The following is a 55868-nucleotide window of genomic DNA, read 5'->3' as shown; positions in this document are numbered from 1 at the left end:
GCTACTACTACCGCAAGGCGTACTACCGCGGCTTCTGGGCGTCCCCGCCCGCCTGCGCGGTGGCCGAGCCGCACAAGAAGTACACCGGTGAGACCCGCTTCCCGCTGATCCTGCAGAACATCCACCGGTACTTCTTCTACGCGGCCGTGCCCGTCGCGGGCATCCTCACGTACGACACGGTGCTCGCGTTCCGCGACGAGGACTACGCGTGGGGCCACATGGGCCTCGGCACGCTCGTCTTCCTCCTCAACATCACCCTGATCTGGGCGTACACGCTCTCCTGCCACTCCTGCCGGCACATCGTCGGGGGCAAGCTCAAGCACTTCTCCAAGCACCCGGTCCGCTACCGGATGTGGCAGTGGGTCGGCAGGCTGAACGCCCGTCACATGCTGCTGGCCTGGGCGTCGTTGGTGAGCGTGGCGCTCGCCGACTTCTACGTGTACCTGATCGCGTCCGGCGCCTTCGACGATCCGAGGTTGTTCTGATGGCCCAAGTGGAGCGGCAGCAGTGGGACGTCGTCGTGGTGGGGGCCGGGGGCGCGGGTCTGCGGGCCGCGATCGAGGCGCGTGAGCAGGGCGCTCGTACGGCCGTGATCTGCAAGTCGCTGTTCGGCAAGGCCCATACCGTGATGGCCGAGGGCGGCATCGCGGCCTCCCTGGGCAATGTGAACTCCGGCGACAACTGGCAGGTCCACTTCCGCGACACCCTGCGCGGCGGCAAGTTCCTCAACCAGTGGCGGATGGCGGAGCTGCACGCCCGCGAGGCCCCGGACCGGGTCTGGGAGCTGGAGACGTGGGGCGCCCTGTTCGACCGTACGCCGGACGGGCGGATCTCCCAGCGCAACTTCGGCGGACACGAGTACCCGCGTCTCGCGCACGTCGGCGACCGCACCGGCCTCGAACTGATCCGCACGCTCCAGCAGAAGATCGTCTCGCTCCAGCAGGAGGACTTCCGCGAGTTCGGTGACTACGAGGCGCGGTTGAAGGTCTTCCAGGAGTGCACGGTCACGCGCGTGCTGAAGGACGAGGACCGGGTCAGCGGGACCTTCTGCTACGACCGCGAGTCGGGCCGGTTCTTCGTGCTCGAAGCGCCCGGCGTGGTCCTCGCGACCGGCGGCATCGGCAAGTCGTTCAAGGTGACGTCCAACTCCTGGGAGTACACGGGCGACGGCCACGCGCTCGCGCTGCTCGCCGGAGCGCCCCTGCTCAACATGGAGTTCGTGCAGTTCCACCCGACGGGCATGGTCTGGCCGCCGTCGGTCAAGGGCATCCTCGTCACCGAGTCCGTGCGCGGCGACGGCGGGGTGCTGCGCAACTCCGAGGGCAAGCGGTTCATGTTCGACTACATCCCCGATGTCTTCAAGGAGAAGTACGCGCAGTCCGAGGAGGAGGGCGACCGCTGGTACGACGACCCGGACCACAACCGCCGGCCGCCCGAGCTGCTCCCGCGCGACGAGGTCGCGCGCGCCATCAACTCCGAGGTCAAGGCGGGCCGCGGCTCGCCGCACGGCGGTGTCTTCCTGGACGTGTCGACGCGCATGCCGGCCGAGGTCATCAAGCGCCGGCTGCCGTCGATGTACCACCAGTTCAAGGAGTTGGCGGACGTCGACATCACCGCCGAGGCGATGGAGGTCGGGCCCACCTGCCACTACGTGATGGGCGGCATCGCGGTGGAGTCCGACAGCGCGGCCGCGCGCGGGGTGCCGGGGCTCTACGCCGCGGGCGAGGTCGCGGGCGGCATGCACGGCTCGAACCGGCTGGGCGGCAACTCCCTGTCCGACCTGCTCGTCTTCGGGCGCCGGGCGGGACTGCACGCGGCGCGGTACGCGTCCGGGCTCGCCGCGCGGCCCGCGGTGGACGAGGCGCAGGTGGACGCCGCGGCGGCCGAGGCGTTGCGGCCCTTCAGCGCCGAGGGGCGGCAGGCCGGGACGGCCCCCGAGAATCCGTACACCCTGCACCAGGAGCTCCAACAGACCATGAACGACCTGGTCGGCATCATCCGCCGCGAGGCCGAGATGGCGCGGGCCCTGGACAAGCTGGCGGAGCTGCGGGTGCGGGCCCGGCGGGCCGGGGTCGAGGGCCACCGCCAGTTCAACCCCGGCTGGCACCTCGCGCTCGACCTGCGCAACATGCTCCTGGTCAGCGAGTGCGTGGCGCGGGCCGCCCTGGAGCGCACGGAGAGCCGCGGCGGCCACACCCGCGAGGACCACCCGGCGATGAGCCGCGAGTGGCGGCGCACCAATCTGCTGTGCCGGCTCGCGGACCCCACCGAGGGGCTGGCGGGGACCGACGCCGTGCACGGCCAGATCGACCTCGACCGCGTGACGACCGAGCCCATCCGCCCGGACCTGCTCGCCCTCTTCGAGAAGGAGGAGTTGGTCAAGTACCTGGCTGAAGAGGAGCTGTACGAGTGAGTGCGAGTTCGTACGAGGCGCGGTTCAGGGTCTGGCGCGGGGACGCGGGCGGAGGCGGCCTGAAGGACTTCGGGGTCGAGGTCAACGAGGGCGAGGTGGTCCTCGACATCGTCCACCGCCTCCAGGCCACCCAGGCCCCCGACCTGGCGGTGCGCTGGAACTGCAAGGCGGGCAAGTGCGGTTCGTGCTCGGCGGAGATCAACGGCCGGCCCCGGCTGATGTGCATGACGCGCATGTCGGTCTTCGGCCGCGACGAGGTGATCACGGTGACGCCACTGCGGGCGTTCCCGGTGGTGCGGGACCTGGTGACGGACGTCGGCTTCAACTACACGAAGGCGCGGGAGGTGCCGGCCTTCGTGCCGCCCGAGGGGCTCGGGCCCGGCGAGTACCGCATGCGGCAGGCCGATGTGGACCGCTCCCAGGAGTTCCGCAAGTGCATCGAGTGCTTCCTGTGCCAGGACACCTGCCATGTGGTGCGTGACCACGAGGAGAACAAGGCGGCCTTCGCCGGGCCGCGCTTCCTGATGCGGGTCGCCGAGCTGGACATGCATCCGCTGGACGCGGCGGCGGAGTCCGGTCTGGACCGCAAGCGGGCCGCGCAGGACGAGCACGGGCTCGGCTACTGCAACATCACCAAGTGCTGTACGGAGGTGTGCCCCGAGGGGATCAAGATCACGGACAACGCGCTGATCCCCCTGAAGGAGCGGGCCGTCGACCGTAAGTACGATCCGCTGGTGTGGCTGGGGAACAAGATCCGGCGGCGGGGGGAGTAACCCCCGGAGCCCTGGAGCACTGGAGCCCCGGAGCCCGCCCCGGGGGTGCCTCGTCAGGCCCCCGGGCGGCCGTCGGCGGCGGGCGGTCGCGCTGCCTGGCGTTCCGCGTGGTGCAGCCAGTGGAGGTACCAGGGGGCGAAGGTGAGGGGGCCCGGTCTGCCGATGGGTTCGACCGGGAGCAGGCCTTCGGCGGCCGCCCTCGCGTCGTGCCACATCGTGCCGCGCGCGGGGCCGGTGAGGGCCAGGAGCGTGTAGTAACCGCAGCCCTGGGAGCTCACGCAGAGCGTGCCCTCGGACAGGGCGTCCAGGAGTTCGTCCTCGCGGGTGTCCCAGGCGTGGAGGTCACGGCAGAACCGTTCCTCGTCCGCCGCCGTGTCGCCGTAGGCCGCACGCCGGGGCTGCGCCTCCTGGTGGGCGGCCAGTTCACGGGTGCGTTCGGGGCGGAAGAGGAGTGCGGAGTGGTCCGGCGCAGGCGGCGCGTCCGGCTCGGTGGGCTCGGCAGGCACGCCCGGCTCGACCAGGGTGTCCGGCTCGACCAGGGCGTCCGGCTCGACCAGGGCGTCCGGCTCGACCGGCTCGACCGGCTTCACAGGGAACAGGCCGTAGTCGGGGCCCGCCCCGCCCGCGCCGACTTCCAGGAGGAAGGCGCGGTACTCCGCGGGGAAGGTCACGCCGCGGTGCCGTTCGACCGTGGCGACCTGTTCCTCCGTCAGCACGGGAAGCAGCTCGAACCGGTGGCCGTACGCGTGGAAGTCCGCGCCGAACACCGCCTGCCAGTTCGGCGCCTCGCGCAGGGCGAGCACGCGCTCCCGTACCCCCGCCCAGATACTGCTCATCCCCGTCCCTCCCCCGCGCGGGCCCACCCCTGGGGCGTCCGCAAGTGATCACCGTACCTAGCGGGGCGTGCTGTCGTCCGGCCTGAACGGGCCGCCGTGGCCCGGCACGATCAGGTCCGCGGTCTTGATGACCCGCTGCCGGGAGGCGCGCAGGACCTCGCGGTCCGGGGCGACCGGGTCGTCCACCGGGCCCTGCGCGTGCCACCACAGGTCACCGGCGAAGGCCACCACGCCCTCGTCCGTCCCCGCGAGCAACGTGATGTCCTCGGTGCTGTGACCCGGGGTGCGGATCAGCCGGAGCGAGGGGGTGAGTTCGTGGCCCTCCGCGTCGCGGTTGCTCCACTGGTCGCCGCGGTACTCCACCTTGTGGTCGTGCACCCGGGCCCACCCGAACAGACCCACGTTCATGGTGTTGTCCGGGTGGTGGTGGCTGAGCACCACGTCGGTGATGTCGTCGGGGCCGAGCCCCAGTTCCGCGAGGGGGGCGAGGATGTCGTCGCGGCTCGCGACCATGCCCGGGTCGAAGATCACGTGCCGTCCGGCGTCGGCTATGTAGGAGACGGTGGCGGCGACTCCGGGGCCGGTGGAGCCGACGTAACCGGTGGTCAGGATCGTGTACGCGGCGCTGCGGCCGAGCGGTGCGTCTGTCATGTCCTTGATCCTGTCGGGCGGCGCGTACGGGTACGAGTGGCACAGCTGCCGTTGATCGCAGGATTACTGCCACAGTGTCAGACTGCACGCGTGCCTCCCTTCGAGACCATCGCCGCCTACACCCCGCCAGGGGTCGGCATGCTCGCCGTCGGCATCGTCGGCGAGGTGTTCGGTCCGCACGGCGAGGCCGTGCCCGGCTTCGACTTCGCGCTGTGCGCCGACCGTCCGGGGGCCGTGCCCACCGATCTCGGCGTGCCGCTCGGCATCACGCACGGCCTGGACCGGCTCGCCCGCGCCGATCTGGTCATCGCCCTGCCGGGGGCCGGCTTCCGCACGCCGCCCCCGCCCGCCGTGCTCGACGCGCTGTCGGCCGCCCACGAACGCGGCGCGCTGGTCGCGGCCCACTGCGTCGGCGCCTTCGCCCTCGCCGCCGCCGGACTGCTCGACGGGCGGCGGGCCACCACCCACTGGCGGTTCGCCGATCTGCTCGCCCGCCGCCACCCGGAGGTCACCGTCGAACCGGACGCCCTCTACATCGACGAAGGACGCGTCATCACGGGCGCGGGCGCCGCCGCGGGCTTCGACCTCTGCCTGCACCTGCTGCGCCGCGAGCACGGGGCCGCGATGGCCAACGCGGTCGCCCGGGACGTGGTGCTGCCCGCGCACCGCGACGGCGGGCAGGCGCAGTATCTGGCCGCCCCCGTCCCCGAGGACTGCCGTGACGAGCGGCTCGCCGAGGTGCTCACCTGGGCCCGCGCGCACCTCCACGAGCCGCTGCCCGTCGCGGAACTGGCCCGGCGCGCCATGATGAGCAAGCGCTCCTTCGCGCGCCGCTTCACCGCCGCGACCGGCACCACCCCGCACGCCTGGCTGCGGAGCCTGCGGCTGAGCGGCGCCGAGGAGCTTCTGGAGACCACGGACCTGCCGGTCGAGGAGATCGCCCGTCGCGTCGGATACGGCAGCGCGGCCGTGCTGCGCGAGCAGTTCGTGCGGCGCCGCGGGGTGCCGCCCCGCTCCTACCGCCGCTCGTTCGGCGGCACGCCCTGACGCTCCCGCGTCCCCGGGCCGGGGGCGCGTCCCTCCGGGTCGCGGCACCCCGAATGGGGTCATACGCTCCCCCATGTGACGCCGACCCCGTCCAGAGCCTCGCGGGCAGCCGCGGTCGCCGCGGCCGTGCTGCTCGGCTGGTTCGCGCTGCTGTGCCCCTCGCCCGCCGCCGCCGAGGACCCCGTCACGCTCTCCCGCACCGGCGGGACCACCGACCCGGTGGGAGCGCTCGGGGACCGTGCGGACGCCACCGAGCGGGCCCTGGACCGGCTCTACGAGGACCGCGCGGTACAGCTCTTCGTCGTGTACGTACGTGATTTCTCCGGCCGTTCCGCGCAGGGCTGGGCGGACGCCACCGCCGAGCGCAACGGCCTGGGTCTGGACGACGTGCTGCTCGCCGTCGCCACCCACGACCGGCAGTTCGCCTACTCCGTGGACAACGACTCGCGGCTCAGCGACGCGCAGCTCAAGGAGGTCGCCACCGCCGCGATCCGGCCCGCCCTGCGCGAGAACGACTGGGCCGGGGCCGCCATCGGCGCCGCGAACGGCTACCGGGCGGTCCTTACGGGCCGGCCCGTACCGAAGCCGTCGATCACCCCGGGGGCGGCCGACCCCGGCGGGGGCGATTCCGGCGGTGACGAGTCCGTGGCCGGTGACCTGGTGCTGCCCGTGCTGGCGGCGGGCGCGGCCGGGGTCGCCGCGACGGTCGCCTACCGGCGGCGCAAGAAGCGGCTCACGACGCGTACGACACCGGGTGGCGGCCCGGGCCAGGGCGCGGGCGGCCGGGCGGGCGAGGACCTCACGCCGCTGCCCGAGCTGGACAAGAGGGCCCGGCTACTCCTCGTGGAGAGCGACGACGCGATCCGTACGAGCACCGAGGAACTGGGCTTCGCGACCGCGCAGTTCGGCGAGGAAGCGGTCAGGCCCTTCGGTGAGGCGCTGGCGTACGCGCAGGCGGAGCTGACGGCGGCGTTCCGGCTGCGGCAGGAGCTGGACGACGCCTTCCCCGAGGACGAGCCGACCCGGCGCCGCATGCTGGACGAGATCGTCGCGCGCTGCGGGGAGGCCGACCGCCTGCTGGACGAGCAGAGCGCCGCCTTCGACGAGCTGCGCGCCCTGGAGAAGAACGCCACCGGGGCCCTGGAACACACCGAGGCGGTGTTCCGGCGGGTCGCGGCGCGTACGAGTGCCGCCGCGGACACCCTGGCGGGGCTCCGCCGGACGTACACGGCGACCGCCACCGCGGCCGTGGTCGGCCATGTCGAGCAGGCCAAGGACCGCCTCGTCTTCGCCACCACGCACCTCAACCAGGCCCGGCAGTCGCTCGACACGGGCGAGGGCGGCGCGGCGGCGGTCCATCTGCGGGCCGCCGAGGGCGCCGTCGACCAGGCGGACACGTTCGTGGCCGCCGTCGACCGCCTGGCCGGTGAACTGGCGCAGGTCGCCGAGAGGCTGCCGGCCGCGCTCGCCGAAACGGAGGCCGACCTCGCCGACGCGCGCGGCCTCCTCGAAGGCACCGCGGTGGGGGCGCCCACGGCGGACCTGCGGGGCCGCGTCGCCCGCGCCGAGGCGGTGGCCGCCGAGGTGCGGGGGCAGCTCGCGGCCGGCCCCCACGACCCGATCGCCGCCCTGCGCCGCGTGGAGGAGGCCGACGCGGCACTCGACGCGGCGCTGGCGGGCGCCCGGGAGCGCGAGGTCACCGACCGGCGCTCCCGTGACCTGCTCGGCCAGGCCCTGCTCACCGCACGCAGCGCCGTCGGGGCGGCCACGGATCACGTCACCACGCATCGCGGTGCCGTCGGCAGCGAGGCCAGGACGCGGCTGGCCGAGGCCGGGCGGCTCCTCGCACAGGCGGAGGCCGCCGAGGACGGTGACGCCACGGCCGCGCTCGCGGCGGCCCAGCGGGCGGACTCCCTGGCCCGGCAGGCGCACCAGCTCGCCGAGCGGGACGTGCGCGGCTACGGCAATTCCTACGGGGGTCTCGGCTCGGGCGGCAGTGGCGCGGGCGGTGGCATGGGTGGCGCGGTCCTCGGCGGGATCATCCTGGGCGAGTTGTTCGGGGGCGGGGGGCGCGGGGGCGGCCGTGGAGGCGGTGGTTTCAGGGGTGGTGGCTTCGGCGGGGGCGGGCCGGGGAGCTTCGGCGGCGGGGGGACGCGGGGGCGCCGGGGCGGGGGCGGCAGGTTCTGAGGCCCGGCAGCACATCTCGTACGTCCCTCTCGACCCTCGTACCAGGAGGACCAGGCCATGACGAAGCAGACCATCCTCGGCCGTGTGGCCCAGCTCGCCAAGGCGAACGTCAACGCGCTCCTCGATCAGGCCGAGGACCCGCAGAAGATGCTCGACCAGCTGATCCGCGACTACACGGACAACATCCGGGAGGCCGAGGAGGCGGTCGCCACGACCATCGGCGACCTGCGGATGCTGGAGCAGGACCACAAGGAGGACCTGGACGCGGCCGTCGAGTGGGGCGGCAAGGCGTTCGCCGCGAGCAGGAAGGCCGACGAGCTGCGGGCGGGCGGGAGCGCGACGGAGGCGGACAAGTTCGACCGGCTCGCGAAGGTGGCGCTGGGGCGGCAGGTGCGGTGCGAGCAGGAGGCGAAGGCGGCCGAGCCGGTGATCGCCTCGCAGACGGAGATCGTGGCCAGGCTCAGGTCGGGCCTGGACCGGATGGGCATGAAGCTCGCCGATCTCCGGGCGCGGCGCGATCAGCTGGTGGCGCGCGCCAGGACGGCGCAGGCGCAGAACCAGATGGTGGACGCGGCCCGGACCATCGACGTCCTGGACCCGAGCAGCGAGCTGAACCGCTTCGAGGAGAAGGTGCGCCGCGAGGAGGCGCGGGCGCTCGGCAAGCAGGAGCTGGCCGCGTCCTCGCTCGACGCGCAGTTCGAGGAGCTGGACGGCCTGGGCGACGCGGCGGAGGTCGAGGCCCGCCTCGCCGCCCTCAAGGCGACCACGTAGGGGGCGGGGCGGGTCAGAAGAGGCTCAGGAGGGCTTCCGCCGCGTCCATCGGTTCGGTTTCGCCGTCGGGGAGGGCCAGTTCGAACCACACCGTCTTGCCGCGCGGTGTCCTGCGCGAGCCCCACGCGGCGCTGAGCAGGCCGACCAGCTGGAGTCCGCGCCCGCCCTCGTCGGTGTCGCGGGCCCGGCGGCGCCGGGGCTGGACGAAGCCGCCGTCCCAGACCTCGCAGACCAGGGTGCGGTCGAGCAGCAGGCGCAGCCTGATCTCGCCCTCGCCGTACCGCAGGGCGTTGGTGACCAGCTCGCTGACGAGCAGTTCCGCGTTGTCGCAGAGCTGCTCCAGGTCCCAGGCGCGCAGTTGGTCGCAGGCCAGTTCCCGGGCGCGGCCCACCGACTTGGGGTCGCGCGGCAGCGTCCAGTCGCCGACGTGCTCGGCGGGCAGGCCCTGGACGCGGGCCATGAGGAGCGCGATGTCGTCCTCGCCGTGGTGGGTGTCGAGGCTGTTCAGGACGTGGTCGCAGACGTCCTCCAGGGCGGGCGGCGCGTCGCCGAGGGCCCGTACGAACGCGTTCAGGCCCTCGTCGAGCGGGTGGTCGCGGGACTCCACGAGGCCGTCGGTGTAGAGCGCGAGGAGGGCGCCCTCGGGCAGTTCGACCTCGACGTCCTCGAAGGGTTCGCCGCCGACGCCGAGCGGCAGGCCCGGGGGCACGTCGAGCATGAGCGCGAGCCGGTCGGGGTCCCCGGGCTCGACGAGGACGGGCGGCAGGTGCCCGGCGTTGGCGAACGTACAGCGCCGGGTGACGGCGTCGTAGACCGCGTAGACGCAGGTGGCGAGGTAGACCTCGCTGAGGTCGGCGTCGGCCGTCTTGCGGGCCGCGCGGGTGTTCTGCTGGGGGCCCGCGGGGTTGCCGAGGCCGCGGGCGATCTCGTCGAGCGCGGAGAGCACCTCGGCCGGTTCGAGGTCGAGCAGGGCGAGGGTGCGCACGGCGGTGCGCAGCTCGCCCATGGCCACGGCGGCGCGCAGGCCGCGGCCCATGACGTCGCCGACGACCAGGGCGGTGCGGTGGCCGGGCAGTTCGATGACGTCGAACCAGTCGCCGCCGACCTCCGTGGCCGCGTTGCCCGGCAGGTAGCGGCAGGCGATGTCCAGGCCGGAGGCCTCGGGGTCGCCGGGCGGGAGCAGGGACCGCTGCAGTATCAGCGCGCGCTCGTGCTCGCGGCGGTAGAGGCGGGCGTTGTCGATGCAGACGGCGGCGCGCGCGGCCAGCTCGACGGCGAGTGCGCGGTCGCGCTCGCCGAAGGGTTCGCTGCCCTTGGTACGGGAGAACTGGGCGAGGCCGACCACCGTGTCGTGGGCGACCATCGGCACGGCGAGGGTGGACTGGATGAGCCCGCCGGTGAGGCGGCTCGCGGACTCCTCGTCCCGGGCGCTGGTCAGCCGGGGCCGGGCGGCGCGCAGGGCCTCGGCGCAGGGCGAGGTGAACGGGAAGCGGTGCACGGCCCCGACGGCGACGGGCGCGCCGCCGTCCGGGAACGGCACGTCGGCGACGGCGCTGGCGTAGGCGACCCGGCGCAGCTCCGCGCTGCCGTCGGCGAGGCCGGGCGGTGCCTCGTCGCCGGCGAGCAGGCCCTGGTAGAGGTCGACGGAGGCGAGGTCGCAGAAGCCGGGGACGGTGATGTCCAGGAGTTCGCGGGCGGTCGTCTCCAGGTCGAGGGAGTTGCCCATGCGGGCGCCCGCCTCGTTCAGGAGGGCGAGGTTGCGGCGGGCGTGGGCGGCCTCGCGGGCGGCCGCGTGCCGCCGGGTGACGTCGGTGCCGAGGCCCGCGACGCCGATGGGGCGGCCCGCGCCGCTGTGCACGCGGTAGAGGTTGATCGACCAGTGCCTGCGCTCGGTGCTGCCGGGCGCCGGGCCCACGATCTGCATGTCCGTCACCGATTCGCCGGTCTCCAGGACCCGCTTCAGGGCGGCGGCCATGCGGTCGGCCTCGTGGCGCGGGAGGTAGTCGTGGACGGTGCGGCCGCGCTGGTCCTCGGCGCCGCCGCCGAAGACGTCGACGAACCGGCGGTTGGCGCGCTGGACGCGCAGATCCGTGCCGAACAGCAGGAAGCCGAAGGGAGATTGTCCGAAAATGGCCTGCGAGGCGGCGAGGTCCGTCTCGATCTGCCGCAGCGCCCGGACGTCGACGACGATGCAGACCGCGGCCCGCTCGCCGTCCTGCGTCCCGGTCGGCATGACGTAGACCTCGGCGACGCCCTCCGTGACGGGCTCCCCGCCGGGGCCGGCGGCCCCCGCGTCGGCGGGCAGGCGGAAGGGGACGACGCCCGTCCACTCCCGCCCGTCGAGGATCTCCGCCATCTTCCGGTGGCCGCCCGCGCGCAGCTCGGGCGGGACGAAGGCCTCGATGGGGTCCTTCCCGACGGCGTCCCGCGCGGCCACGCCGAACAGGCGCTCGGCCCGGGCGCTCCACTGGTCGACGAGGCCGTCGGGGCCGATCGAGAACGAGGCGACCTTGATGTAGTCGTAGATCGAGCCGGGCGGGCTGCTCCGCCAGGTCTCCTCGACGGGCACCGCACCGGAGCCGGACCTCTCCCCGGAGGCGGGCAGGCCGCCGGAGCCGGGCGCGTCGCCCGACGGCTCCTCGGGCTCCGTCGCCTTCGCTGGTATCTCGCTCACGCGAACCGTCCCCTCCAGCTCACCGCGTCCGGCACCGGTCACCGCGTACGGCTGACCGCAGTATCCAGCACTACGGGCCAGCGCCACACGGCGTTCACGATCACAGCACGGACTCGACGCTTTTTGGCCCGTGCGGCTCTTGTGCCCGACGCTCTACGCACACTGCCAGTCTTCTAACCCGGCAGCGCCAGCTCGAACCACACCGTCTTCCCCGTCCTGCCCGTGCGGCCCGGCCGGGTGCCCCAGCGGTGCGAGGAGCAGGCCACCAGCTGGAGTCCGCGCCCGCCCTCGTCGTCGAGGGCGGCGACGCGCTCCAGGGGCGGGTCGGGCAGCGGGTCGGACACCTCCACGAGGAGCGTCCCCAGGGGATCGGCGGGGCGTACGAGGCGTACGCCGATGGGACCGGAGGCGTGCCGCAGGGAGTTGGTGACCAGCTCGCTCACGAGCAGGGCGGTGACGTCGCCGAGCGGTGCGAGACCCCAGTCGCCGAGCTGGTCGCGGACGACGGCGCGGGCGGTGCGGACGGCGCCGGGGTCCGCGGGGAAGTCCCACTCGGCGCAGTCGCCTTGGATGTCGATCACGCCGATCACTTCCAGACCAGAGGCAGAACCTGTCCGGTTTCGGGTGGTTAATGGGCACATACCCGATATCCAGGTGGCTTTACCGCGTACTGGGGCGCACTGTGGCACGAACGGCGTAGGCGGAGTCAGCGCGCGGCGCGCGGGAGGGCGAGCACCGCCGTCACCGCGGGCACGTCGGCGGTCAGCCAGTCCACCGACCACACCTGGTCAGGGGCGAGCCAGCGCAGTTCGTCGTGATCCTGGAGGGGGTGGGCCACGCCCGAGACGAGGCGGGCCTTCCACACCCGAAGGACGTACCCCTTGGCGAGCGGCCATTCGCCCGGTACGCGCTCGGTGACCTCCACCTCGACGCCCAGCTCCTCGTGCAGCTCGCGCGCCAGCGCGTCCTCGCACCGCTCGCCGGGCTCGACCTTGCCGCCCGGCAGCTCCCAACCGCCCGCCAGCTCGGGGGGCGCGCTGCGCCGCGCGGCGAGCAGGCGTCCGTCGTCGTACAGGGCGGCGCCCACCACGATGCGTTCGTTCATGTGCCGGAGCCTAGAGGGCGGCCGGCGGGCCGGGGCGGGGCGGTCAGGCGTTCTGGTTGAGCTTCTCGATCCAGTACAGCTGCTTGTTCCCGCGCCCGTCGAGGCTGTCCGCGATCTTCTGGGCCTCCGCCTTCGTGGCGAACCTGCCCACGCGATAGCGGTTGCCGTTGTCGTCCTGCCGTATGACGAGCCAGGGCAGCAGATCCGTCCCGTCGTTCATCGCGCCCCTCCGCTCGCCGGCCCCGGCGCGCGCCACGCCTCGATCACCAAGGAAACCGCACTCCGCATATGCCCGAGCCTACGCCCGACCTTTACTCAGCGGATACGCGTTTGCACGAAGAGATACGCGTCAGGCGGCGGCGGAGGTAGGCAATCGGCCACCGGTCGCGCGGGCGCGCCGCCGGCGCGCGGGCTCACTTCACGGGAAGGTGGTACGCGATGCGGTAGCGGTCGGCGGGGACCACGATGTCGGCGGTCTCGACCGGGCGGCCCGAGGCGTAGTACGTCCGCGAGACGACGAGGACGACGTGGCCGGGGACGCCGCCGAGCGCCGTCAGCTCCTCCGCCAGGCCGGGGCGGGCGCCGACCTCCTCCGCGACGTTGTCCACCACCACGTCGATGGCCGCCATCCGCTCCACCACGCCGCAGCCGCCCAGCGGGCCCTCCTCGGGGAGCATCACGGGGGTGCGGCCGGTGACGGCGAGGGGCTCCCAGGACGTGGAGAGCATCATGATCTCCCCTCCGTCCCGGAAGACGTACTTGGTGCACATGACGCGCTCGCCGGCGCGGATGCCGAGGCGCTCGGCGATGGCGGCGCTCGCGTCCCTCTGCTCGCTGCGGGACTCCCAGGTGCCGCGCGCGCCGTCGGCGGCCTGCTCCTGGCGGAAGGGGGTGGAACCGCCGTCCACCGCGCGGTAGCCCGTGCGGGCGATCCTGCGGGGGACGGGGCGCTCGCGCACATACGTGCCCGAACCGGAGCGGCCCTCGACCAGGCCCTCGGCCATCAGGACCTTGCGCGCCTCCAGGGCGACCGTGTCGGACACGCCGTACTCCTCGCGGATCCTGGCCTGCGAGGGGAGGCGGGTGTGCGGCGGCAGCGAACCGTCGACGATCTTCTTGCGGAGATCACCCGCGACACGCAGATACGCCGGCTGCTCACCGAAAGTCACTGGCCACTCCCATCAGGTTGACAGACAGCTACAGCCTGGCAACCGTGGGTTGTCGCCCGCAACCCAAGGCCAAGGAATCACTCGAAGTGATGATTTCTGGGCCCGCAGGTCTTTACGCAGGACGCTTGCCCGGATATGCGTCTCGCCCTCGCGGCGGGCCAGGGGTGGGGGACCCTGAGCCGTGCCACGAGGGCGAGCAGGTCATCCGGGGGCGAGGTCACTCAGAACTGCAGGCCCCAGGAGTCGATCTTCCCGGTGTCCTGCGCCGCGTTGTCGCTGACGCGCAGTTTCCACGTGCCGTCGGCCGTCTCCGAGGAGGCGTTCACGGTGTACGTGGTGTTGATGTTGTCCGCACTGCCGCCGGTGCCGTACGCCTTGAGGGTGTAGGCGGTGCCGTCGGGGGCGATCAGCTGGACCTGGAGGTCGCCGATGTAGGTGTGCTGGATGGTCACCGGCACGCTCAGGGCCGCGGGCGCGTTGCCCGCGACGCCGGTCACGGTCACGGGGGACTCGGCCGTGGCGTTGTCCGCGATCGCGTAGTCGGTGTCGTTGGTGAACTTCGGGCCCGGCGGGTTCGTGGTGCCGCCGGTCACGTTCAGCAGGCGGTTGGGCGAGCCGGTCCCGGGGTTCGTGACGACGCCGGTGGAGGCGGCGTTGACCAGCGCGGTGGAGACCTGCGCGGGGGTCGCCGAGGGGTTCTGGCCGACGTAGATCGCCGCCGCGCCCGCCACGTGCGGGGAGGCCATCGACGTACCGGAGATGGTGTTGGTCGCCGAGTCGCCGGTGTTCCACGACGAGGTGATCGAGGAGCCCGGGGCGAAGATGTCGAGGACGCTGCCGTAGTTGGAGTAGCTGGCCCTGGCGTCGGTGTTGGTGGTGGCGCCGACGGTGATGGCCTCCGTCACGCGCGCGGGCGACTTGGTCGAGGCGTCGGTGGACTCGTTGCCCGCCGCGACCGCGTAGGTGATGCCGGACGCGATGGAGTTGCGTACGGCCGTGTCGAGGGCGCTGTCGGCGCCGCCGCCGAGCGACATGTTGGCGACGGCGGGCTTGACGGCGTTCTTGGTCACCCAGTCGATGCCCGCGACCACCTGGGCGGTGGTGCCCGAACCCTGGTTGTTCAGCACGCGGACGCCGACGACCTTGGCCTTCTTCGCGACGCCGTGCAGGGTGCCCGCGACGGTGCCGGCGACGTGCGTGCCGTGGCCGTGGCCGTCCTGCGCGGTGTTGTCGTTGTCGATGGCGTCGTAGCCGTAGGAGGCGCGGCCGCCGAAGTCGCTGTGGGTGATGCGCAGGCCGGTGTCGATGACGTACGCCGTGACGCCCTCGCCCGCGGAGTCCGGGTAGGTGTACTTCTGGTCCAGCGGGAGCGCCTTCTGGTCGATGCGGTCCAGGCCCCAGGAGGGCGGGTTGCTCTGGGTCGCGGAGACAGTGAACGTCCGGTTCTGGACGACGGCGTCGACCGCCGGGTCCGCGGCGAACCTCTTCGCCTCGGCCTCCGTCAGCTCCACCGCGTAGCCGTTGAGCGCCCTGTCGTAGGTGCGCTCGATCTCGGCGCCGTACCGCTTGGCGAGGGTCTTGCCGGCGGCGGAGCGGGCCTTCGGGGCGTCCTTGCCGAGGCTCACGATGTAGCTGTTCTTGATCGTGCCGGGGGCGCCGGCGTTCTCGATCCTGCCTTCGGCGCGGTCCGGCCGGGCGTCGGCGGGGACGGCGGAGACGACGCCGAGGGCGAGGGCCGCGACCGCTGTCGCGCTGATCCCGGCCAGTCTTCGGCGGGCATGACGCATCACTGCCATCTGAGGGGTCCTCCTCAATAGGTGGTGCGCTGGTGGGGGAGGTGGAACGGGTGGTGCCCACACGCGCGGAGGCGTCCATGTGATCGTCAGGGGCATGTCAACACGGGTGTACGCGTATGCCGTCCGACCCCACGGGGCCCGCCTCCGTCGGGACGAAAGATTGGCTGATCCATAGGAAACCCACAAGGCCCTCGACCGGATACGCCCCGCCCGCCGGGCACCTGCCGCCCCTCACCGCCCTCACGCGCCCCACGACTCGCCTGACGCGGCGTCAGGTTTGGCTGGTTCGGGGGTTGTGCGGGTGGTCGGCCCGACGTGGTGGTGGCGCGGGTACGCCCTAGCCTTCGCGCATGACCGTCATGAACCGTGTGGGCCCCGCGTCCGCGCTGCCCGACTGCTTCTGCCCCGTCGACGGGGCCCGCGTCCCCGCCGGCTCGCTCGAATGGGCCTGTCCGCTCTGCCGCGGCCCCCTCGACCTGGACTTCTCCCCCACCCCGGCGCCGCTCACGTCCCTGACCGGCCGCGTCAACTCGCTGTGGCGGTACGCCGAGTGCCTGCCGCTGCCCGTGCCCGCGATCTCCCTCGGCGAGGGCCGTACGCCCTTGGTGGAGCTGACCGGCGGCGTGCGGGCCAAGGTGGACTTCCTGATGCCGACGCTCTCCTTCAAGGACCGGGGCGCGGTCGTGCTCGCCGCCCTCGCGCTTCGCCTCGGCCCCGACCTCGTCATCGCCGACAGCAGCGGCAACGCGGGCACGGCCGTCGCCGCGTACTGCGCGCGGGCCGGGCTGCCCTGCACCGTGTACGTGCCCGCCGGCACGTCGGCCAAGAAGCTGGAGCAGATCGGCGCACACGGGGCGCGGCTCGAAGTGGTCGACGGCGACCGGGAGGCGGCGGCCCGCGCGGCCCGGGCCGCCGCCGACCTGCCCGGCACGTTCTACGCCTCGCACGTCCACAACCCCTACTTCCTCCAGGGCACCAAGACCTACGTCCACGAGCTGTGGGAGGACCTCGGCGGCCGGCTGCCCGACGCCCTCGTGGTGCCCGTCGGCAACGGCACCCTGCTGCTCGGCGCCGCGCTCGCGGTGCGGGAACTGCACGCGGCGGGACTCATCGCGAAGGCTCCGGCGCTGTACGCGGTGCAGTCGGCGGCGGTCGCCCCGCTCGCCACGGCCTGGCGGGCCGGCGCCGACGACCTGGTGGGCGAGACGCCGGCGGCGCCCACCGCGGCGGAGGGCATCGCGATCCCCCGCCCGCCCCGGGCGCGGCAGATCCTGCGGGCCGTACGCGATTCGGGCGGCGCCTTCTTCACCGTGACGGAGGAGCAGGTGGCCGCCGCCCAGCGGGATCTGGCCGCACGCGGCCTGTACGTCGAACCGACCGGCGTCGCCTGCTGGGCCGCCGTCCGGGAAGGGGCGCTCGGCGAGCGGTCGGCGGTGGTCCCGCTGTGCGGCGCGGGAGCGCGGACGGGGCTCGCGGACGCGGCGGTCGCCTGACGCCGGGTACGGGGTGGGCGCGCCGCCGAACGACGCCGGTCCGGGGCGGCGGGCCCTACCATCGGAGTACCGACGCCTGAGCCGACCCACTGGGGTGACCGTGAGCAACTGGGCAGACCTGACGACCGGTAAGCGCCTCAAGCATCTGCGGGGCTCCGACCTGACCCAGCAGGGGCTCGCCGAAGCGGCGGGGCTGTCCCTCGCGTTGGTGCAGAAGGCCGAGCAGGGGCGGGGGGAACTGTCGGTCGGCTCCCTGCTGAAGCTGGCGCACGCGCTCAATACGGACGTCTCCGTCATCCTGGGGCAGCAGGCGCCCCGCCGGGGGATGGCCCAGGGCGACCGTGCCGCCCTGGGCCAGCTGTCCGAGGCCGTGCACGACAGCGCCCTCGGCGAGTGGGAAGGCATTGACGACCCGAGCACCGTCGATAAGCTGGGCGAGGCCCGCGACCGGGCTTGGGCGGCGTACTGGGCGAGTGACACGGCGGCGGTGAGCGGCTACGCCGCGAAGGTCCTGATGGAGGGACAGGTCCGGTACGCCGGCGCCACCGGCCGGGAGCGCGAGCAGCTGGGGACGATCCTGGCGAGCACCTATCGAGTGGCCGCCTCGTGCTCCAACGGGTTCGGGCGGCGCGACCTCGCGTTGAGCGCGCTCACGTCCGCGAAGTCCCTGGCGAAGGGCGTCGACGACCCGGTGATGACGGCGCTGCTCGAATCGACGCTGTCCTGGATCTACCTGCGCGGCGCGAAGTTGCCCCGCGCCGTGGCCGTGGCCGAGCGGGCGGCACTGGCGATCGAGCCGTCCTTCAGCAACGGCTCCCGCCCGCAACTGCTCGCGTACGGGCGGCTGATGATCTCCGCGGCCGTGGCGGCGTCGCGGCGCGAGGACGAGAGCGCGGCCGACGACTACCTCTCCCAGGCGCACGCCGCCGCGGCGAGGCTCGGCCGGGACGAGAAGCTGTACGGCACCAGCTTCGGCCCGACGGCGGCGAGGACGGAGGCCGTCGGCATCCACGTCGCCCTGAGGAACTATGGACGCGCCCTCAAGCTGGCGAGCCACCCCGACATGAAGAAGCTCCCCGAGTCCATGTCGAAGGTGGCCCGCAACCGCTACAAGCTGGACGTCGCGCTCGCGCAGTGCGCCGCGGGGCTCTACGACCAGGCCGCCGACACGCTCATCGAGGTGGGACTCGACGCCCCGGAGTGGGTCAAGCACCAGGCGCTGCCCGGCGTCATCGGCAAGCGCCTCGCCAAGGTCTCCACGGCCCGCGTACGCAGCATCAGCGAACTCATCGGCGTACCCCTGATCACGTAGGCCCTACGAAACGTACGAGCGCGGGCCGGACGACCTCGTTCCGTCCTACTCCCCATCTCTTCACCCTGCGTGAGCGAACCGGCACGATGGGCGCATGGTCAGCACCGAGAACGCACAGGGACGAGGACGGCCCAAGGCCCGGCGGCCGGAAGGCGAGTTGAGACGGCGTCAGGCACTGGCGGACGCGGCGGCGGGGATAGAGCGGTTCCGGTGCGTGATCTATCTGTGCGGCGCGCCCACGACGGACATCACGACGTCGCGTCAGGAGTGCGCGGAGTACGCCGGGATGTTCGGCTGGCACATCACGGAGGTCATCGAGGAACGCGTGGGGCTGCTGCCGCCGCACGGGCGCGACGGGCTGGAGCGGGCCGTCGAGCGGGTGCGCAGCGGCGACGCCGGGGCGGTGCTCACGGCGTGGCGGTCGATGATCTCGTCGGTTCCCCAGGAGTACGACGAGGTGGCGCGCGAGATCGAGCGGGCCGGGGGCTTTCTGCACGTCAAGGGCGCGCCGCGCCGCGAGCGGGGTACGGCGTGACGTTCGCGCCGGCCACCGCGCGGCCGTGGCGGGACGCGTGGCCGCTCGTCGCGCGCACGGACGACGGCAACCGGTGGGTGACCGGCACCTGTTGGCTGTACTGCCGGCGCCAGGGCGTGCGCGTGTTGTGGGTCGGTTCCGTCCGTACGCCCGGCGCGACGGGCGACCTCTACGCGTGCGGTGCCTGTGTCGCGGAACTCGACCACATGGTGCGCGTCCAGTCACACGGCCGGGATCGGATCACCGACCGCGCCGTGTGAGCCGGACACGCCGGGAAGGGCTGTCAGCGGTGCGGTGCGACCAGCACCGCGTGTCCCACCTCGGAGAGCATCGGCAGGTCCGAGACGTCGTCGCCGTAGCCGTAGCAGTCGGCCGGGTCGATGTGCGCGTGCCGGGAGAGCAGTTCGCGCACCAGGCGGCGTTTCTCGTCGCCGATGACCGGGGCGCCGAGGAGGGCGCCGGTGTAGACGCGGCCGCACCGCTCCTGGCGCGCGCACAAGACGTGTTCGGCGCCGACCGCCTCGGCGAGGGGTTCCAGGAGGGGCCGGAACGAGCCGGAGACCAGGGCGATGGTGGCGCCCTCGGCGCGGTGCCGCCGCAGCTCGGCGACGACGCGGCGCACGTAGAAGCCCTCGGCGGCGCTGCGCTCGGCGAACCAGCGGCGGGCCCACTCCTCGACCGCCGCCACGGGCTCGCCCCGCCAGGCCTGGTAGTAGGCGCGGTTGGCCTGTGCCCTCGGCAGGCCCGCCGCCGATCTCGCGAGGAGGTCCTCGCGGAGCCGGGCGGCGCGCAGGGCGCCCTCGGCGCCGTACCGGCCCGTCGCGTAGTAGGCGTGGAAGTCGAAGAGGCTCTTGCAGGTGATCAGCGTCTCGTCGACGTCGGAGAAGACCAGACGGGGGCGTTCAGACCTCGGCATGGGGTACCTCCGGCGCCAGGTCCCGCGCGGTGGCGGTGACTTCGGTGAGTTCCTCGGACAGTTCGGAGAAGACGCTGCGCGCGTAGTCGACCGCCGCCTGCTCCCGGCGCAGCATCCGGTGGCCCGCCACGGTGCGCACGTCGCGGCGGCACCGCTCGACCGCGGCCGGGGCCGTCGGGCCCGAGGGGACGCCGGTGCGGTGCAGCCGCTCCACCGCGCGGGCGAGCAGTCCGACGACGGAGGCCGCGACACGCCGGTTGCGGGCGACGTCCCGCTCGGTCCAGGTGGCGGCGTCGGCGCGCTGGGCGGCGTCCCGCAGCAGCAGGCCCGCGGCCTCGATCTCGTCCGCCGAGAGGGCGAGGACCCGGTGCAGCCGCAGCGCGCCGGCCTCGGGCAGGGTCAGCGCGACGCGCGCCGCCCACCGCGACCACTCCTCAAGGGCGTGGCGCGCGGCGCCCAGCGCGGGGCCGCAGAACAGGAGGCCGCCGCCGAGCTGCGCGGGGACGGTGTGGCACCGGGCACGCCCGGGGCCCGGCGTACCGGCGGTCAGGTCGGCCATCAGGAAGGAGCGGTGCCGGGGCACGGGGACGGACTCGACGACGACGGTCTGGCTGCCGGTGCCGCGCATGCCGTCGGGCCGCCAGGTGTCCAGGACGGTCGCCTGGGTGCGCGGGAGGGCGAACACCCGGCAGTGGCCGCCCGGTTCACCGGCTTCGGTCGGTTCGGTGGAGGTGAGCAGCAGCCAGTCCGCGTAGTCCACGCCGCTCGCGTAGGCCCAGCTGCCGCTCAGCAGCCAGCCGTCCCGGGTGGGCCTGGCCTCGCCCGAGGCGCTCATCACCGCGGTGATCCGCGTGTCGGGCGAGTCGGCCCAGAGGTCGCGCTGGCCGTCGGGGGGCAGGTAGGCGGCGAATCTGCCGTGCGCGGCCCACAGGGCGCCGCACCACGCGGCCGAGGCGCAGCCCGCGCCGACCGTGGCGGCCGCGTCGAGGAGCGCGTCGAAGGTGCCTTCCGTGCCGCCCCAGGCGCGGGGCACGAAGTGCCGGGCGAAGCCGGCGCGGGTCAGCAGCCCCGCGGTCTCCTCGTGCAACCGGTGCTCCCGGTCGGCGTGGTGGGTGTGGACGGCCGCGGACCTGGCGGCGCTCGCGACGGCGGCCGGGGGCAGCGCGAGGCTGCCGGGCCGCTGATGTCCTGCTGGTGAACTCTGTGACGGAAACATCTGTGGCATACACCTCTCGCACCGATTAGAATTCGTTCTTGAACGTATCTTTATGGCCGCCGGTCCCCTCGCCACTCGATCCCAGTGAAGGAGGTGTGCACCTTGCCGAAGCAAGCACGGGCCTTGCGCACATACGACGCCGTCCTGGACGCCGCCGCCTACGAGTTCGCGCGATACGGGTACGCGAACACCAACTTGCAGAAGATCGCCGATCAGATCGGCCTGACCAAGGGCGCCCTCTACGGCCACTTCTCCAACAAGGAGGAGCTGGCCGCCGTGCTCTCCACCCACCTGTCCACCGCGGTCGAACTCCCCCTGGGTGAGGCGAGGGCCGCCACCGGCCCGGCGTTCGACCGACTGCGTACCCTCATGCTCACCCTGGGGGAGCTCTTCCAGGGCGATGTCCGTGCCCGTGCCGCGCTGAGACTGACCCTGGAGACCGCTCAGGCGTCAGGGGTCACCGCCGCCTTGCTGGAGGAGACGCACTTCGTCGTGCGCCGACTGGTGGGCGAGGTGCAGCAGGAGGGTCGCTGGGAGGCCTCGGCGTCCGCCAAGGCCGTGGCCGACCTGCTCGTGGCCGCTTTCTTCGGTGTGTTCTGGATGGGCTCCGCCGGGGACCGGCCGGAGTCGGGCGGCCGGGTGGCCGCCATGTGGAACGTCCTGGCCCAGGCCCTACGGCGCAAAGCCTGTCAGTGAGGCCGGCTCGGGCCAGCGGCCCACCGCCGGCGGGGCGGGGCAGGGCCCCATGCCCGCCCACATCATGTCGGTGCGCGCCAGCAGGGTGTCCCCCTGCAGGGCCGCGACCCGCAGCCGGAAGGGGTCCGTCGCCCCGGCGCCCGGCACGCTCTGCTCGACGACGAGCCGGATCGGCGCGTCCAGCTCGGCGAAGGCCGCGCACTCCACCTGCGAGCCGACCAGCGCGAACACCTGGTCGGGCTCCTCGACCTGTTCGTGCACACAGAGGTGGCCCAGCTGCCGGAAGCCCTCCATCAGGACCATCAGCGGCACATGGTCGGTGGGGTGGTCGAAGAGCACCGCGTGGTCGCGGTCGAGGCGCAGCTGCCAGTCCCCGTCCGGCCAGCAGCGCTCCAGGACGCAGTCCTTCCAGCGCAGCCGGCCCACGCGGCGCGGCGGCACGAGCGGGGTGGCCGAGGTGCTGCGCGCGACGTGGACGGGCGGGGTGTCGCCGCCCCACGCCATGCGGCGCAGCAGCCCGTACCGCCTGTCGTCCAGCACGAAGACCCGCAGGGTGCCGCTGCCGCACTGCACGCCGTCGACCAGCAGCCGTACGTCGATCCTGGCCCCCCGGGGGCGCCCCTCCTCCCAGGTCCACACCACGTCGAGGACCACCGGGACGGGGACGCCGACGATCCGCAGGGCGGCCGGGTCGGTGATGTCGAAGGACAGGTCGCGGCCGACGAAGCGGTGCCCCAGCGGGACCTCGCAGTACTCGTGGGCCACGTAGAGCAGGGCCTGGCGGATGGTCTCGGCGAACAGCATCGGATCGCTGTAGCCCTGCCCGTCAGGGTGGTAGAGCGCGTGGTCGCGCGGCCACTGGGCCGCGACAGAAAAACGGCTGTCGCTTACGCGACAGCCGTCCGTGACGAAGACCTCCGCGATCGAGCTGCGGTGCACCAGCTCGCGCGGGACGGGTCTGAGAAAGGTGAGGCCAGGGACCGTGGGATCCATTGATGAGGCCTCCCCGTTTCTGGAATCATCCATGAGCACGACCGACATCCGAGACAACGCTTCCCCCAAATCAGGACGAACTCTTGCCAGAGAACAGACGTGTGAAGCCTTGCTGCGCGGGAATTAATATACCTGCGGGAAGGTATATTTCAAGGGTTGTCACCACGTGCGGTCATCATCAACCACCCCTGCGTACCCAGCAGTTGTCCGATCCGATCGACTCAGCACGATATGGAAGCCCATGAGCAAACAACGCAAGGCACCGCTGTCGCCCCTCCCGGCCGGCTCCCTCTCCGACGACACCTCGCACCTCAAGCAGGAGCGGGCCATCCACACCCGCAGGACGATCCTCGACGCGGCGGCCTCGGTCTTCGCCGACACCGGCTTCCCCGCCGTCACCATCAAGGACGTCGCCGACAAGGCGGAGCTGACCAAGGGGGCCGTGTACTTCCACTTCGCCAACAAGGAGGCCATCGCCGTCTCCGTGGCGGACGAGTTCTACCGGCGGCTGAACGAGATCATCGCCCCCGTCCTGGACGGCGACCCGTCCTCGCCCCAGACGGTGATGGACGTCCTGATGGCGGTGGCCGGCGGCTTCCGTGACGACGACTACATCAAGGCCGGCTCCCGGCTCCAGATCGAACGCCCCTACATCAAGGGCGACATGCCGGTCCCCTACGTGGGCTTCACCGACCTGCTGACCGAACTCCTGGAGAACTGCGACAAGGCGGGGACGCTGGAGACCGCCGATCCGGCCGCGCTGGCCCGGGTGCTGCGGGCCGCGCTCTTCGGCGCCCAGCACATCTCCTGGGTGCAGGCCAACCGCCAGGACGTCGTCGACCGGGTGCAGGAGATCATCGATGTCTTCCTGACCACCCACCGGGTGGCGTCCTGACCCGTGTGCCGACGAGCGTACGGCTTCCGTGCGCTCACGGCCCGGCGGTCAGTCCAGGAAGGCCGCCTCGATCCAGCGGCGCACCCCGCGCGGCCGCATCCGGTGCAACGCGCCGACCGTGTCCGCCACTTGCGTGGAGCCGCCGACGGCCAGGAACTTCTCGCGCACCATCTCCGAGTGCCGCACCCGCGTGTCGGGACCGGCCGCGCCGACCGGGATGAGACGGCCGCGCGTGACCGTGCGCCCATCGGTCAGCCGTACGGTGACCCGGGCCCCGGTGGCCTTCGTCGAGCGGGAGAAGTCCGCGCCCGCGGCGCCCAGGTCCCCGATGAGGTCCACCAGCGCGTCACCGCCGAAGCCGCGCAGCCACGGGGCGGCCAGCGGGCCAGCCTCGCGCACCGCCTCGCCGAACGGGGCGTCCGACAGGAAGAGTTCGCGGGTCATCTCGGTGTCGTGCTCCAGGCGCACCCGGCGGGCCAGCGCCCAGCGGTCGGGGTCGTCCAGCCGCGGCGAGGAGAAGTCGTCCACCGAGAACTCCCCGGTCAGCAGCGTGGTGGCGACCGGATAGGGCACGTCGAGGACGAGGGCGCCGAGCGGGGACGCCGGCCCGTTGACGTACTGGGCGGCGCGCTCCCCCGCGAACAGCGTGTACAGCGACGCCTCCACGACGATCTCCGCCACGTCCTGCGGGCGTAGGGCACCCAGCTCCCGGTGTATCTCCATCGCGCAGTCCACGGCGGCGTCGATGCCGGGGCCGCCCGGGTGCATCTTGAACGACAGGGTGTCGGTGTGCCAGCGGCTGCCCAGCCCCTTGGCGACGGCCTGGGGCAGCGGCACGGTGGCGAAGCGGGCCAGGAAGCCGTCCTGGTGCTCGATGATGTCGGGGGCGCCGCGCAGCCCGGCGGCGGCCGCGTCACAGGCGTCCATGGCGGTGCGTACGGGCGTGAAGGTGTTGAACAGCCGGGCGTCGCTGGCCAGGAAGGCGCGCATCAGCGGCCAGTTGGGCATGGCGAAGGCCAGGCCGAAGGCGTCCTCCCACTGCGAGGCGGGGGCCCGGTCGCAGTGCAGCCGGCCGGCGACCGCGCCCGCCAGGTGGGTGTGCACGGCGCTCTGCCCGCGCAGCGGACCGAGGGTCGCGGAGGCGGTGATGCGGGCCGCGCACTCGTTGGCCGCGACGACGGCGGTCAGCAGGGAGAGCCCGTCGAGCTTGCGGGCGTAGGCGAAGGCGAGGGGCACCGCGACGGTCGAGTTGGACAGATGACCGGCGTACGCGGTGTCGTCGAGGTTGAGCCAGGAGCCGAGGGCGGCGAAGACGCCCGCCGCGGCACGCGGATCGCGCTGCATGGGATGGCCGAACGCGGCCACGAGCTTGCGGCCCAGCGGATGGGCGAGGCCCGCCCTGATGGAGGCGACCTGCGACAGGACCTGGCTCGCGGCGAGCTTCAGGACCCGGCAGGGCACGTCCTGGGGGCGCAGTCGCGCGGCCCACCGGGAGAGTTCGCGCAGCGGGGTGTCCGTGGCGGCGCGGGCCGCCGAGGGCCGGGGCCGCTCCCACTCCTCGCACAGTGTCCGGGCCACCCGTTCGGCGAGGACTGCCGACATGTGACGCACCGTGCCTTTCCTGTGCGGGCCCGGACGGCGGGGCCGCCGGGCCGGTGAGTGCCGCGGCGGCGGTACGCCGATGACGTACCGCCGCCGCGGGGGTGATCAGGCCGCGGGGACCTTGTCGAGGAAGCCGTAGACGCCCTTGATGCGGCCGTCCTCGGCGGTGACCGCGACGTCGAAGCCGATGGCGATCGGCTCGGCGCCGGGCTCGGTCACCAGGCCCCACTGGAAGCGGGCGAGGTTGTGGTGGGTGTCGACGGTGCCGATCAGCTCGAAGCCGAGGCCCTTGAACTGGTCACGGGCGCCGGCGATGACCGCGCCGATGCCCTCGTGGCCCTCGACGGCCGCCATCGGGTCGATGTACGGGGCGTCCGCCGTGAACAGCTCGGCGATCGCCGCGGCGCGCTTGTCGGCGTCCGCCTCGTTCCAGATGGCCAGGTAGCGGGTGACGGTGTTGCTGAGGTCGCTCATGAGGACTCCTTGGAGAGAGAAAGCAGTCAGGTCGGTAAGGGACTTGAGGAAAAGGGGGCCGGGCGTTCGGTCAGAGGTCGTCCTGCGCCGACGCCCAGGCGGCGAGCGCTCCGGGGAGCACCTCGAAGGTGGCCGAGGCGCCGATCCCGTGCTGGTACTCGCCGTCGTGCTCCAGAGGCAGCCGTCCGCCGTCGGTGCGCTCGACGGTGATCGTGCGGCCGCGTGCGTACACGGTCGCCGGATGCGCCATGTGCGCCGCCTCCAGGGTCAGTCCGGGCACCTCGGAGGCGGCGACGCCGTCACCGATGACACAGACGTCGAGCAGTCCGTCGTCGAGCACCGAGTCGGGCAGGACCAGGAACCGGCCGCCGCGGTAGCGGCCGCCCCCGACGTTGGCGAGGACGGTCGGGCCCTCGTGGACCACCTTCCCGTCCACCACGACCCGGCCCGGGTAGGGGACGTAGGCCTCGGCCGTCTCGGCGAACGCGCGGGCGTACAGCTCGCGGCCGCTGAGCGCGATGCCCTTCGCGGTGATCAGCGCGTCGGCGATCACCCCGGTGCAGGCACCCAGGCAGACGCAGTTGCCGGTCTCGGCGAGCCGCGCCAGGTCCAGGTGGCGCAGCCGGGCGCTGCCGCCCGGCCCGGAGTCGGCGAAGACCGCCTTCAGGGACTCGGTCCAGGGCTGCTCGCCCCAGAGCATCTTGTACCCGGAGTTCCCGGTGCCGCCGGGCACCACCATGAGCGCGGCGCGCCCGGCGGATCCGGCGAGGCCCTGCACCACCTCGCGGACCGTGCCGTCGCCTCCGATGGCCACGACGAGGTCCGGCGCCCCCTCGGTCCGCTCCAGGGCGCGGCGCACGAAGGCGGTCGCGTCCCCGGGGGCGGTGGTGAGGTGCCGTTCGGTGTGGGACAGGTGGGCGGAGCACAGTTCCTCGACGTCACGCACCAGTTCGGGGCTGTGGCTGCCGGATGCGGGGTTGGCTATGACCAGGGCCCTGGTGGGGCCCGCGGCGTCGCTGCTGTCGGCCATGACGGGCGTACTCCTTGATCTGGTAGCACCTGCGAACGACTCTTTCACCGGGCGCTGACACGGATCTGACGTCCGCCTGACGTCGGCCGGGTGGTCCTACCAGGTCACGAGCAGGGAGTTCAGCCCGTAGTTGATGGTGTTCTCGCGGAAGGAGACCGCGCCGGGCACGTCCGCGACGCGCAGGCCGGGGAAGCGGCCCACCAGGGCCCGCAGGGCGACCTCCAGCTCCATACGGGCCAGGGAGGCGCCCGGGCACAGGTGCGGGCCGTGGCCGAAGGCGATGTGCCGGCTCGCGTCGCGCGTCAGGTCGAGGCGGTCGCCGCCCGGGAAGACCGTCTCGTCGTGGTTGGCGCCGGGGTAGGCGAGGATCACGCCGTCGCCCGCCGCGATGTGCGCGCCGCCGATCTCCGCGTCGGCGACGGCGACGCGGACCTGGTTGTCCTGGGTGATGGACCAGTAGCGCAGCAGCTCCTCGACGGCCGGGGCGAACCGCGACGGGTCGCCGCGCAGCTGCTCCAGCTGCGCCGGCTCGCGCAGCAGGCTCAGCACGCTGAGGCTGAGCTGGTGGGCCGTCGTCTCGTGGCCGGCCACGAGGAAGAGCCGCGCCATGGCCACCAGGTCGTCGTGGGACAGCTCGCCCGTCGCGACGTACTGCGTGGCGAGGCGGCTGAGCAGGTCCTCCTGCGGCTCGCGGCCCTTGCGCCGGATCAGTTCGTCCAGGTAGCCCGTCATCTCCACGAAGGCCGCGTAGATCTCCTCGGGGGTGGCGTCCTGGGAGAGCACGGCCTGGCTCAACTCGGTGAAGTCGCACTCGTCGGCCTCCGGGACGCCCAGCATGCGGGCGATCACCAGGGAGGGCAGCCGTACGGAGAAGCGCGCCACCAGGTCGACCGGGCGCGGCCCCCGCTCCAGCTCGTCGACGAGGCGCTCCACCAGCAGCTCCACGGAGGGCCGCAGGGCCCGGGTGCGGCGGGCGGTGAACTCCGTCATCGCCATGCGGCGCAGCCGTCCGTGCTCCGGGCCGTCCATGCGCGTGAACGACATCACCCGGGGCGCGGGCGGCAGTTGTATACGTACGGGGAAGCCGGGCAGCGTGTCGTCCGAGCTGAAACGCGTGTCGGCCAAAATGGCGCGAACGTCCGCGTAGCGCGTGACCAGCCAGGCCTCTCCTGTCCTGATCCGCACCTTGACGGGTGCGCCCCTACGGAGTTCGGCGTAGGCGTCCGGCGGCGCATACGGGCAGGTACGCGGCATGGGCCAGGTGGCGATACGCTCGTGGACCTCGGATATGACAGGTGTGACCGCCATGAATTCCCCCCCTGGGTTGTGGCTGATTCCTTTCCGTCATGTTGGCCGAAACCCCTGATGCTCCCCTGACGTTGGACTGACCCTCCCGGGGCCTTGGCGACGTCCGTGTACACCGCCTCTGACCTGCACGGGAAACATGCCTGTAACACGTATCGGCGGCCGGTCGCGGGCATGCGAACGGCGGGTGCCCCGGAGCCAGAAGCTCCGGGGCACCCGCCGTGGGTACCGCCCGTTTCCGGGCGCGCGGTCAGACCTTTTCGGCCTTGCGCGGAAGGAACTGCACCAGGACCGCGACCAGGACGCAGACGCCGGCCTGGGCGTACAGGCTGAGCCCGAACCCGTCGGTGTAGCCCTGCGCCGAGGGGTGTTCGCCCACCTGGTCGAAGAAGATCACGCCGATCACCGCGATGCCCAGGGCGTTGCCCATCTCCTGCCCGGTGGAGAACACCCCGGAGGCGGCCGCCGCATGCCCGGGCGCCACGCCTTCGAGGACCAGCGAGGTGAGCGGGGCGACGACGAGGCCCATGCCGAAGCCGCAGACCACCATCGCCGGCACGCACCAGCCGACCGAGCCCGTGGTGCCGAGCTGGGCGGCCGTCTGCGCGAAGGCGATGTCACCCGCGGCCACGACCAGCGCGCCCAGCGCGAGCGCCTGCCGCCCCAGCTTGGCGGCGAACTTGGGCGCCATCGCCGAGGCCACGAAGAACCCGAGGCCCAGCGGCACGAAGAGCAGACCCGACTCCAGCGCCGAGGTGCCGCGCCCCTGCTGGAGGTAGAGCGCGAGGACCAGGAAGAAGGACGCCATCACCGAGAAGTACACGAGGATGGTGACGGACCCGACGGTGAACGCGCGGTCCCGGAACAGGGACGGGTTGACCAGCGGCGACTTGGCGCCCGCCGCGAGCCTGCGCTGGCTGACCCAGAACGCGGCCAGCAGCGGTACGGCCGCCGCCATGCACAGCCACGTCCAGGCCGGCCAGCCCTCCTCGCGGCCGATGACCAGCGGCAGCACGACCGCGGTGAGTCCGGCCGTGACCAGCAGGACACCGACCAGGTCGATCCCGGTACGGCCCTCGGACTTCGACTCCGGCACCAGCTTCGGGGTGAGGACGAGGACGAGTACGCCGATCGGCACGTTGATCAGGAAGATGGTCCGCCAGTCCCAACCGAACACGTCGGCCTTGATGAGCAGACCGCCGATCAGCTGCCCGAAGACGGCCGCCGCGCCGAGCGCGATGCCGTACGCGTTGAACGCGACGGCCCGGTGCTTGCCCGCGTAGGTGGTCGTCAGGATGCCGAGCACCTGCGGGATGACCAGGGCGGCGGCGGCGCCCTGGACGCCGCGGGCGACGATCAGCTCCGCCATGTTCTGGGCGATGCCGCAGGCGAACGAGGCGAGGGTGAAGACCGCCACGCCGACCGAGTAGACCCGGCGCCTTCCGTAGATGTCGCCCAGCCGGCCGCCGGTGATCAGCAGCGCGGACAGGCCGATGGTGAACGTGACGGCGATGAGCTGGATGTCCGCCGCCGTGGCGTGCATGTTCGCCTGGAGCGAGGGGATCGCCACGTTGACGATGAAGAAGTCGAGGTTCGTGACGAAGAGGCCGGCCAGGACGACCAGGAGCGCCCCATAGGAGGGCTTGGCCGCCGTGGCCTCGCCCGGCGGCGCTGCCTCTGGCGCGAGGGGTGGGGCCTGCGCGCCCGTGATTTCCGCTTCGGTGGTCATGACCGACCTTCCTGACTAGGGATCAGCGCGCCGAGGCGGCGACGAGCCGCTGGAGCCGCTGGGCGAAGTGCGTGGTGACGGCCTCTGCGTGGCTGTCGATGTAGAAGTGGCCGCCCGGGTACTCGCTGTGGCCCAGGTAGCGCGGGCTGCGGTCGGCCCAGTGCGTCATGGCGTCCGGCCGCTCCATCAGCGGGTCGGACGCGCCGCCGTAGGAGACCAGCGGGCAGCTGGTGCCCGCGCCGTCGTCGACGTACTGGGCGGCGACCCGCAGGTCGGCGCGGAGCGCGGGGACGACGAGGGCGAGCATCTCCGGGTTGTCGTAGACCGCGGCGGGGAACGACCCCAACTTCTTGATCCACTCAACGAGTTCGGGGTCCGGCATCCGGCTCTGCTCCTCCGTCGGCTGGAAGAAGCCCTCGGGCGACCAGCCGGACATGCCGACCAGCAGCGGCGAGGGGCCGCTCTCGGCCTCCATGCGGATGGTGAGCCGGAACGCCAGCTGCGCGCCCAGGCAGTGCCCGAAGAACGCGAAGGGCCGCTCGTCCAGGTCGTCCAGGACGGCCTCGTGGAGCGCGTCGAGCAGCGGCTCCCACTCCTCGTAACTCATCTCTTCGCGGCGGTTGTGGCGACCGGGCAGGGTCACCGCCTGCGGGGCGATGTCCGCGGGCAGCAGCCGCTCCCAGTCGCGGTAGATGATGGCGCCGCTGCCCGCGTGCGGCAGCATGAACAGCCGTACGGAGGCGTCCTGCGACGGCTCGGCGGGGTGGAACCACTCGCCCGCGGCGGACATCTCCTGGCCCAGGGCGGTGGCGGTGGCGGTGGCACTGGTCACGACTGTGTTCTCCCAACGTTCGTGGTCTCCCCGATGGCGCGTACCGCGGGCAGCAGCACCTCGGCGATCTCCTTCAGCTGCGGCTCCGGGTCGAGCGAGCCGACCCGGATGACGAGGTGGCGGGCGCCGGCGCGCACATAGGCGCCGAGCCACTCGGCGCAGCTCTCGGCGCTTCCCCAGCCATAGGCCTGGATGGCCGACATCTGCTCCAGGGAGCGCCCGTAGTAGTGCTCGATGTAGTGCTCCAGCTCGGCCTTGGCCGCCGCCTCGTCACGGTTGACGGTGACCGTCGCGTAGAGCGCGGGCGTCACCGCGTCCGGGGCCCGGCCCGCCGCCTCGGCGAGTTCGGCGATCCGGGCGCGGGCCCTGCCGTACGCCTCGGCGTCGGGCAGGAACGGCAGCCAGCCGTCGTACTTCTCGGCGACCCGGGCGAGCACCTTGGGGGTGTCGCTGCCGGCCAGCCAGAGCGGCGGGCCGCCGGGCGAGGCCGGCTTGGGCAGCCGCTCCAGGCGTTCGGCCTGCCAGAACCTGCCGTCGAAGTCGGAAGGGGCGCCCTCCTCGCCGGAGCGCCAGGCGGTGCGCCACAGCGCGGTGATCTCGTCCAGCCGCCCCACCCGTCCGGCGAAGGACGCCCCGACCGAGGCGAACTCCTCCTCGGTCTCGGGCATCGGGAAACCGGAGCCCAGCCCGAGCACCAGCCGGTCGGCGGCCACGTGGTCCAGGCTCGCGATCATGTTGGCGCCGATGAGCGGGTGGCGCAGGGCGGGGGTGAGCGCGGCCGTGCCGACCGTGATGCGCTTGGTGGCGGCGGCGGCCGCGGAGAGCACCACCAGCGGGTCCAGGCGCGGCCGGGCGGTCAGCGAGTCGCCCGCCCACAGCGAGTCGAAGCCGAGCGCCTCGGCCTGCCGGGCGAAGTCGAGCAGCGGGGCGGCGGCGTAGGTGCCGTTGATGGCCTGCTCCCGGGTGGGCAGCAGGATGCCGATGCGCAGGGGCCCGGCTGATGACTGCATGGGGTACTCCGTTTCGTGGGGGTCCGCTGGTGCGTCTGGTCCGTGCGTCCGGTGGGTGCGTCCGGGGGCTGTACGTCTTCGGCGTGCGTCCCGTGCGTCAGGCGTGCTGGCGCTGCGGCGGCAGCGACGCCTGCTGCGCCGAGGAGCGGCGCTGGACGGGCAGGCTCAGGCGTTCGGTCGCCGGCGGCGCCTCGGCACTCAGCCGCTCCCGCACGGCGCGGCGCAGGATCTTGCCCGACGGGTTGCGCGGCAGGTCGTCGGCGAAGTGGAAGGCGCTCGGGATCTTGTAGTCGGCGAGGTGTGCGCGCAGCGCGACGAGCAGTTCGCGGGGTCTGACGGTGGCGCCGGGCCGCAGGACGACGACGGCGTGCACCGCCTCGCCCCAGTGCGGGTCGGGCAGTCCGACGACGGCGGCGTCGGAGACGGCCGGGTGGGCGGCGAGCGCTTTCTCGACCTCGGCGGGGTAGATGTTCTGCCCGGCCACGATGATCGTGTCGTTCATGCGGTCGCGCAGGTACACATAGCCGTCCTCGTCGAGGTAGCCGGCGTCGCCCATGTGCAGCCACTCCCCCACGATCGTGCGCTCGGTGGCCTCGGGGAGGTTCCAGTAGCCGAGCATGCGGGAGGGGGTGCGGATGCATATCTGGCCGGTCTCGCCGGGCGGCAGGCTCTCGCCGTCGGGGCCGATGACCTTCACCTCGTTGCCGGGGCAGGGCCTGCCGACCGACTTCAGGAGCTGGGTGCCGGGGCGGTGCGCCTCGGGGGGCAGGCAGACCGCGACGCTGCCGGTCTCGGTGCTGGCGTATATCTGCGCGAACTCGCAGCCGAACACCGCCAGGCAGCGTTCGAGCAGCGGCTCGGACATCGGCGCCGCCCCGTAGGCGATCTTGCGCATCGAGGCGAACGCGGCCGGGCCCGCGCCGCGTTCGGCCATCATCATCTGGAGCATGGCGGGCGCCGCGAAGGTGATGGTGACCCCGTGCTCCCGGATGAGCCGCACCGCCTCCTGCGGGATGAACTGCGGCATGATCACGCTGGTGGCACCGACGTTGAAGGTGTGCATGAACCAGCCGATGCCGGCGATGCCGAAGCCCGGCAGGGAGATCAGGCTGACGTCGTCCGGCAGCCAGTCGAGCCAGTTGGCGCCGTGCTCGCGCATCGCGGCGGGCAGCGTGAAGAAGCTGCGGTGGGCGAGGACCGCGCCTTTGGGCAGGCCGGTGGTGCCGCTGGTGTAGATCTGCACCACCGCGTCGTCGGGTCCGGTGCCCGGCTCCAGGTCGGTGGTGGGGTGGTTGGCGTACCAGGCGGGCAGCCCGGTGCCGCGCGCCGGCTCGCCCTCGCTGTCGGTGCCGTCGACCCGCACGACCGTACGCAGCCCCGGCAGCTGCGGCTTGACGCGGTCGGCGGTCTCCCAGAACTCGTCGTCGACGAAGAGGAGCACGGCGCCCGAGTCGCGCAGGATGTGGTCCACCTCGCCCTGGGTGAGGCGCCAGTTGACCGGGACGAGGACGGCGCCGGCCTTCGCGCAGGCGAGGATCGTGAGGTAGTAGTTCTCCGACTCGCGGCCCAGGTAGGCGACGCGGTCACCCGTCCCGATGCCCGCGTCGCGCAGGGCGTGGGCCGCGCGGTTGCTGTCCCGGTGCAGCTTCCCGTACGTGGTGGTGCGGCCTTCGCAGATGATCGCCGCGTGCTCGGCCCGGCTCCCGGCGTGGGCCCGGGAGGTACGGGTCAGCGTCCAGTTGGTGGCGGTGTGGTTTTCCACAGTGGTCTCCCCGCTGCATGGGACATCGGTGGGTGTCATGAGGAATGGATGCCGTGATGGGGGGTGGCTGGCGGTCGGTCCCGGTCAGGGGTGCTGCTGGGTGGCCGGGGCCAGGCGTCCGTCGAGGAACTCGGTGAGCCTGCGGACCGTCGGGTGGTCGAAGGTGAGCGAGGCGGGCAGCGGCAGTCGGAACTGCGTCTCCAGGCCGCTCTTGACGGTCTGCGCCATCAGCGAGTCCAGGCCGAGCGAGACGAACTCCGCGTTCGGGTCCAGGTCGTCGTCCGCGTCCATGTGCAGCGCGGCGGTGACCTTCTCGCGCACGGCCGCGCCGATCAGGGCCTCGCGTTCGGGCTTCGGCAGGGCGGCGAGCGCGGTCAGGTCGATCCCGGTGCCGTCCGCGCCGCCCTGCTCCTGCCGGGCGAGCCGGTCGTAGAACGCGTCGTCCACGCCGCCGCCCCCGACATAGCGCGCCCAGTCGAACTCGCCGACCACCCGGCGGCTGCCGGGCCGCTGCCAGAGCCGGGCGAGGGTGTCCAGCGCCCGGGTCGGCGAGAAGAAGCGGACGCCGCTGCGGTCGATCTCCTGGGCGAGCTGCTCGTCCAGCCGGGCCGACATGCCGACCCGGGCCCAGGCGCCCCAGTTGACGGAGAGGCCGGGCAGGCCCCGCAGGCCGCGCCACTCGGCGAGGGCGTCGAGCCCGGCGCTGGCGGCGGCGTAGTGGCCCTGGGTGGCGCCGCCGAGGACGGAGGCGATCGAGGAGTACGCCACGAAGAAGTCCAGCTCCGGGAAGAACTCCTCGGCGGCCTCGTGCAACAGCCAGCCGCCGTACGCCTTCGGGGCGAGCTGGGCGTCGATGGACTCCCAGGTCAGCTCGGCGATGAGCTTTTTGTCGAAGGAGCCGGCCGCGTGCACCACGCCGCCGACCGGGTGCGGCCCCGCCGCGAGCCGCGCGGCCAGTTCGCGCACGTCGTCGGCGCTGCTCACATCGGCGCGCACGATGTCGACCCGCGCCCGCTCGGACAGTTCGGCGAGCACCGGCGCCGCCTCCTCGGTGGCCCGTCCGCCGCGGCTGACCAGCGTCAGGTGCCGGGCGCCGAGCGCGACCAGCTTGCGGGCGGTGACCAGGCCGAGGCCGCCGAGACCGCCGGTGACGAGATAGGTGCGGTCGGGGCGGACGCGTGCCGCGGCGGGCTCGCTCTCCGGGCCGCCGGGCACCTCCACCCACACCTCGTGGGTGCCGGCGGCCGCGGTGCGCAGCGCCTCGCCGATCTCCTCCAGGCGGAAGGCCGTGGCCCCGCCCCGGCTCCCGCCGCGGGCCGCGCCGGGGGCCAGGGCCACCTCGGTGGCGGGGACGGTGAGCGTGGCGCGCAGGGCGCCGTCATGACGGACGTAGACCTCGTCGCCCGCGGTGAACGCAGCCTCGGCGCCCGCGGCGACGACCGTCCCCGCGGCCAGTGAGCCGAGGACGGGACCCGAGCCGTCCACCTGCTCGCCGTCCAGCGCCGTGCGGGCGTCGGCGGCGGTCAGGGCGACCGAGGCGACCCGCACCTGGACCTCGCCGGCGGCGGGGGCGCGGTCCTCGACGGGTGCGAGGGTCAGGTCGGAGAGGTCACCGGAGCCGGGGGTGCGCAGGGCGAAGCCGCCGGGCCAGGTGCGGGTGGTGTCGCCCGGCAGCAGCCTGCGCACGTGGCGGTGGCCGGCGCGCAGGGCGACCTGGTACTCGCCGGGGGCCTCGGCGCGGCACTCGTCGAGCAGCGCCGACAGGCCGGTGCCGGGCTCGATGTCGACCAGCGTCGCGCGGTACTGCGGGGACTCGGTGAGCAGCACCCGGCCGAAGCCCCACAGGGTGGCGGCGGCCAGGTGCGCGCCGTCGCCCGGCCGGTCGCCGGGCAGCCGCTGGGCGCCCTCGGTGACCAGCCACAGCCGGGGCGGCCGCTGCTGCGCGGCCGCGTCGAGGACGGTCAGCAGGCCCAGCAGGTCGCGGTAGTTGTGCTCGCACTCGGCGCGCATCAGCTCGGCCGACATGGTGCCGGGCAGCCGCCGCCAGTTCCAGCAGACGTCCGTGACGGAGGTGTCCTCCAGGGCGCTCTTCAGCGCGGCGGTGTCCGGGACCCGCGTGACCCGGGGGCCGTCACCGTCCGGGGCGCCGATGTCGTCGGGGCCGCCGAGGAGCAGGACGTGCCGGGGGGCGGTGCCTGCGGCGAGGGCGGGCAGGGCGCGGCGCACCCACTCCGGGCGGTGCAGGAACTGCCGCTTGCCCGCGGCGCCTTCGGGGCGGGCGAGGGTGACGCCGGTCAGTTCCAGGACGGGCCTGCCGTCCTCCACGACGAGGATGTCGGCCAGGCGCCGGTCCTGCTCGGTGGTGACGCGGGCGACGACGTCCAAGCGCTCGCCGCGGGGCTTCTTGAAGTGCCGTACGGAGGCGATCTCGCGGGGCAGGAACACCGGGCCCTCGGGGTCGAGGGCGACGGCGGCCTGTACGGCGGCCTCGACCAGCTCGGCGGGCATCTGCTCGACGGCGGTGGTGCCGCGGCAGGTCAGCCGCGCGGAGTGGCCGCCTCCCTCGTGGCGGGCCGCGCTCACCAGGGCGCGGGTGCGCGGGCCGTGCGGGCGGCCCACCGAGGCGAGGTCGGTGTAGAGGTCCTCGGTGTCGCTCTCCAGGACGGCGGGGCCAAGGACGAGACCGGCGAGCCGCGGCTCGTCCTGGTCGTCGTCCTGCGCGGCGCCGAGCACGGCGGTGGCGTGCACCAGTTCGACGCTGTCCTCGCCGCCGGCGGGGTCGGTGACGGTCAGGACCGTCACGTCGGCGCCGCCGTCCGGGCGCGGCCGCAGCCGGGTGGTCAGGGTCAGGGGCGTCTCGGCCTTCAGGGTGAGCGGTGTCGGCAGCCGCAGCTCCCGGAGGGCGGCGCGGGTGTGGCCGTGGACGGCGTCCTGGAGCGCGAGCAGCAGGTCGACGTAGGCGCCGGCGGGCAGCGTCGTGCGGTCGCCGTCGGCGAAGTCGGCGAGCGCGCCCAGCTCCTCCACGGTGAACTCGGCCGTGAACTCCCGCAGCGACCCGTCGCGCGGGGACTCGGTGCCGAGCAGCGGGTGGTGGGCCGCGGCGCCCTGCGTGCCGCTCCTGCGCGGGGTGACCTGGGGCAGCCAGTAGCGCTTGCGCTGGAAGGCGTACGTGGGCAGGGAGATCTTCGCGGGGACGGCGCGCCCTTCGTGGTAGCCGTCCCAGTAGACGGGCAGGCCCGCGGTGTAGTACTCCGCGAGGGCCCGCAGCGTGGTGTCGCCACCCCGGTCGCGCCGGCGCAGGCTGGCCAGCCACAGGTGGTCGGCGACGGGCAGGGAGCGCTGGGCGAGGGCGGTCAGCGCGGTGGAGGGGCCGATCTCGACCAGGGCGTGCCGGCCGCGGCGGGCCACCGCGCGGATGCCGGCCAGGAACTGCACCGGCTCCCCGATGTGCCGCACCCAGTACTCGGGGGTGCCGATCTCGGCGAACCGGGCGAGCTTGCCGGTGACGTTGGAGATGAGGCTGATGGCCGGCTCGTGGAAGGTGATCGTCTCCAGGGCGGCGCGGAAGTCGTCGTAGACCTCGGCCATGAGCGGCGAGTGGAAGGCGTGCGAGACCGCCAGCCGGTCGACGCGCACCCCTTGTGCGGCCAGCTGCCCGGTGACCTCGGCGAGCGCCTCGGAACCGCCCGAGATCACGCACTGGTCGGGGGCGTTGGAGGCGGCGAGCGCCAGGTCGGGGTGGGGTGCGAGGAGCGGCAGCACGTCCTCGGCGGGGGCGGCGACGGCCGCCATGCCGCCCTCGGCGCGCACCGCCTGCATGAGCCGGGCGCGGGCGGCGACGAGCGTGACGGCGTCGGGGAGGCTGAACAGGCCCGCCACCGCGGCGGCCGCGGCCTCGCCGATGCTGTGCCCGATCAGCACGTTCGGGCGCACGCCCCAGGACATCCACAGCTGGGCGAGCGCGTATTCCAGGGTGAACAGGGCGGGCTGGGTGAACTCGGTGCGGTCGATGGCCTCGGGGTCCTCGGCGCCGCCGACGACGAGGTCCCGCACCGAGCGGTCCAGGTGGGCCGCGAAGAGCCGGTCGCAGGTGTCGACGTGGTCGCGGAAGACGGGGAAGCGCTCGTAGAGCGCGGCGCCCATGCCCGCGTACTGCGAGCCCTGCCCGCTGAACATGAACGCGACCTTGCGGATGCCGGCCGGGCCCTCGTGGTCGCGGTCGGCGGCCTTGTCCAGGAGCTTGGTGAGCGCGGCGCGGTCGGTGACCGGGCCCGCGAGACGGTAGGGGTGGTGGGTGCGCGCGACGTTGCCGGTGTAGCAGAGCGCATCGACCTTGACGGCGGGGTCGGCGGCGAGCAGCCCGCGGTAGTTCTCCACCTGCTCGCGCAGGGCGGCGGCGGTCTTGGCGGAGAGCGTGAACATGGGCGTGGCGGGGGCCTCGGCGGGCTCCTCGTCCGGTGCGGTGACGGCGGGCGACTGCTCCAGGACGACCGCGCCGATCGTCCCCGCGAAGCCGAAGCTGTTGACGACCGCGCGCCGCACCGGCGCCTTCCACGGCTCGCACGCGGTGGGCACCCGCACCGGGTACAGGTCCCAGGGGATGCGGCCGGAGGGCGTGTCGAGGTTGAGGTGCGGGTAGATCGTGGCGGATCTGAGCTGGAGCACCGCCTTGATGACGCCGACGATGCCCGAGGCGGGCTCCATGTGGCCGAGGTTGGTCTTCACGGAGCCGACGAGCAGCGGGTCGCTCTTGGTGTGCGAGTCGGCGAAGGTGTCGCCGATGGCGCCGAACTCGATGGGGTCGCCCAGCGGGGTGCCGGTGCCGTGCGCCTCCACGTACTGGATGTCCCTGGGGGCGAGCGCGGCGGCGGCGAGCGCGGAGCGGATCACCTTCTCCTGCGCGGGGCCGTTGGGCACGGTCAGGCCGGCGCTGTCGCCGTCCTGGCCGACGGCGGTGCCCTTGACCAGGGCGAGGACGGTGTCGCCGTCGCGGGTGGCGTCGGACAGGCGCTTCAGCACGAGGATGCCGCAGCCCTCGGCGCGGGCGTACCCGTCGGCCGACTCGTCGAAGGTCTTGCACTGCCCGTCGGGGGAGAGCATCTGCGCGTTGGAGAACATCACGGGGATGCGGGGGTGGTGCAGGGCGTTGACGCCGCCGCACAGCGCGATGTCGGTCTCGCCGGCGCGCAGCCCCTGGACGGCGACGTGCAGGGCGGCCAGGGACGAGGAGCAGGCGGTGTCGATGCTCATGCTCGGGCCGCGCCAGCCGAGGAAGTACGACAGGCGTCCCGAGAGCGGGAACATGGTGATGCCGGAGGCGAGCAGGCCGTCCAGTTCCTCGTAGGGCAGGGAGTCCAGTTCGAGGGCGTAGTCGATGGAGCTGGCGCCGATGTAGACGCCGCCGTTGCCGCGGCGCAGCGGGGCCGGGTCGATGTTGGCGTGCTCCAGGGCCTGCCAGGCGGTCTCCAGCAGCATGCGCTGCTGGGGGTCCATGTACTGCGCCTCCTTCGGGGAGATGTTGAAGAAGGCGGCGTCGAAGCGGTCGATGCGGTCGAGGAATCCACCGGACGTCGTGTGAATCTTGCCCTTGTCGTCCGGGCTCTGCGGGGTGAATGCCTCGACGTCCCACCGGTCGCCCGGAATGGGGCCGATGCCCGAGCGCCCGTCACGCAGGAAGGCATCGAATTCGTCGAGCGAATTACTGCCGCCGGGGAATCGCAGGCCGACGCCGACGATCGCGATCGGTTCGGGCGCCCGGTCGGACACCTGATGGTTCTCTGATTCCTCGTGCGGCATTGAGCGTCTCCTTCTGTCCAGGGCCCTGGTGGATCAGTTGGTGCTGGGTATCGCGCCGGCCATCGCATGGGTCGGGTCGGACACGGCGTCGACGAGGTAGTCGAGGAGCCGGCCGACCGTGGGCTCGTTGAAGAGCACGTTCGCGTTGATGGAGAGGTCGAGGATCCCTTCCAGGGTCCGCCTCATCTCGGTCAGCTTCAGCGAGGTGAGGCCGAGGTCGAAGTAGCTGATGTCGAGGGGCAGGTCCTCGGTCTCGTCCATGAGCAGAGTTGCCCTGAACTGGCCGACGAGCAGCCGCTCCAATTCCTCGGTCAGTTCTGGCCGGGGGAGTTCCCTGAATTGCTGAAGTGTCATGTGTTCGGGAGACATGGAGCCATGAAAGCAATGAAGGCTGACGCCTCACTGACGTCGCGCGCGTACCACCGGGACCCCGTACTCAGTCCCTCTTTTTGGTTCTGCTCGCGGGGTTGGCTCAATCGGTGCGCAAAACAGCGATCAGTACGGCGTCAGCGCCGGGTCAGATCGGGCTGCCACGATCGAGATGCTTCGAAACAAGAGCTGATCAGATCGGATTCCACTCGGAGAACCCCCACCCCGAAAGGCTGATAATGCTGCGCGGCGCCATACAGGAGAAAAGTGCTCCGGCACACTCCGCACTCAAGAGCTATGACCTCTACATCGCGGGCAAGGACGTCGCGGGTGACGGGTGGGTCTACACCGTCAGCGGGCGCTCCCTGCTCGAAGACGTCTTCACCAGCGTGAGCCTCAAACGCACGCTGGAACAGGACCCCGAATCCGAGGCGGCCAATCACCCGTACGTGGTGGGCCGTTGCGCGATCGCCGACGACTCCGCCATCGACCTGGCCACGCAGGCCGCGGCCGCGGCGGCGCCGGACTGGGCGGCCGTCCCGCAGGAGCGGCGGATGCGCCTCGGCACCCGGTTCCGCGAGGAACTCATCAAACACCAGGACGAGTTCCTGGACATGCTGGTCGCGGAGTCGCACCCGGTGAAGCTGGCCCGCTGGGAGCTGAGCTGCCTGCTGCAGATCTACGCCCCCGGCAGCCTTCGCTGGTACACGAAGCAGATGCGCGTCGAGAAGGAGTACGGCGGGCGCAAGCTCATCCTGCAGCGCCAGCCCGACGGCGTGGTGGCCTTCAACCCGCCGCAGAACGCCCCGCTGCCCAGCGCCGCGCTCTCCGTGCTCGCCCTGATGGCCGGCAACGCCGTCGTGGTGCGGGCACCGCGCAGCATCGCGCTGTCCACCATGTGGCTGCTGCGGGACATCGTCGCGCCGATCCTGGAGGAGTTCGACGCGCCTCCCGGTGTCCTGAACGCGGTGTGCAGCAACCCGAAGCAGACCATGGACCGGTGGGTCACCGACCCGCTGATCAACGACATCTTCTACATCGGCGGCAGCCAGGAGGGCCTGCGCTTCGAGCAGGCCTGCGTGGCCAACGGCAAGAAGCCGATCCTGGAGCTCGCCGGCAACGACGGCATCGTGGTCTGGAAGGACGCCGACGTGAAGTGGGCGGCCGAGGCCATCACCGAGTCGTTCTTCGGCTCCGGCCAGATCTGCATGGTGCCCAACTACATCCTGGTGCACCCCGCGGTCGCCGACGCCCTCATCGCCGAGGTGAAGGAACAGGTCAAGACGGTCAAGCCGGGCTTCCCCGAGGACGAGGACGTCCTGCTCTCCCCGGTGCGCCGCAGCGAGCGCTTCTTCCGGCTGCTGCGCCAGGCCCTGGACAACGGCGCCGAGCTGGTCACCGGCGGCAACCGCACGGAACTGGACGGCACCCCCTCGGAGACCGGCGTCTTCCTCCAGCCCACCGTCGTGCGTGTGGACGGCCTGGACCGCGCCCGCACCTACGACGTGGTGCGCGAGGAGACGTTCTTCCCGCTGATCCCGGTCATCGTGCCGGAGGCGGACAACGACGACGCCCTCCTGGAGGACTTCCTCCGGTTCGTCAACTCCAACGAGTACGGGCTGCGCAACTCCCTGTGGTCGCGCTCCGACCACGTCATCGACACCTTCGTGCGCCGCGTCGTCAACGGCGGCCTGCTGAAGGTCAACGACTCCCACATCGGCTTCCTGCCGTACCTGCCGAGCCACGGCGGCACCGGCCGTACCGGCGGCGCCTTCGGCGAGGCCAACTACCCCATGCTCAAGACCTCGCACGTGCAGGGCGTCAGCATCGCGCGCGACGTCAGCCCCTACCAGGCGGTCTTCGGCGCCTTCGACGACTGAACCCCATCCCCTCTCCTTCGGAGGTTGTCACGTGCGTACCCTCGATGCCGCTCGGGCCGTCTGCGAGCGCTACCACCCCGGCCTGCTCAAGGAACTGGAGCAACTCCCCTACGCCGAACGGGAGAAGCCCGGCAGTCCGATCATCGACCTCTTCCGCATCCACGGCGGGGTCGGCCTGCTGATACCGGAGAAGTTCGGCGGCCACGGCGCCGGCCCGCTGGACGCGCTGCACACCCAGCTCGCGCTCGGCGCCCTGTCGCCCTCGCTCGTCGCGGCGGTGTCCATGCACCACTTCACCGTCGCCATGCTCTACTCGCTGGCCGTCGAGAAGGGCCGGCTCACCGACGCGCAGACCGATCTGCTGCGCCGGGTCGTCCCCGACCAGCAGGTGATGGCCTCCGGCTGGGCCGAGGGCCGCACCGAGCAGAACATCCTCACCCCCGCGGTGACCGCCCGCCCGGTGGAGGGCGGCTACCTGCTCTCGGGCTCCAAGAAGCCGTGCAGCCTCTCCCGTTCGATGAGCCTGCTCACCGCGAGCATCGCCATCCACGGCCTGGAGGGCGACCCCGAACTGGCGCTGGCCCTGGTGCCCTCCGACGCGCCCGGCCTGTCCGTGCACCCCTTCTGGGGCAACGACCTGCTCGCCGCCGCGGAGAGCGACGAGGTGCGTCTGGAGGACGTCTTCGTACCGAAGGACATGGTCGTGCGCGCCGGGGCCGAGGACCCGCGCCGCCTGGACGACCTCCAGACGGCCGGCTTCGTCTGGTTCGAGATGCTCATCACCGCCGGCTACCTGGGCAGCGCCGCCGCCCTGGTCGAGCAGGTCCAGGAGCGCGAGCGCGGCAGCATCCAGGAGCGGGCCGCCCTCGCGGTCGAACTGGAGGCCGCCCTCTCGCTGCTCGAAGGCGTGGCCCGCGCGATCGGCCCCGAGCCGGGCGACGAGGCGTCGGTGGCCCGGGTGCTCGTCGCCCGCTACGCGGTGCAGAACGCGCTGCCCCGCATCACCTCGCACTCCCTGGAACTCCTCGGCGGGCTGGACTTCATCCGCTCCTCCGAGCACGCCCTCGCGGCGGCCGCGTCCGCCGCGATCGCCTTCCACCCGCCCGGCCGGGGCGCCGCCGCCGAGCCGCTCCTGCGCTACTTCGACGGGGGCCCGCTGGTCCTCGCCTGACCGCAGCCCTTGACCGCACCGCTTCTTTGGAGTGAGAAACCTGTGACCGTAATCCAGGAAAACCCGGCTGCCGCGGCAGACGCGGTCTCCGCGGCCGACACCGAGGCGGAGGTCCTCGGCCTGTACCGCGCCCACCTGAGCAAGGGCCGCGCCACCCTCGCCGAGCTGTTCGGCAGCCACATGGAAGTGGCCTCCGAGGGCGCCTGGCTCACCACGAGTGACGGCGAGCGCTTCCTCAACGCGGGCGGCTACGGCGTGTTCATCATGGGCGCCCGCCACCCCATCGTGATGGAGGAGGTGGAGCGCCAGCTCCGTACGCACCCCACCGCCACCCGCATCCTCCTCGAACCGACGGTGGCCCGCGCCGCCGAGGCCCTGGTCTCCGTCATGCCCGAGGGACTGGACCGCGTGCACTTCGGCCTCTCGGGCGCCGAGGCCGTGGAGACCGGCCTGAAGCTGGCCCGCGCCGGCGGCTTCAAGCGGACCGTCTCCATGCGGGGCGGCTACCACGGCAAGACGCTCGGTGCCCTCTCCGCCACCGCGAAGGAGGTCTACCAGGCGCCGTTCCGGCCGCTGATCCCCGACTTCCACCACCTGCCGTTCGGCGACACCGACGCCCTGGCGGCGGACCTCGCCGCCCACCCCGGTCAGACCTGCGTCATCCTGGAACCCGTCCAGGGCGAGGGCGGCGTCATCATCCCGCCCAAGGGCTACCTCAAGCGCGTCGAGGAACTCGTGCGCGAGCACGGCGGCTTCCTGATCCTGGACGAGATCCAGTCCGGCTTCGGCCGCCTCGGCGAATGGTGGGGAGCGGACTTCGAGGACGTGCGCCCCGACGTCCTGCTCGCCGGCAAGGCGCTCGGCGGCGGCGTGCTCCCCGTCTCCGCGGCCGTCGCCACCCGCAAGGCGTTCCGCCCCTTCGACAAGGACCCCTACATCCACACCGCCACCTTCTCGGGGCAGCCCGTCCTGATGGCCGCGGTGCAGGGCGCGGTACGGGCCATGAAGGAGGACCGCCTGGTCACCCGGGCCACCGACCTGGGCGCCGCGCTGCTGCCGCGGATCGCCGAGATCGCGTACCGCAACATCCCCGAACTCGTCGTCGACGTGCGCGGCCAGGGGCTGCTCATCGGCGTGGAGCTCGTCGAGGCGGGTCTCGCCGGCGAGCTGCTCATCGAACTCTTCAACCACGGGGTGGTCGCCAACCACTCCATGAACGGCAGCTCGGTGGTGCGGTTCACCCCGCCCGCCGTCCTCAGCGACACCGACGTGGAGTTCCTCCTCAACTCCTTCGACCTGGCCACCCGCGACCTTCTCAGCGGTGCGGCCACCATGCCGGAAGGCGGTAACTGATCGTGCGGCACGTAGAACTGGAAGCAGTGGTCCCCGCGGAGCAGGTCTCCACGGTCTTCGACTCCGTGATGCGCTGGGAGAAGTACCCGGACCTGGCGCCCCACGTCAACTCCACCACGGTGCACGCCACGCTGCCCGAGACGCAGTGCAGTTCCAGCTGGGAACTGCACTTCCGCAGCGGGCTGCTGCGCTGGACCGAGGACGACACCTTCCTGCCGGAGCAGGGCGAGATCCGCTTCGAGCAGTCGGACGGCGACTTCGACTCCTTCACCGGCACCTGGGCGCTGACGCAGTCCGGTGACGACGTCGCCGTGCGCTTCGACGCCGACTTCGACTTCGGCATCCCGAGCCTGGAGGGCATCCTCGACCCGATCGCCGAGCGGGTCATCAAGGAGACCGTCGCCTGGTCGCTGACCGGCCTGTTCCCCGGCACACGGATCGCGGGCGGCATCGAACTGTCGCAGCCCGCTGCCGCCTGAGACCACAGCCAGGAGCTGACCATGGACCAGGCCAATCCCTTCGAGACGCCGAAGACGTACTCCCTGCACCGCGCCGAGTACCTGGTGGGCTTCGCGGTCTCCACCGGGCTGCTCATCGCGCACATCGGCGAGATCCGCTGGATACCGGCGGTCGCGCTCTTCCTCTACATCGACCTGATCGGCTACATCCCCGGCGCCATCGCCTTCAAGCGCAGCGGCGGGAAACCGATCTCCAAGGTGTACTACGTCCTCTACAACGTGATGCACAGCCTCATCACCCAGGCCGCGGTGGCCGCGCTGTGGTGCTGGCTGATCGGTCCCGAGTGGGCGCTGCTCGTGCTGCCCTTCCACCTCTTCGGCGACCGGGGCCTGTTCGGCAACTTCATGAAGTCGTTCGCCCTGCCCTTCGAGCCGGTGCGCCAGAGCGGCTATCTGCGGCTGTTGGACGACCTGGGGATCGAGCACCCCAAGCCGGTCGGCCACGCACAGGACCCGGAGCCGGTCGGGCACATCGTCAAGCTGCCGCAGCAGGCGGCCCGGGCCCGCGAGGAGGCACTGCGATGAGCACCCTCACCCCGCTGCGCCGCCCGGTGCGCCAGGACCCGGCGGAGCGCCGCCGGGCGCTGTACCACCTGGCGTCACCGGTGTCGGTGCTGACCGTCGGCCACGCCGGCCGGCTGCACGGCACCACGGCGAGCACGGTCACCCTCGTCTCCCGCGAGCCGCTGCTGATCGGGGTCGCGCTGCGGCCCGGCTCGTCGTTCGCGCGGCTCGCCGCCGCCGAGGGGCGCTTCGTGGTCAACGTCCTGGACGGCACGCAGGGCGACCTGGCGCGGTGGTTCGCGGACAGTTCGCGCCCCGACGGCAGCGCCCAGTTCGACGGCCTGCCCTGGACGGCCGACTCCTACGCCGGCGCGCCCCGGCTGTCCGGGGCGCTCGCCCACTACTCCTGCCGGGTGCACTCCTCGCACCGGGCGGGCGACGGCGAAGTGCTGCTCGGCTACGTCGTGCGCGCCGGCGCCGAGAGCGGCCCGCCGCTGTTCAGCTACGCGGGCGACCTCGTCGCAGGCGCCCTGCATCCCGCCCGCACCACGAAGGAGACATCGGCATCATGACCGGTTCTGTGGCCCCCGAGGCCGACTGGGACAAGGCCCCCGGCTTACTCGACGGCGCGAAGGAACTCACCCTCGGGCCCGACGACTGCGACCTCGCCTACTGGTTCACCTCCGTCGCCCAGGGCACCCTGCGCGACCGGGGCGCGACCGGACACCACGAGAACGCGACCGTCCCCGACTTCCTGAAGGCACCCGGCCCGCTGCGCGACGCGCTGGTCCTGGAGTTCGGCTTCCGCGGCCTGTCCGAGGAGATCGCGACCCGCCTCCTCGGGCACTACGTGGCGCTGGCCCCGGGCGTGCCCGAGATGGAGTTCTACGCCACCCAGCTCATCGACGAGGCCCGGCACGCCCGCGTCTTCCGCAACCACCTGGTGGAGCTGGGGCACCCCGCGGGCACCCTGCTCAAGGACATCGACGAGATGGCCGCGGACTACCGCAAGCGCGTCCTGGACCCGGTCGTCGACTTCACCCTCGACATCGTCCGCGACCAGGCCGACTTCGCCGGTGGCGTCGCCGTCTTCGCCATCGTCATCGAAGGGGTGCTCGCCCCGGCCGCCGAGCTGAGCGAGCGCAAGTGGACCCCGCTGTCCCCGGCCACCGGGGAGATCTCGCGCGGCACCGCCATCGACGAGATCCGCCACCTGACGGTGGCCAGCACCATCCTGCGCGACCACATCGTGGCCCACCCCGAGTACCGCCCGCGCCTGATGGAGATCCTGCGCGCCGGCGTCAAGCTGTGGGACGAGATCCCCGACCGGGAGTTCGTCATCCACCGCGAGGAGCTGTTCCAGAAGGGCATGGCCGACCACGCCGACAAGATCGGCGACTACGAGATCTGGCCCGGCGTACGGATGCTCGACACCACTCCCGAACAGCGCTACGACATGGCCGAGCAGTGGACCGACGAGATGGCCGAGTCCCGCATGGCGTACATGGGGCTGCCCGTCGAGGTCCTCAGCAGTCCGGAGCCGGGCGCATGAGCGGCGCGGCCCGGCCCCTCGGCCGGTCGGCGGTGATCTGCGGCATCGGCTCGTACGTGCCGCCGAACAAGGTGACCAACGACGAGCTCTCGCAGCGCCTCGACACCTCCGACGCGTGGATACGCTCCCGCACCGGAATCGCCGAGCGCTACGTGGTCTCGCCCGGCACCGCCACCTCCGACCTGGCGGTGGAGGCCGGTCTGCGCGCGCTGAAGTCGGCGGACACCGAACAGGTGGACGCCGTCGTCCTGGCCACCACCACCCCCGACCAGCCGTGCCCGGCGACCGCGCCGACGGTGGCGGCGCGGCTCGGACTCGGGCAGGTCGCGGCGTTCGACGTGGCCGCCGTCTGCTCCGGGTTCCTCTACGGGCTCGCCACCGCCTCCGGTCTGATCGCCGCGGGGCTGGCCGAGCGGGTGCTGCTGGTGGCCGCCGACGCGTTCACCACCATCGTCAACCCCGAGGACCGCACCACCGCGGTGATCTTCGCGGACGGCGCGGGGGCCGTGGTCCTGCGGGCCGGGGACGCCGGTGAACCCGGCGCGGTCGGGCCGCTGGTCCTCGGCAGCGACGGCGAGCTGAGCCATCTCATCGAGGTGCCGGCCGGCGGCTCCCGGCAGCGCTCGGCGGGCACCGCGCCCGAGCCGGGCGACGAGTACTTCCGGATGCTCGGCCGCGACACCTACCGGCACGCGGTGGAGCGGATGACCGTCACCTCGCAGGAGGCGGCCGAGCAGGCCGGCTGGCGGCTGGCGGACATCGACCGGTTCGCCGCCCACCAGGCGAACGCCCGCATCCTCGACTCCGTCGCGGAACGGCTCGGCATCCCCGCCGAGCGGCAGCTCACCAACATCGAGCAGGTCGGCAACACCGGCGCCGCCTCGCTCCCCCTGCTCCTGTCCCAGTCCGCCGCCGACGGCCGGCTCACCGCCGGCCACCGAGTCCTGCTCACCGCGTTCGGCGGCGGACTCTCCTGGGGGGCCACGACGCTCGTCTGGCCCGAAGTGCAGTCCGTCTGACGCCCACCGGCGCCGGGCGGCACCTCCTCAAGACCCGTACGCCGAACGGCGCGTACGCCTTTCGAAAGGGATCGTCATGATGCTGGAGCAGCTCAAGGAAATCCTGTCCAACAAGCTCAAGGTGTCCCCCGAGGCCATCACGCCGGAGGCCACCAGGGACGACATCGAGCTGGACTCGCTGGCCGTGGTGGAGCTGTCGCTGCTGCTCAAGTCCGAACTGGACATAGACGTCAGCGACGACGACCTCCTGGAGGCCGAGACCGTGGCCGACATGGTGGAACTCATGGAGACGAGGAGCGCGAAGGTCTGATGGCCGGCATCGACATCGCCGTCACCGGGCTCGGCCTCGTCACCCCGGGCGGTATCGGGGTGGGGCCGAGCTGGGCGGCGGTCTGTGAGGGCCGGTCGGGCGCGGCGTTCGATCCCGTACTGGCGGACAATCCGGTACGGATCTCCTGCCGTGTGCCCGGCTTCGACCCCGAAGCGCTGTTGACGGCCCGCAGGGCCCACCGGCTGGACCGTTTCGTGCAGTTCGCGCTGGTCGCCGCGCGTGAGGCGATCGCTGACGCCGGGCTCGACCCGCTGACCTGGGACGGCGCCCGGGTCGGGGTGGTGCTCGGCTGCGCGGACGGCGGCCCCGGCACGGTCGAGGAACAGCACACCGTCCTACGGGAGAAAGGCGCCGACCGGGTCTCGCCGCTGCTGCTGCCCATGCAGCTGCCGAACATGCTGGCCGGTCAGACGGCCATCGAGTTCGGGGCGACGGGACCCAACCTGGTGGTGGCCACGGCCTGCGCCTCCGGGGCGACGGCCATCGGCACGGCGCGGGACCTGCTCGCGCTCGGCCGCTGCGACGTCGTCCTCGCGGGCGGCAGCGAGGCCATGATCACGCCGTTGGTGATGGCCGGGTTCGCGCAGATGGGCGCCCTGTCCCGGCGCGAGGACGACCCCACACACGCCTCGCGTCCCTTCGACGCGGAGCGGGACGGGTTCGTCGCGGGTGAGGGCTCCGGGATCCTCGTCATGGAACGCGTCGAGGACGCCAGGGCCCGCGGGGCGCACGTGCACGGCCGGATCATCGGCTACGGCGCCACCGCGGACGCCCACCACATGACGTCCCCGCATCCGGACGGCGCCGGGGTGGAGGCGGCGGTCCGCGCGGCCCTCGCCGACGCCGGCGCCGACCCGGACGACGTCCAGCACGTGAACGCCCACGGCACCTCGACGCCGCTCAACGACGTCGCCGAGGCGAGGATGATCAAACGGACCCTCCAGGGGGATCCGCTGGTCACCTCGACCAAGGGCGTGACCGGGCATCTGCTGGGCGCGGCGGGTGCGGTGGAGGCCGCGTTCACGCTGCTGAGCATCGAGCACGAACTGGTGCCGCCCATCGCCAACCTGGTCATGCCGGACCAGGAGGTCGACATCAAGCTAGCGTACTCGGCGACCTCCATGCCCATCGATCTGGCGCTGAGCAATTCCTGCGGGTTCGGGGGGCAGAACACCGTCCTGGCCCTCGCCCCCGCGTGAGCACCGGAGCCGACCCGCTCCCAGCCCCGCCCCCTCCCCTGCCCCGGCAGGAGCCGCAGCCGCCCCTCGCCAGGGGGGCGGCTCGGCGCATCTCCCCCGCCCCGCACCGCGAGACCCCAGGAGAAGCCATGCACGATCCGCGCGAACTGATCGCCGCCGGACCCGAGGCGGTGCGGCGCCTGGCCCGCCGCCGGCACGACCTCGACCTGAACGCGCTGGACGCGGCCCACCGCGGCCGGGCCGACGCCCAGGCCGAGGTGACCCGGCTGCGCACCGAGGCGAACCGCGCCACCCGTGAACGCAGGTCCGGGCCACCCACCGAACAGGAGAAGGAGGCGGCCCGCGCGCTGCGCGCCGACGTCCAGCGGGCCGAGGCGGCCGCCAAGGAGGCGGGCAAGCGCCTCGCGGACCTGGTCCTGACCATTCCGAACATCCCGCTGGACTCCGTGCCCGACGGCGACTCCGAGAAGGAGGCCGTGGAGGTGCGCCGGGGCGGCCCGCCCGCGTGCGAGGCGTCCGACGCCCGCCACCACGCCGACATCGGCGAGCGGCTCGGCATCTTCGACGGCAAGGCCGCGGCGCGGCTCTCCGGGGCCCGCTTCACCGTGAGCCGCGGTCCCGGGGCCCGCCTGGAGCGGGCCCTTGCCGACTTCTTCCTCGATCTGCACACCGGCGAGCACGGCTACACCGAGCACTCGGTGCCGTTCCTCGTCAACCGCGACACCATGACGGGCACCGGGCAGCTCCCGAAGTTCGCCGACGACCTGTTCGCCACGCAGGTCGGGGAGCGCGAGCTGTTCCTGATCCCGACCGCCGAGGTCCCGCTCACCAACCTGCTCGCGCAACAGACCCTGGACGCCCGCGAGATGCCGTACGCGTTCACCTCCCGCACCCCGTGCTTCCGCGCCGAGGCCGGGGCCTACGGCAGGGACACCCGGGGCATCCTGCGGCTGCACCAGTTCGAGAAGGTGGAGCTGGTCCGGGTCTGCGCGGCCGAGGACGCCCAGGAGGAGCTCGAACTCATGCTGGGCCACGCCGAGGAGTGCCTGCGGCGCCTCGGACTGTCCTACCGCGTGGTCCTGCTGCCGGCGGGCGACCTCGGGTTCTCGGCCCGGATGACGTACGACATCGAGGTGTGGCTGCCGGGCAGCGGCTCCTACCGCGAGATCTCCTCGGTCTCCGACTGCGGCACCTTCCAGGCCCGCCGCGCCGGCATCCGGTGCCGCACGGCGGACGGCCGCAAGGAGTACGCGGCGACGCTGAACGGCTCGGCGCTGCCCATCGGCCGCACGGTGGCCGCGCTCCTGGAGCAGGGCGCCCGGCCGGACGGTTCGGTGGAGCTGCCCGAGGCCCTCATCTCGTACACCGGGTTCCGCAGGATCCTGCCCGACGGCACCACCGAGTGACCCAGCCGGGTCCGCGCGCACGACGAATGGGGGGAGTTCAGGTGATCACCTGAACTCCCCCCATCGCTGTGGCCTCGCGGGCGCCGGGTCACGCGCCCATCATGTGGGCCCCGCCGTCCACGTGGACGATCTCGCCCGTCGTACGGGGGAAGAAGTCCGACAGCAGCGCGACGATGCCGCGGGCCGCCGGGTCCGGGTCGGTGAGGTCCCAGCCGGCCGGGGCGCGGGTGTGCCAGTCGTCCGCCAGCTCGGAGAAGCCGGGGATGGACTTGGCGGCCATGGAGCGCAACGGCCCCGCGGCCACGAGGTTGCAGCGCACACCGCGGGCGCCGAGGTCCCGGGCGAGGTAGCGGCTGGTGGACTCCAGCGCCGCCTTGGCGACGCCCATCCAGTCGTACTTGGGCCAGGCGACGCTCGCGTCGAAGGTGACGCCCACCACCGAGCCGCCGCGCGGTTCCATGAGCGGCAGGCAGGCGGTGGTCAGGGACTTCAGGGAGTACGCGGAGACGTGCACGGCCGTCGAGACGTCCGCCCAGCTCCCGTCGAGGAAGTGGAAGGCGCCGGGCGGACCGTAGGCGATGGAGTGGACGACGCCGTCGAGGCCGTCCACGTGCTCGCGCAGACGGTCGGCGAGGCCGTCGAGGTGGTCCTGGTCGGTGACGTCCAGCTCGACGACCGGGGCCGGTTTCGGCAGCAGTCCGGCGGTGCGCTCGATCAGGGAGAGTCGCCCGAAGCCGGTCAGCACGACCTCGGCGCCCTCCAGTTGGGCGATGCGGGCCGCGTGGAAGGCGATGGACGCCTCGGTCAGGACGCCGGTCACGAGGACGCGCTTGCCCGCGAGGAGGCCGCTCATGACGCGACCACCGCCCGCGGCAGCGCGGCGACCAGGTCGGAGTCGTGGGACAGGGCGCCGAGCGCGGCGGCGCCGCCGGGCGAGCCGAGCCGCTCGAAGAAGGCGGCGTTGGAGCCGCGGTGGTCGCCCCAGTCGCCGGGCACGTCGTCCTCGAAGTAGATGGCCTCCACGGGGCAGACGGGCTCACAGGCCCCGCAGTCCACGCACTCCTCGGGGTGGATGTAGAGGGCGCGGCCGCCTTCGTAGATGCAGTCCACGGGGCATTCGTCGATGCAGGACTTGTCCTTCACATCGGCGCAGGGCTGAGCGATGACATAGGCCATGCGGGATTCCTCCTTGTCGCAGCGGGACGGATGGTCAGCCGGCGGGCAGGCGGTCGACCGAGGCGCCGGTGGTGCGCTCGCCCAGGGTGAGGACGGTCACGGCGAGCGCGGTCATCACGGCCGCGATGACGCCGAACAGCGCCCCCGGCCCGTAGGTCTGCAGGACCGGGAGCAGGGCGAACGGCAGGGCCGCGGCGCTGAGTTTGGACAGTGAGTACGCCGCGCCGGACGCGGCCGCGCGGATGGCGGTGGGGTACTGCTCGGCGAGGTAGACGTGCGAGACGCTGGAGAAGAGGTTGCTGCACACGGTGTAGACGAAGCCGAAGGTCATGACGAGCGTCGGCGAACCCGCGTAGCTGAAGCCGAGTCCGGCCACGACCATCGCGCCCGCCGAGGCGACCACCAGCTTCTTGCGCTCGACGCGGTCGATGATCGGCAGCGCGAGCGCGGAGCCCACGGGGTAGCCGAGGAAGCACACCGCGGTGAAGCCGAGGCCGGCGACGATCCCGTACCCCTTGGCGGCGAGGATCTGCGGCGCGAGCGTGCCGAAGCCGTAGTAGCCGACCGTGGAGAGCGAGCAGAAGATCCAGAGCATGGTGGTGCGCCGGCGCAGGTGGGGCTGGAAGATGTCGCGCAGCCTGGGCGTCGTGCCCGGATCGTGCCCCGGGCCCTCTTCGACTCCCGGCCCGGGGTCGGCCTTGCGCAGGTCGGCCGCAGCCGCGGCCGCCGCCCCGGCCGGGACCTCGGCCTCCATGCGGGAGACCAGCTCCTCCGCCTCCGCCTCGCGGCCGACCGTCGCCAGCCAGCGCGGGGACTCGATGAGCCGCCTGCGCAGCACCCACACCACGGCCGAGCCGAGCGCCCCGATGACGAAGAGCCAGCGCCAGCCGTCGATGCCGAGCGGTGTCAGCGGCACCAGCCACAGGGCCGCGAAGCCCACGGCGGGCACCCCGCAGAAGGCGAGGGTGTAGGCCCAGGCGATGTACCGGCCGCGCTTCTTCGCGGGCAGCACATCCGACAAGTAGCAGTCGGACAGGGACTGTTCGGCGCCGATGCCGATGCCCGCGAAGAACCGCGTGGCGATCAGCCAGGCCGCGTTCGGCGAGAAGGCGCCGAGCAGCGAGAAGCCCGAGTAGATGGCGAGGTTGATCAGGAACGCCCGGCGCCGCCCGTACCGGTCGGCGATCTTGCCGAGCAGCAGCGAGCCGATGAACTGGCCGATGAAGGCGGAGGCGAGGACCAGCTTCAACTCGGTGGCACCGAAGGCGAAGTCGTTCTGGAGGACCTTGGCGATGGTGCCGGAGAGGTTGTTCTCGAACGTGTCGAAGAGCAGCCCGACGCCGATCACCGCGGTGATGCTGCGGTGGGTCGGGGTGATCGGCATCCGGTCGAGCCGGGCGCCGATCGAGGCGCCCGGCGTGAGGACGGCCGGAGCCGCCGGTCTGGTGACGGTGTCGGTCATCAGGCGGCTCGCCCGACGTGCGCGTCGACCTCGCCGCGGCGGACCGGCGCGCTGACCTCGTGCAGGTAGGAGGCCACTTCGCGGTAGGAGGCCCAGAAGCCGACCTCGTGGTAGGGCACCCCGCGCTCGGCGCAGTACTCGCGGGTGAGTTCACGGGCCCGCCCCAGGTTCTTCTGCGGCATGGCGGGGAACAGGTGGTGCTCCACCTGGTAGTTGAGACCGCCGTACAGGAAGTCGATGAACCAGGACGGACGGATGTTGCGGGAGGTCAGGACCTGGCGCTCCAACCAGTCCAGGGTCTCCTCGTCACCGTCGCGCACGTCCATGCCCTTGTGGTTCGGGGCGAAGATCATGCCGAAGTAGACGCCGAGGGTGGCCTGCTGGACCAGGATGAAGGCGACCCCGAGGACCGGCGACAGGACGGTGAAGACGCAGGTCAGGTAGATCGCGGCCCGCGCTATGAGCAGCGTGGACTCCAGGACGGGACGCTTGGTGAGGCCCTGTGCGATCGACTTCACGGCCGTCTTGTGCATCTTGAACGACTCGAGGACGAGCAGCACGAAGAAGAGCACGCTCTGGTAGCGCACGATGAAGCGCTGCCGGGGGGTGCGGGTCGCGTACTGCTTGATGTCGAAGATCGCGGTGCGCCGGCCGATGTCCGGGTCCATGTCGAGGTGGTTGGGGTTGCTGTGGTGGCGGTTGTGGTGGTTGACCCACCAGCCGAAGCTGACGCCGTTGACGAAGTTGGCGTGGAAGTAGCCGACGGCGGAGGCGGCCCGCTTGTCGCGGAACATCGCCTTGTGTCCGGCGTCGTGCCACATGAAGGAGGACTGGCCGCCGCACAGGCCCATCCACACCGCCACGACGAGCTGCCACCACGAGTCTCCCAGCAGGAAGAACGCGGTGAGCCCGGCCACGAGCAGCGAGGTGTTGCGGATCAGGCGCCCCACGTAGTACCGCGGGTTCAGGTCGAGCAGCCCCTCGGCCTTGACGCGTTTGAGGAGCTCGGAGAACGTGGCGGATGCCCCGGTGCGCTGCGGGACGTCGGTGCGCTGCGGGGCTACGGCGACACCGGTCTCTTGGACGTGCGGACGCTGCATACGAAGCTCTCCTCGGAAGAAGTGCCCGAACCGGGCGACGGCGCCCGCCCGGCGCACGGGACCCGCTGGAGCACGGTGCGGCTGAGCGCGTGCGGTACCCCATCGGACGGACGCCGGGCGAACGTGTGTGCAGCGTTCCGTGGAGCGCTGATGTGGCGCTGATGCTGAGCTGATCGGCCAGGTCGCGGCGCACCTGCCGCGATCAGTCCGCCGGGTCGGGCTCGGCCCGCAGCAGGGCGTCCAGGTCCCGCACCACGGCGTCCGCGGCGCGGGCCACGTCCTCGTCGTCGGGGGCGCCGATGACGCCCATGAGCTGTTCCACCATGGTGTGCTTGAGCGCGTCGACGGTCTGCGCGTTGTCACTCATCGTTCATCCACTCCTTTTCGCGTTGCGGCTGTCTGGCTACTTGATGCGCCGTCAGAAGGCGTTGCAGGCACGGAAGATGTGCGCGAAGGAGGCGAGCGAGGCGGGTCCGTCGAAGGCGACGTACTCCGGGATGACCGCGTCGGGCGCCCACTTGTGCTTGTACGAGAGCTGCGTCTGGGCCGGGTAGAGCGCGGCGCCCTCGGCCCACAGGGCGTGCATCAGCCACTGGAAGGCGGGGCTGTGGCCGTCCAGTTCGTTGGCGGCGTCCAGCCCGGTGAAGGGCGTGAAGCCGAAGTGCAGCCACTGCACGCCCTCACCGCGGAACACCTCGATGGCGTGCGCGTTGATGGCCTCCATCAGGCCCGGCGACCCGTCCGGCACCCGCCGGCTCAGGTCGTGCATCCAGCCGGCGCGGGCGCCGTAGACCGGGGAGTACGAGATGTACGCCACGGGTTCCCCGGCGATGGTGCCGACGAACAGCCGCCGCTCCTGCTGCGCCTCGCCGCCGATCTCGCCGACCAGGAACTCCAGGGGGCGGGCCGCGCCCTTGCTGGAGAGCCAGGCGCCGTCGATCGTCTCCAGCGCCTGACGCCAGGCGCCGGCCTCGACCTCCTGTATCTGCAGGCCGTTGCGGTAGGCGCGGGAGATCTTGTTGCGCAGCTGCATGAAGCGGGTGCCGCGCAGGGTGAACTCCGGGAGGCTCACCGCCCAGGAGGCGCCGATCTGGTTGACGGTGTAGCCGCGCGCCGCGTAGCGCTCGGCGTCGTCGCGCTGGAGCTGGACGCCCACGTGGGTGAGCCCCTGCTCCTTGACGTGGTCCCGGAAGCCGTCGAGGAGGCCCTCGTACTCCTCCGGGGCGGCGAAGGGCCCACCGAACTGGACGGCGAACCGGCCGGTCCTGCGGTAGACGACGACACCGTCGGAGCCGGGTCGGGTGTAGGTGCTGTTGCCACTGTTGAGCGCGAGGAACGCGCTGGGATTCTCGGCCCGCGTATAGGTGCGAACAGCCCGGAGAATCGGGTTTTCCACTACGGTCACGGTCATGATCCGTTTCCCTTTCGGCAGCCGTTGCGGTCGTTGAGAGTAGAGCACCGCCGCCCCTTTGATGGGAAGGGCGAAAAGCTTACGAGGCAGGTCCGTGACGGCACGTCAGCAGGGCGTCAGCCGCTTGTCAGAACCGCCTGGCAATGTTCTTCTCGTGAACGGAACGGGAAACCGGGACGGGAACACGGAGAGGTGCCCGGAGTGGTTTATCGGGGACTTCGAGCTCAGCTCAAGGTCGGGCCCCCAGGGGCCCACGCAGGTTCGAATCCTGCCCTCTCCGCAGGCACGCAGCTCTGTGCCAGCACGACCAGGAGAGGTGCCCGGAGTGGTTTATCGGGGACCTCGGGCTCAGCCCAGGTCGGGTCGCTCGCGACCCACGCAGGTTCGAATCCTGCCCTA

Annotated in this window: 50 protein-coding genes and 1 tRNA gene (1 of these 51 cut by a window edge); 24 read left to right on the top strand and 27 right to left on the bottom strand. The window is 72.4% G+C overall.

What is annotated here, in order from left to right; translation table 11 throughout:
* The 3 genes in view from ACZ5GP_RS22810 to ACZ5GP_RS22800 are tightly spaced (each overlapping or abutting the next) and all read left to right on the top strand, a layout consistent with a single transcriptional unit that may run on beyond the window.
* Window positions 1-485 carry the 3' portion of a hypothetical protein gene (locus tag ACZ5GP_RS22810; RefSeq protein WP_468752598.1) on the top strand. 352 nt of this gene lie to the left of the window's left edge, so the window shows 485 of its 837 coding nt (coding positions 353-837); the start codon falls outside the window, past its left edge; the stop codon is at window positions 483-485.
* Window positions 485-2413: a fumarate reductase/succinate dehydrogenase flavoprotein subunit gene (locus ACZ5GP_RS22805; protein ID WP_468752597.1), complete on the top strand. Its 1929-nt coding sequence runs from the start codon at window positions 485-487 to the stop codon at window positions 2411-2413. The genes ACZ5GP_RS22810 and ACZ5GP_RS22805 overlap by 1 nt, the downstream gene beginning before the upstream one ends.
* Window positions 2410-3186, top strand: a complete 777-nt coding sequence (locus ACZ5GP_RS22800) for a succinate dehydrogenase/fumarate reductase iron-sulfur subunit (protein WP_468752596.1) — start codon at window positions 2410-2412, stop codon at window positions 3184-3186. The genes ACZ5GP_RS22805 and ACZ5GP_RS22800 overlap by 4 nt, the downstream gene beginning before the upstream one ends.
* A 53-nt stretch (window positions 3187-3239) precedes the next feature.
* On the opposite strand, the gene ACZ5GP_RS22795 is transcribed toward ACZ5GP_RS22800, so the two are convergent.
* Together ACZ5GP_RS22795 and ACZ5GP_RS22790 are read right to left on the bottom strand one after the other, a co-directional pair.
* Window positions 3240-4022, bottom strand: coding sequence for an SMI1/KNR4 family protein (locus tag ACZ5GP_RS22795; protein ID WP_468752595.1), 783 nt, complete (start codon window positions 4020-4022; stop codon window positions 3240-3242).
* A 57-nt stretch (window positions 4023-4079) separates the two neighbouring features.
* The gene (locus tag ACZ5GP_RS22790; protein ID WP_468752594.1) at window positions 4080-4673 is read right to left on the bottom strand and encodes an MBL fold metallo-hydrolase; all 594 of its coding nucleotides are present in this window, start codon (window positions 4671-4673) and stop codon (window positions 4080-4082) included.
* 138 nt (window positions 4674-4811) lie between these two features.
* Between ACZ5GP_RS22790 and ACZ5GP_RS22785 the strand changes: the two genes are divergently transcribed.
* The 3 genes from ACZ5GP_RS22785 to ACZ5GP_RS22775 all read left to right on the top strand — a co-directional run bounded on the left by ACZ5GP_RS22785 (window position 4812) and on the right by ACZ5GP_RS22775 (window position 8678).
* The gene (locus ACZ5GP_RS22785) at window positions 4812-5720 is read left to right on the top strand and encodes a GlxA family transcriptional regulator (RefSeq protein WP_468752865.1); all 909 of its coding nucleotides are present in this window, start codon (window positions 4812-4814) and stop codon (window positions 5718-5720) included.
* Window positions 5721-5795: 75 nt separating this feature from the next.
* Entirely contained in the window at window positions 5796-7907 is a 2112-nt protein-coding gene (locus tag ACZ5GP_RS22780; RefSeq protein WP_468752593.1) for a TPM domain-containing protein, read from the top strand.
* A 57-nt stretch (window positions 7908-7964) separates the two neighbouring features.
* Window positions 7965-8678, top strand: coding sequence for a PspA/IM30 family protein (locus ACZ5GP_RS22775; protein WP_468752592.1), 714 nt, complete (start codon window positions 7965-7967; stop codon window positions 8676-8678).
* 13 nt (window positions 8679-8691) lie between these two features.
* On the opposite strand, the gene ACZ5GP_RS22770 is transcribed toward ACZ5GP_RS22775, so the two are convergent.
* The 6 genes from ACZ5GP_RS22770 to ACZ5GP_RS22745 all read right to left on the bottom strand — a co-directional run bounded on the left by ACZ5GP_RS22770 (window position 8692) and on the right by ACZ5GP_RS22745 (window position 15422).
* Window positions 8692-11394, bottom strand: coding sequence for a SpoIIE family protein phosphatase (locus ACZ5GP_RS22770; protein ID WP_468752591.1), 2703 nt, complete (start codon window positions 11392-11394; stop codon window positions 8692-8694).
* Window positions 11395-11525: 131 nt separating this feature from the next.
* Window positions 11526-11942: an ATP-binding protein gene (locus tag ACZ5GP_RS22765; RefSeq protein WP_468752590.1), complete on the bottom strand. Its 417-nt coding sequence runs from the start codon at window positions 11940-11942 to the stop codon at window positions 11526-11528.
* 116 nt (window positions 11943-12058) lie between these two features.
* Window positions 12059-12457 carry a (deoxy)nucleoside triphosphate pyrophosphohydrolase gene (locus ACZ5GP_RS22760; RefSeq protein ID WP_468752589.1) on the bottom strand — a complete coding sequence of 133 codons (399 nt, stop codon included), beginning with the start codon at window positions 12455-12457 and terminating at the stop codon, window positions 12059-12061.
* A 43-nt stretch (window positions 12458-12500) separates the two neighbouring features.
* Window positions 12501-12677, bottom strand: a complete 177-nt coding sequence (locus tag ACZ5GP_RS22755; RefSeq protein ID WP_468752588.1) for an SPOR domain-containing protein — start codon at window positions 12675-12677, stop codon at window positions 12501-12503.
* A gap of 193 nt (window positions 12678-12870) precedes the next feature.
* Window positions 12871-13626, bottom strand: coding sequence for a GntR family transcriptional regulator (locus ACZ5GP_RS22750; RefSeq protein WP_468752587.1), 756 nt, complete (start codon window positions 13624-13626; stop codon window positions 12871-12873).
* A 221-nt stretch (window positions 13627-13847) separates the two neighbouring features.
* Window positions 13848-15422 (bottom strand): S8 family peptidase, encoded by a 1575-nt coding sequence (locus ACZ5GP_RS22745; RefSeq protein ID WP_468752586.1) that lies wholly within the window; start codon window positions 15420-15422, stop codon window positions 13848-13850.
* Window positions 15423-15772: 350 nt separating this feature from the next.
* Between ACZ5GP_RS22745 and ACZ5GP_RS22740 the strand changes: the two genes are divergently transcribed.
* From ACZ5GP_RS22740 to ACZ5GP_RS22725, 4 genes are all read left to right on the top strand, one after another.
* Window positions 15773-16915, top strand: a complete 1143-nt coding sequence (locus ACZ5GP_RS22740; RefSeq protein ID WP_468752585.1) for a threonine synthase — start codon at window positions 15773-15775, stop codon at window positions 16913-16915.
* Between the two features lie 100 nt (window positions 16916-17015).
* Window positions 17016-18227 (top strand): helix-turn-helix domain-containing protein, encoded by a 1212-nt coding sequence (locus tag ACZ5GP_RS22735; protein ID WP_468752584.1) that lies wholly within the window; start codon window positions 17016-17018, stop codon window positions 18225-18227.
* 94 nt (window positions 18228-18321) lie between these two features.
* Window positions 18322-18762 (top strand): hypothetical protein, encoded by a 441-nt coding sequence (locus ACZ5GP_RS22730; protein WP_468752583.1) that lies wholly within the window; start codon window positions 18322-18324, stop codon window positions 18760-18762.
* Window positions 18759-19022 (top strand): hypothetical protein, encoded by a 264-nt coding sequence (locus ACZ5GP_RS22725; RefSeq protein ID WP_468752582.1) that lies wholly within the window; start codon window positions 18759-18761, stop codon window positions 19020-19022. The genes ACZ5GP_RS22730 and ACZ5GP_RS22725 overlap by 4 nt, the downstream gene beginning before the upstream one ends.
* A gap of 23 nt (window positions 19023-19045) precedes the next feature.
* Here the strand turns inward: ACZ5GP_RS22725 and ACZ5GP_RS22720 are convergent, their stop codons facing one another.
* Together ACZ5GP_RS22720 and ACZ5GP_RS22715 are read right to left on the bottom strand one after the other, a co-directional pair.
* Window positions 19046-19678 carry an HAD family hydrolase gene (locus ACZ5GP_RS22720; RefSeq protein ID WP_468752581.1) on the bottom strand — a complete coding sequence of 211 codons (633 nt, stop codon included), beginning with the start codon at window positions 19676-19678 and terminating at the stop codon, window positions 19046-19048.
* Entirely contained in the window at window positions 19665-20894 is a 1230-nt protein-coding gene (locus tag ACZ5GP_RS22715; RefSeq protein WP_468752580.1) for an acyl-CoA dehydrogenase family protein, read from the bottom strand. Before ACZ5GP_RS22715 ends, ACZ5GP_RS22720 begins: the two co-directional genes overlap by 14 nt.
* A 93-nt stretch (window positions 20895-20987) precedes the next feature.
* Here ACZ5GP_RS22715 and ACZ5GP_RS22710 point away from each other — a divergent pair, with 93 nt between their 5' ends.
* Complete coding sequence (locus ACZ5GP_RS22710; RefSeq protein ID WP_468752579.1) at window positions 20988-21590, top strand: TetR family transcriptional regulator; 603 nt, start codon at window positions 20988-20990, stop codon at window positions 21588-21590.
* Here the strand turns inward: ACZ5GP_RS22710 and ACZ5GP_RS22705 are convergent.
* On the bottom strand, window positions 21567-22583 hold the full coding sequence (locus tag ACZ5GP_RS22705) for a ScbA/BarX family gamma-butyrolactone biosynthesis protein (protein ID WP_468752578.1): 1017 nt from the start codon (window positions 22581-22583) through the stop codon (window positions 21567-21569). The two genes, ACZ5GP_RS22710 and ACZ5GP_RS22705, sit on opposite strands and share 24 nt — an antisense overlap.
* 241 nt (window positions 22584-22824) lie before the next feature.
* On the opposite strand from ACZ5GP_RS22705, the gene ACZ5GP_RS22700 reads away from it, so the two are divergent.
* Window positions 22825-23478: a ScbR family autoregulator-binding transcription factor gene (locus tag ACZ5GP_RS22700; protein ID WP_468752577.1), complete on the top strand. Its 654-nt coding sequence runs from the start codon at window positions 22825-22827 to the stop codon at window positions 23476-23478.
* A 48-nt stretch (window positions 23479-23526) separates the two neighbouring features.
* Here the strand turns inward: ACZ5GP_RS22700 and ACZ5GP_RS22695 are convergent, their stop codons facing one another.
* The 10 genes from ACZ5GP_RS22695 to ACZ5GP_RS22650 all read right to left on the bottom strand — a co-directional run bounded on the left by ACZ5GP_RS22695 (window position 23527) and on the right by ACZ5GP_RS22650 (window position 39387).
* Window positions 23527-25080 (bottom strand): MmgE/PrpD family protein, encoded by a 1554-nt coding sequence (locus tag ACZ5GP_RS22695; RefSeq protein WP_468752576.1) that lies wholly within the window; start codon window positions 25078-25080, stop codon window positions 23527-23529.
* 105 nt (window positions 25081-25185) lie between these two features.
* Window positions 25186-25554, bottom strand: a complete 369-nt coding sequence (locus ACZ5GP_RS22690; RefSeq protein WP_468752575.1) for a nuclear transport factor 2 family protein — start codon at window positions 25552-25554, stop codon at window positions 25186-25188.
* Between the two features lie 70 nt (window positions 25555-25624).
* On the bottom strand, window positions 25625-26584 hold the full coding sequence (locus tag ACZ5GP_RS22685; RefSeq protein ID WP_468752574.1) for a diacylglycerol/lipid kinase family protein: 960 nt from the start codon (window positions 26582-26584) through the stop codon (window positions 25625-25627).
* Window positions 26585-26680: 96 nt separating this feature from the next.
* Window positions 26681-27892: a cytochrome P450 gene (locus tag ACZ5GP_RS22680; protein WP_468752573.1), complete on the bottom strand. Its 1212-nt coding sequence runs from the start codon at window positions 27890-27892 to the stop codon at window positions 26681-26683.
* A gap of 247 nt (window positions 27893-28139) precedes the next feature.
* Window positions 28140-29618, bottom strand: coding sequence for an MFS transporter (locus ACZ5GP_RS22675; protein ID WP_468752572.1), 1479 nt, complete (start codon window positions 29616-29618; stop codon window positions 28140-28142).
* Between the two features lie 22 nt (window positions 29619-29640).
* Window positions 29641-30408: a thioesterase II family protein gene (locus ACZ5GP_RS22670; RefSeq protein ID WP_468752864.1), complete on the bottom strand. Its 768-nt coding sequence runs from the start codon at window positions 30406-30408 to the stop codon at window positions 29641-29643.
* 38 nt (window positions 30409-30446) lie between these two features.
* Window positions 30447-31460, bottom strand: a complete 1014-nt coding sequence (locus ACZ5GP_RS22665; protein ID WP_468752571.1) for an LLM class flavin-dependent oxidoreductase — start codon at window positions 31458-31460, stop codon at window positions 30447-30449.
* 97 nt (window positions 31461-31557) lie between these two features.
* The gene (locus ACZ5GP_RS22660) at window positions 31558-33261 is read right to left on the bottom strand and encodes a fatty acid--CoA ligase (protein WP_468752570.1); all 1704 of its coding nucleotides are present in this window, start codon (window positions 33259-33261) and stop codon (window positions 31558-31560) included.
* A 45-nt stretch (window positions 33262-33306) separates the two neighbouring features.
* Window positions 33307-39018, bottom strand: coding sequence for a type I polyketide synthase (locus ACZ5GP_RS22655; RefSeq protein ID WP_468752569.1), 5712 nt, complete (start codon window positions 39016-39018; stop codon window positions 33307-33309).
* A gap of 33 nt (window positions 39019-39051) precedes the next feature.
* Entirely contained in the window at window positions 39052-39387 is a 336-nt protein-coding gene (locus ACZ5GP_RS22650) for an acyl carrier protein (RefSeq protein WP_468752568.1), read from the bottom strand.
* 239 nt (window positions 39388-39626) lie between these two features.
* On the opposite strand from ACZ5GP_RS22650, the gene ACZ5GP_RS22645 reads away from it, so the two are divergent.
* The 11 genes from ACZ5GP_RS22645 (at window position 39627) to serS (ending at window position 50320) form a co-directional block, all read left to right on the top strand.
* Window positions 39627-41267, top strand: coding sequence for an aldehyde dehydrogenase family protein (locus ACZ5GP_RS22645; protein ID WP_468752567.1), 1641 nt, complete (start codon window positions 39627-39629; stop codon window positions 41265-41267).
* Between the two features lie 31 nt (window positions 41268-41298).
* Window positions 41299-42438 carry an acyl-CoA dehydrogenase gene (locus ACZ5GP_RS22640; protein WP_468752566.1) on the top strand — a complete coding sequence of 380 codons (1140 nt, stop codon included), beginning with the start codon at window positions 41299-41301 and terminating at the stop codon, window positions 42436-42438.
* Window positions 42439-42480: 42 nt separating this feature from the next.
* A complete protein-coding gene (locus tag ACZ5GP_RS22635) occupies window positions 42481-43791 on the top strand; it encodes an aspartate aminotransferase family protein (RefSeq protein ID WP_468752565.1) in 1311 nt (436 codons plus the stop codon).
* 2 nt (window positions 43792-43793) lie between these two features.
* Window positions 43794-44270 carry a type II toxin-antitoxin system RatA family toxin gene (locus tag ACZ5GP_RS22630; protein ID WP_468752564.1) on the top strand — a complete coding sequence of 159 codons (477 nt, stop codon included), beginning with the start codon at window positions 43794-43796 and terminating at the stop codon, window positions 44268-44270.
* Window positions 44271-44291: 21 nt separating this feature from the next.
* Window positions 44292-44834: a hypothetical protein gene (locus ACZ5GP_RS22625; RefSeq protein WP_358584375.1), complete on the top strand. Its 543-nt coding sequence runs from the start codon at window positions 44292-44294 to the stop codon at window positions 44832-44834.
* The gene (locus ACZ5GP_RS22620; protein WP_468752563.1) at window positions 44831-45385 is read left to right on the top strand and encodes a flavin reductase family protein; all 555 of its coding nucleotides are present in this window, start codon (window positions 44831-44833) and stop codon (window positions 45383-45385) included. The genes ACZ5GP_RS22625 and ACZ5GP_RS22620 overlap by 4 nt, the downstream gene beginning before the upstream one ends.
* The gene (locus ACZ5GP_RS22615) at window positions 45382-46365 is read left to right on the top strand and encodes a ferritin family protein (RefSeq protein ID WP_468752562.1); all 984 of its coding nucleotides are present in this window, start codon (window positions 45382-45384) and stop codon (window positions 46363-46365) included. Before ACZ5GP_RS22620 ends, ACZ5GP_RS22615 begins: the two co-directional genes overlap by 4 nt.
* Complete coding sequence (locus tag ACZ5GP_RS22610; RefSeq protein ID WP_468752561.1) at window positions 46362-47384, top strand: beta-ketoacyl-ACP synthase III; 1023 nt, start codon at window positions 46362-46364, stop codon at window positions 47382-47384. Before ACZ5GP_RS22615 ends, ACZ5GP_RS22610 begins: the two co-directional genes overlap by 4 nt.
* A 76-nt stretch (window positions 47385-47460) precedes the next feature.
* On the top strand, window positions 47461-47694 hold the full coding sequence (locus ACZ5GP_RS22605) for an acyl carrier protein (protein WP_127911495.1): 234 nt from the start codon (window positions 47461-47463) through the stop codon (window positions 47692-47694).
* Window positions 47694-48914 (top strand): beta-ketoacyl-[acyl-carrier-protein] synthase family protein, encoded by a 1221-nt coding sequence (locus ACZ5GP_RS22600; RefSeq protein WP_468752560.1) that lies wholly within the window; start codon window positions 47694-47696, stop codon window positions 48912-48914. The genes ACZ5GP_RS22605 and ACZ5GP_RS22600 overlap by 1 nt, the downstream gene beginning before the upstream one ends.
* A 128-nt stretch (window positions 48915-49042) precedes the next feature.
* The gene (gene serS / locus ACZ5GP_RS22595) at window positions 49043-50320 is read left to right on the top strand and encodes a serine--tRNA ligase (protein WP_468752559.1); all 1278 of its coding nucleotides are present in this window, start codon (window positions 49043-49045) and stop codon (window positions 50318-50320) included.
* Between the two features lie 88 nt (window positions 50321-50408).
* Here the strand turns inward: serS and fabI are convergent, their stop codons facing one another.
* From fabI to ACZ5GP_RS22565, 6 genes are all read right to left on the bottom strand, one after another.
* Window positions 50409-51173 (bottom strand): enoyl-ACP reductase FabI, encoded by a 765-nt coding sequence (fabI, locus tag ACZ5GP_RS22590; protein ID WP_358584381.1) that lies wholly within the window; start codon window positions 51171-51173, stop codon window positions 50409-50411.
* The gene (gene fdxA, locus ACZ5GP_RS22585; RefSeq protein ID WP_468752558.1) at window positions 51170-51496 is read right to left on the bottom strand and encodes a ferredoxin; all 327 of its coding nucleotides are present in this window, start codon (window positions 51494-51496) and stop codon (window positions 51170-51172) included. The genes fabI and fdxA overlap by 4 nt, the downstream gene beginning before the upstream one ends.
* A 34-nt stretch (window positions 51497-51530) precedes the next feature.
* A complete protein-coding gene (locus tag ACZ5GP_RS22580; RefSeq protein ID WP_468752557.1) occupies window positions 51531-52958 on the bottom strand; it encodes an MFS transporter in 1428 nt (475 codons plus the stop codon).
* Entirely contained in the window at window positions 52958-54058 is a 1101-nt protein-coding gene (locus ACZ5GP_RS22575) for a fatty acid desaturase family protein (RefSeq protein WP_468752556.1), read from the bottom strand. Before ACZ5GP_RS22575 ends, ACZ5GP_RS22580 begins: the two co-directional genes overlap by 1 nt.
* A 202-nt stretch (window positions 54059-54260) precedes the next feature.
* A complete protein-coding gene (locus ACZ5GP_RS22570; RefSeq protein WP_358584385.1) occupies window positions 54261-54425 on the bottom strand; it encodes a hypothetical protein in 165 nt (54 codons plus the stop codon).
* Window positions 54426-54476: 51 nt separating this feature from the next.
* On the bottom strand, window positions 54477-55469 hold the full coding sequence (locus ACZ5GP_RS22565; protein ID WP_468752555.1) for a DUF2156 domain-containing protein: 993 nt from the start codon (window positions 55467-55469) through the stop codon (window positions 54477-54479).
* Window positions 55470-55655: 186 nt separating this feature from the next.
* Between ACZ5GP_RS22565 and ACZ5GP_RS22560 the strand changes: the two genes are divergently transcribed.
* Window positions 55656-55749: transfer RNA gene (locus ACZ5GP_RS22560), tRNA-OTHER, on the top strand.
* Window positions 55750-55868 lie beyond the last annotated feature (119 nt).

It is taken from the genome of Streptomyces sp. NPDC031466, assembly GCF_055581265.1.
The sequence above is the reverse complement of the archived record's forward strand: the minus strand, read 5'-3'. Positions and strand labels throughout refer to the sequence as shown.

What these genes read in the sequence shown, in the direction of transcription:
- ACZ5GP_RS22755 (WP_468752588.1), bottom strand. Translation starts at nt 12,677, where the DNA reads ATGAACGACGGGACGGATCTGCTGCCCTGGCTCGTCATACGGCAGGAC.
- ACZ5GP_RS22575 (WP_468752556.1), bottom strand. Translation starts at nt 54,058, where the DNA reads ATGCAGCGTCCGCACGTCCAAGAGACCGGTGTCGCCGTAGCCCCGCAG.
- ACZ5GP_RS22605 (WP_127911495.1), top strand. Translation starts at nt 47,461, where the DNA reads ATGATGCTGGAGCAGCTCAAGGAAATCCTGTCCAACAAGCTCAAGGTG.
- ACZ5GP_RS22625 (WP_358584375.1), top strand. Translation starts at nt 44,292, where the DNA reads ATGGACCAGGCCAATCCCTTCGAGACGCCGAAGACGTACTCCCTGCAC.
- ACZ5GP_RS22795 (WP_468752595.1), bottom strand. Translation starts at nt 4,022, where the DNA reads ATGAGCAGTATCTGGGCGGGGGTACGGGAGCGCGTGCTCGCCCTGCGC.
- ACZ5GP_RS22695 (WP_468752576.1), bottom strand. Translation starts at nt 25,080, where the DNA reads ATGTCGGCAGTCCTCGCCGAACGGGTGGCCCGGACACTGTGCGAGGAG.
- ACZ5GP_RS22675 (WP_468752572.1), bottom strand. Translation starts at nt 29,618, where the DNA reads ATGACCACCGAAGCGGAAATCACGGGCGCGCAGGCCCCACCCCTCGCG.
- ACZ5GP_RS22570 (WP_358584385.1), bottom strand. Translation starts at nt 54,425, where the DNA reads ATGAGTGACAACGCGCAGACCGTCGACGCGCTCAAGCACACCATGGTG.
- serS (WP_468752559.1), top strand. Translation starts at nt 49,043, where the DNA reads ATGCACGATCCGCGCGAACTGATCGCCGCCGGACCCGAGGCGGTGCGG.
- ACZ5GP_RS22660 (WP_468752570.1), bottom strand. Translation starts at nt 33,261, where the DNA reads ATGACACCCACCGATGTCCCATGCAGCGGGGAGACCACTGTGGAAAAC.
- ACZ5GP_RS22730 (WP_468752583.1), top strand. Translation starts at nt 18,322, where the DNA reads ATGGTCAGCACCGAGAACGCACAGGGACGAGGACGGCCCAAGGCCCGG.
- ACZ5GP_RS22665 (WP_468752571.1), bottom strand. Translation starts at nt 31,460, where the DNA reads ATGCAGTCATCAGCCGGGCCCCTGCGCATCGGCATCCTGCTGCCCACC.
- ACZ5GP_RS22740 (WP_468752585.1), top strand. Translation starts at nt 15,773, where the DNA reads ATGACCGTCATGAACCGTGTGGGCCCCGCGTCCGCGCTGCCCGACTGC.
- ACZ5GP_RS22700 (WP_468752577.1), top strand. Translation starts at nt 22,825, where the DNA reads ATGAGCAAACAACGCAAGGCACCGCTGTCGCCCCTCCCGGCCGGCTCC.
- ACZ5GP_RS22715 (WP_468752580.1), bottom strand. Translation starts at nt 20,894, where the DNA reads ATGTTTCCGTCACAGAGTTCACCAGCAGGACATCAGCGGCCCGGCAGC.
- ACZ5GP_RS22580 (WP_468752557.1), bottom strand. Translation starts at nt 52,958, where the DNA reads ATGACCGACACCGTCACCAGACCGGCGGCTCCGGCCGTCCTCACGCCG.
- ACZ5GP_RS22720 (WP_468752581.1), bottom strand. Translation starts at nt 19,678, where the DNA reads ATGCCGAGGTCTGAACGCCCCCGTCTGGTCTTCTCCGACGTCGACGAG.
- ACZ5GP_RS22790 (WP_468752594.1), bottom strand. Translation starts at nt 4,673, where the DNA reads ATGACAGACGCACCGCTCGGCCGCAGCGCCGCGTACACGATCCTGACC.
- ACZ5GP_RS22680 (WP_468752573.1), bottom strand. Translation starts at nt 27,892, where the DNA reads ATGGCGGTCACACCTGTCATATCCGAGGTCCACGAGCGTATCGCCACC.
- ACZ5GP_RS22600 (WP_468752560.1), top strand. Translation starts at nt 47,694, where the DNA reads ATGGCCGGCATCGACATCGCCGTCACCGGGCTCGGCCTCGTCACCCCG.
- ACZ5GP_RS22760 (WP_468752589.1), bottom strand. Translation starts at nt 12,457, where the DNA reads ATGAACGAACGCATCGTGGTGGGCGCCGCCCTGTACGACGACGGACGC.
- ACZ5GP_RS22620 (WP_468752563.1), top strand. Translation starts at nt 44,831, where the DNA reads ATGAGCACCCTCACCCCGCTGCGCCGCCCGGTGCGCCAGGACCCGGCG.
- ACZ5GP_RS22775 (WP_468752592.1), top strand. Translation starts at nt 7,965, where the DNA reads ATGACGAAGCAGACCATCCTCGGCCGTGTGGCCCAGCTCGCCAAGGCG.
- ACZ5GP_RS22650 (WP_468752568.1), bottom strand. Translation starts at nt 39,387, where the DNA reads ATGTCTCCCGAACACATGACACTTCAGCAATTCAGGGAACTCCCCCGG.
- ACZ5GP_RS22685 (WP_468752574.1), bottom strand. Translation starts at nt 26,584, where the DNA reads ATGGCCGACAGCAGCGACGCCGCGGGCCCCACCAGGGCCCTGGTCATA.
- fabI (WP_358584381.1), bottom strand. Translation starts at nt 51,173, where the DNA reads ATGAGCGGCCTCCTCGCGGGCAAGCGCGTCCTCGTGACCGGCGTCCTG.
- ACZ5GP_RS22705 (WP_468752578.1), bottom strand. Translation starts at nt 22,583, where the DNA reads ATGGATCCCACGGTCCCTGGCCTCACCTTTCTCAGACCCGTCCCGCGC.
- ACZ5GP_RS22805 (WP_468752597.1), top strand. Translation starts at nt 485, where the DNA reads ATGGCCCAAGTGGAGCGGCAGCAGTGGGACGTCGTCGTGGTGGGGGCC.
- ACZ5GP_RS22655 (WP_468752569.1), bottom strand. Translation starts at nt 39,018, where the DNA reads ATGCCGCACGAGGAATCAGAGAACCATCAGGTGTCCGACCGGGCGCCC.
- ACZ5GP_RS22615 (WP_468752562.1), top strand. Translation starts at nt 45,382, where the DNA reads ATGACCGGTTCTGTGGCCCCCGAGGCCGACTGGGACAAGGCCCCCGGC.
- ACZ5GP_RS22690 (WP_468752575.1), bottom strand. Translation starts at nt 25,554, where the DNA reads ATGAGCGACCTCAGCAACACCGTCACCCGCTACCTGGCCATCTGGAAC.
- ACZ5GP_RS22745 (WP_468752586.1), bottom strand. Translation starts at nt 15,422, where the DNA reads ATGGCAGTGATGCGTCATGCCCGCCGAAGACTGGCCGGGATCAGCGCG.
- fdxA (WP_468752558.1), bottom strand. Translation starts at nt 51,496, where the DNA reads ATGGCCTATGTCATCGCTCAGCCCTGCGCCGATGTGAAGGACAAGTCC.
- ACZ5GP_RS22670 (WP_468752864.1), bottom strand. Translation starts at nt 30,408, where the DNA reads ATGTCCGCCGCGGGCGAGTGGTTCCACCCCGCCGAGCCGTCGCAGGAC.
- ACZ5GP_RS22785 (WP_468752865.1), top strand. Translation starts at nt 4,812, where the DNA reads ATGCTCGCCGTCGGCATCGTCGGCGAGGTGTTCGGTCCGCACGGCGAG.
- ACZ5GP_RS22645 (WP_468752567.1), top strand. Translation starts at nt 39,627, where the DNA reads ATGCTGCGCGGCGCCATACAGGAGAAAAGTGCTCCGGCACACTCCGCA.
- ACZ5GP_RS22610 (WP_468752561.1), top strand. Translation starts at nt 46,362, where the DNA reads ATGAGCGGCGCGGCCCGGCCCCTCGGCCGGTCGGCGGTGATCTGCGGC.
- ACZ5GP_RS22565 (WP_468752555.1), bottom strand. Translation starts at nt 55,469, where the DNA reads ATGACCGTGACCGTAGTGGAAAACCCGATTCTCCGGGCTGTTCGCACC.